48 protein-coding genes, 6 tRNA genes and 1 other RNA gene (2 of these 55 cut by a window edge) are annotated in these 57299 nt (G+C 65.0%); 31 read left to right on the top strand and 24 right to left on the bottom strand.

What is annotated here, in order from left to right; genetic code table 11:
- From ABD866_RS06215 to ABD866_RS06230, 4 genes are all read left to right on the top strand, one after another.
- Positions 1 to 763: the 3' portion of a sulfate adenylyltransferase subunit 1 gene (locus tag ABD866_RS06215; protein WP_345062231.1), read on the top strand. It extends 623 nt beyond the left edge of the window; 763 of the gene's 1386 nt are visible here — the last part of the coding sequence; its start codon lies beyond the left edge, outside the window; its stop codon occupies positions 761 to 763.
- A 151-nt stretch (positions 764 to 914) separates the two neighbouring features.
- On the top strand, positions 915 to 1244 hold the full coding sequence (gene fdxA / locus ABD866_RS06220) for a ferredoxin FdxA (RefSeq protein ID WP_345062233.1): 330 nt from the start codon (positions 915 to 917) through the stop codon (positions 1242 to 1244).
- 24 nt (positions 1245 to 1268) lie between these two features.
- Entirely contained in the window at positions 1269 to 2348 is a 1080-nt protein-coding gene (locus ABD866_RS06225) for an NAD(P)/FAD-dependent oxidoreductase (protein WP_345062235.1), read from the top strand.
- Between the two features lie 256 nt (positions 2349 to 2604).
- Entirely contained in the window at positions 2605 to 3885 is a 1281-nt protein-coding gene (locus tag ABD866_RS06230) for a purine-cytosine permease family protein (protein ID WP_345062238.1), read from the top strand.
- A gap of 8 nt (positions 3886 to 3893) precedes the next feature.
- Here the strand turns inward: ABD866_RS06230 and ABD866_RS06235 are convergent, their stop codons facing one another.
- The 10 genes from ABD866_RS06235 to ABD866_RS06280 form a co-directional block, all read right to left on the bottom strand.
- The gene (locus ABD866_RS06235; protein ID WP_345062240.1) at positions 3894 to 4586 is read right to left on the bottom strand and encodes a carbonic anhydrase; all 693 of its coding nucleotides are present in this window, start codon (positions 4584 to 4586) and stop codon (positions 3894 to 3896) included.
- Positions 4583 to 5455, bottom strand: a complete 873-nt coding sequence (locus tag ABD866_RS06240) for a peptidylprolyl isomerase (protein WP_345062242.1) — start codon at positions 5453 to 5455, stop codon at positions 4583 to 4585. The genes ABD866_RS06235 and ABD866_RS06240 overlap by 4 nt, the downstream gene beginning before the upstream one ends.
- A 15-nt stretch (positions 5456 to 5470) precedes the next feature.
- The gene (gene narI, locus ABD866_RS06245; protein WP_345062244.1) at positions 5471 to 6184 is read right to left on the bottom strand and encodes a respiratory nitrate reductase subunit gamma; all 714 of its coding nucleotides are present in this window, start codon (positions 6182 to 6184) and stop codon (positions 5471 to 5473) included.
- Positions 6181 to 6867, bottom strand: coding sequence for a nitrate reductase molybdenum cofactor assembly chaperone (gene narJ, locus ABD866_RS06250; protein ID WP_345062246.1), 687 nt, complete (start codon positions 6865 to 6867; stop codon positions 6181 to 6183). The genes narI and narJ overlap by 4 nt, the downstream gene beginning before the upstream one ends.
- 2 nt (positions 6868 to 6869) lie before the next feature.
- Positions 6870 to 8402: a nitrate reductase subunit beta gene (gene narH, locus ABD866_RS06255; protein WP_345062248.1), complete on the bottom strand. Its 1533-nt coding sequence runs from the start codon at positions 8400 to 8402 to the stop codon at positions 6870 to 6872.
- Between the two features lie 28 nt (positions 8403 to 8430).
- A complete protein-coding gene (locus ABD866_RS06260; protein WP_345062250.1) occupies positions 8431 to 12246 on the bottom strand; it encodes a nitrate reductase subunit alpha in 3816 nt (1271 codons plus the stop codon).
- A gap of 27 nt (positions 12247 to 12273) precedes the next feature.
- On the bottom strand, positions 12274 to 13632 hold the full coding sequence (locus tag ABD866_RS06265; RefSeq protein WP_345062252.1) for an MFS transporter: 1359 nt from the start codon (positions 13630 to 13632) through the stop codon (positions 12274 to 12276).
- A 55-nt stretch (positions 13633 to 13687) separates the two neighbouring features.
- Positions 13688 to 14968 carry an MFS transporter gene (locus tag ABD866_RS06270; protein ID WP_345062254.1) on the bottom strand — a complete coding sequence of 427 codons (1281 nt, stop codon included), beginning with the start codon at positions 14966 to 14968 and terminating at the stop codon, positions 13688 to 13690.
- Positions 14969 to 15262: 294 nt separating this feature from the next.
- Positions 15263 to 16021: a response regulator gene (locus tag ABD866_RS06275; protein WP_345062256.1), complete on the bottom strand. Its 759-nt coding sequence runs from the start codon at positions 16019 to 16021 to the stop codon at positions 15263 to 15265.
- A complete protein-coding gene (locus ABD866_RS06280; protein WP_345062258.1) occupies positions 16018 to 17883 on the bottom strand; it encodes a type IV pili methyl-accepting chemotaxis transducer N-terminal domain-containing protein in 1866 nt (621 codons plus the stop codon). The genes ABD866_RS06275 and ABD866_RS06280 overlap by 4 nt, the downstream gene beginning before the upstream one ends.
- A 147-nt stretch (positions 17884 to 18030) precedes the next feature.
- On the opposite strand from ABD866_RS06280, the gene ABD866_RS06285 reads away from it, so the two are divergent.
- Positions 18031 to 18693, top strand: coding sequence for a nitroreductase family protein (locus tag ABD866_RS06285; RefSeq protein ID WP_345062260.1), 663 nt, complete (start codon positions 18031 to 18033; stop codon positions 18691 to 18693).
- A 685-nt stretch (positions 18694 to 19378) separates the two neighbouring features.
- Here the strand turns inward: ABD866_RS06285 and ABD866_RS06290 are convergent.
- The 11 genes from ABD866_RS06290 to folC form a co-directional block, all read right to left on the bottom strand.
- Positions 19379 to 19455, bottom strand: a tRNA-Asp gene (locus ABD866_RS06290).
- A 58-nt stretch (positions 19456 to 19513) separates the two neighbouring features.
- Positions 19514 to 19589, bottom strand: a tRNA-Glu gene (locus tag ABD866_RS06295).
- 23 nt (positions 19590 to 19612) lie between these two features.
- Positions 19613 to 19688 (bottom strand) — tRNA-Ala (locus ABD866_RS06300).
- 36 nt (positions 19689 to 19724) lie between these two features.
- Positions 19725 to 19801 (bottom strand) — tRNA-Asp (locus tag ABD866_RS06305).
- A 58-nt stretch (positions 19802 to 19859) separates the two neighbouring features.
- Positions 19860 to 19935: transfer RNA gene (locus ABD866_RS06310), tRNA-Glu, on the bottom strand.
- 23 nt (positions 19936 to 19958) lie between these two features.
- Positions 19959 to 20034: transfer RNA gene (locus ABD866_RS06315), tRNA-Ala, on the bottom strand.
- 64 nt (positions 20035 to 20098) lie between these two features.
- Positions 20099 to 21517 carry a glutamate--tRNA ligase gene (gene gltX, locus ABD866_RS06320; protein ID WP_345062262.1) on the bottom strand — a complete coding sequence of 473 codons (1419 nt, stop codon included), beginning with the start codon at positions 21515 to 21517 and terminating at the stop codon, positions 20099 to 20101.
- 85 nt (positions 21518 to 21602) lie between these two features.
- Positions 21603 to 23108, bottom strand: a complete 1506-nt coding sequence (gene purF / locus ABD866_RS06325; protein WP_345062264.1) for an amidophosphoribosyltransferase — start codon at positions 23106 to 23108, stop codon at positions 21603 to 21605.
- An 86-nt stretch (positions 23109 to 23194) separates the two neighbouring features.
- The gene (locus tag ABD866_RS06330; RefSeq protein ID WP_345062266.1) at positions 23195 to 23680 is read right to left on the bottom strand and encodes a CvpA family protein; all 486 of its coding nucleotides are present in this window, start codon (positions 23678 to 23680) and stop codon (positions 23195 to 23197) included.
- A 29-nt stretch (positions 23681 to 23709) separates the two neighbouring features.
- The gene (locus tag ABD866_RS06335; RefSeq protein WP_345062268.1) at positions 23710 to 24525 is read right to left on the bottom strand and encodes an SPOR domain-containing protein; all 816 of its coding nucleotides are present in this window, start codon (positions 24523 to 24525) and stop codon (positions 23710 to 23712) included.
- Positions 24526 to 24546: 21 nt separating this feature from the next.
- Positions 24547 to 25878 carry a bifunctional tetrahydrofolate synthase/dihydrofolate synthase gene (gene folC, locus ABD866_RS06340; protein WP_345062513.1) on the bottom strand — a complete coding sequence of 444 codons (1332 nt, stop codon included), beginning with the start codon at positions 25876 to 25878 and terminating at the stop codon, positions 24547 to 24549.
- A gap of 63 nt (positions 25879 to 25941) precedes the next feature.
- On the opposite strand from folC, the gene ABD866_RS06345 reads away from it, so the two are divergent.
- The 5 genes from ABD866_RS06345 to ssrA all read left to right on the top strand — a co-directional run bounded on the left by ABD866_RS06345 (position 25942) and on the right by ssrA (position 28940).
- Positions 25942 to 26322, top strand: coding sequence for a Spx/MgsR family RNA polymerase-binding regulatory protein (locus ABD866_RS06345; RefSeq protein ID WP_345062270.1), 381 nt, complete (start codon positions 25942 to 25944; stop codon positions 26320 to 26322).
- Positions 26323 to 26449: 127 nt separating this feature from the next.
- Positions 26450 to 27091 (top strand): glycine zipper 2TM domain-containing protein, encoded by a 642-nt coding sequence (locus tag ABD866_RS06350; protein ID WP_345062272.1) that lies wholly within the window; start codon positions 26450 to 26452, stop codon positions 27089 to 27091.
- Between the two features lie 76 nt (positions 27092 to 27167).
- Positions 27168 to 27878 carry a bifunctional 2-polyprenyl-6-hydroxyphenol methylase/3-demethylubiquinol 3-O-methyltransferase UbiG gene (ubiG, locus tag ABD866_RS06355; protein ID WP_345062274.1) on the top strand — a complete coding sequence of 237 codons (711 nt, stop codon included), beginning with the start codon at positions 27168 to 27170 and terminating at the stop codon, positions 27876 to 27878.
- Entirely contained in the window at positions 27875 to 28543 is a 669-nt protein-coding gene (locus ABD866_RS06360) for an HAD family hydrolase (RefSeq protein WP_345062276.1), read from the top strand. Before ubiG ends, ABD866_RS06360 begins: the two co-directional genes overlap by 4 nt.
- Positions 28544 to 28555: 12 nt before the next feature.
- Positions 28556 to 28940: a transfer-messenger RNA gene (ssrA, locus tag ABD866_RS06365) on the top strand.
- A gap of 243 nt (positions 28941 to 29183) precedes the next feature.
- Here the strand turns inward: ssrA and ompA are convergent.
- A complete protein-coding gene (gene ompA / locus ABD866_RS06370) occupies positions 29184 to 29828 on the bottom strand; it encodes an outer membrane protein OmpA (protein WP_345062278.1) in 645 nt (214 codons plus the stop codon).
- 224 nt (positions 29829 to 30052) lie between these two features.
- Between ompA and gyrA the strand changes: the two genes are divergently transcribed.
- The 16 genes from gyrA (at position 30053) to ABD866_RS06450 (ending at position 48916) form a co-directional block, all read left to right on the top strand.
- Complete coding sequence (gene gyrA / locus ABD866_RS06375) at positions 30053 to 32734, top strand: DNA gyrase subunit A (RefSeq protein ID WP_345062280.1); 2682 nt, start codon at positions 30053 to 30055, stop codon at positions 32732 to 32734.
- A gap of 118 nt (positions 32735 to 32852) precedes the next feature.
- Entirely contained in the window at positions 32853 to 33962 is a 1110-nt protein-coding gene (gene serC / locus ABD866_RS06380) for a 3-phosphoserine/phosphohydroxythreonine transaminase (RefSeq protein WP_345062282.1), read from the top strand.
- 23 nt (positions 33963 to 33985) lie between these two features.
- Positions 33986 to 35083: a prephenate dehydratase gene (gene pheA, locus ABD866_RS06385; protein ID WP_345062284.1), complete on the top strand. Its 1098-nt coding sequence runs from the start codon at positions 33986 to 33988 to the stop codon at positions 35081 to 35083.
- Between the two features lie 90 nt (positions 35084 to 35173).
- Positions 35174 to 36058, top strand: a complete 885-nt coding sequence (locus tag ABD866_RS06390) for a prephenate dehydrogenase (RefSeq protein ID WP_345062286.1) — start codon at positions 35174 to 35176, stop codon at positions 36056 to 36058.
- Between the two features lie 7 nt (positions 36059 to 36065).
- Positions 36066 to 38084: a bifunctional 3-phosphoshikimate 1-carboxyvinyltransferase/cytidylate kinase gene (locus tag ABD866_RS06395; RefSeq protein WP_345062288.1), complete on the top strand. Its 2019-nt coding sequence runs from the start codon at positions 36066 to 36068 to the stop codon at positions 38082 to 38084.
- Between the two features lie 129 nt (positions 38085 to 38213).
- Positions 38214 to 39899 (top strand): 30S ribosomal protein S1, encoded by a 1686-nt coding sequence (gene rpsA, locus ABD866_RS06400; protein WP_345062290.1) that lies wholly within the window; start codon positions 38214 to 38216, stop codon positions 39897 to 39899.
- A 93-nt stretch (positions 39900 to 39992) separates the two neighbouring features.
- Positions 39993 to 40310: an integration host factor subunit beta gene (locus tag ABD866_RS06405; protein WP_345062292.1), complete on the top strand. Its 318-nt coding sequence runs from the start codon at positions 39993 to 39995 to the stop codon at positions 40308 to 40310.
- A gap of 99 nt (positions 40311 to 40409) precedes the next feature.
- Positions 40410 to 40727, top strand: coding sequence for a LapA family protein (locus ABD866_RS06410; RefSeq protein ID WP_345062294.1), 318 nt, complete (start codon positions 40410 to 40412; stop codon positions 40725 to 40727).
- The gene (lapB, locus tag ABD866_RS06415) at positions 40717 to 41871 is read left to right on the top strand and encodes a lipopolysaccharide assembly protein LapB (protein ID WP_345062296.1); all 1155 of its coding nucleotides are present in this window, start codon (positions 40717 to 40719) and stop codon (positions 41869 to 41871) included. The genes ABD866_RS06410 and lapB overlap by 11 nt, the downstream gene beginning before the upstream one ends.
- 180 nt (positions 41872 to 42051) lie before the next feature.
- A complete protein-coding gene (locus ABD866_RS06420) occupies positions 42052 to 42495 on the top strand; it encodes a ComEA family DNA-binding protein (protein WP_345062298.1) in 444 nt (147 codons plus the stop codon).
- Positions 42496 to 42717: 222 nt separating this feature from the next.
- Positions 42718 to 45669 (top strand): monovalent cation/H+ antiporter subunit A, encoded by a 2952-nt coding sequence (locus ABD866_RS06425; protein WP_345062299.1) that lies wholly within the window; start codon positions 42718 to 42720, stop codon positions 45667 to 45669.
- A complete protein-coding gene (locus ABD866_RS06430) occupies positions 45660 to 46025 on the top strand; it encodes a Na+/H+ antiporter subunit C (protein ID WP_345062300.1) in 366 nt (121 codons plus the stop codon). Before ABD866_RS06425 ends, ABD866_RS06430 begins: the two co-directional genes overlap by 10 nt.
- Before the next feature lie 2 nt (positions 46026 to 46027).
- Positions 46028 to 47725: a monovalent cation/H+ antiporter subunit D gene (locus tag ABD866_RS06435; protein ID WP_345062301.1), complete on the top strand. Its 1698-nt coding sequence runs from the start codon at positions 46028 to 46030 to the stop codon at positions 47723 to 47725.
- Positions 47725 to 48222 carry a Na+/H+ antiporter subunit E gene (locus tag ABD866_RS06440; protein WP_345062302.1) on the top strand — a complete coding sequence of 166 codons (498 nt, stop codon included), beginning with the start codon at positions 47725 to 47727 and terminating at the stop codon, positions 48220 to 48222. The genes ABD866_RS06435 and ABD866_RS06440 overlap by 1 nt, the downstream gene beginning before the upstream one ends.
- Positions 48219 to 48497, top strand: coding sequence for a K+/H+ antiporter subunit F (locus ABD866_RS06445; protein ID WP_345062303.1), 279 nt, complete (start codon positions 48219 to 48221; stop codon positions 48495 to 48497). The genes ABD866_RS06440 and ABD866_RS06445 overlap by 4 nt, the downstream gene beginning before the upstream one ends.
- Positions 48494 to 48916: a monovalent cation/H(+) antiporter subunit G gene (locus tag ABD866_RS06450; RefSeq protein WP_345062305.1), complete on the top strand. Its 423-nt coding sequence runs from the start codon at positions 48494 to 48496 to the stop codon at positions 48914 to 48916. Before ABD866_RS06445 ends, ABD866_RS06450 begins: the two co-directional genes overlap by 4 nt.
- 103 nt (positions 48917 to 49019) lie before the next feature.
- Here the strand turns inward: ABD866_RS06450 and ABD866_RS06455 are convergent, their stop codons facing one another.
- Together ABD866_RS06455 and ABD866_RS06460 are read right to left on the bottom strand one after the other, a co-directional pair.
- Positions 49020 to 52673, bottom strand: coding sequence for a hydantoinase B/oxoprolinase family protein (locus ABD866_RS06455; protein ID WP_345062307.1), 3654 nt, complete (start codon positions 52671 to 52673; stop codon positions 49020 to 49022).
- Between the two features lie 90 nt (positions 52674 to 52763).
- Positions 52764 to 53291 (bottom strand): winged helix DNA-binding protein, encoded by a 528-nt coding sequence (locus ABD866_RS06460; RefSeq protein WP_345062309.1) that lies wholly within the window; start codon positions 53289 to 53291, stop codon positions 52764 to 52766.
- A gap of 176 nt (positions 53292 to 53467) precedes the next feature.
- On the opposite strand from ABD866_RS06460, the gene ABD866_RS06465 reads away from it, so the two are divergent.
- The 5 genes from ABD866_RS06465 to ABD866_RS06485 form a co-directional block, all read left to right on the top strand.
- On the top strand, positions 53468 to 54451 hold the full coding sequence (locus tag ABD866_RS06465; protein WP_345062311.1) for a TRAP transporter substrate-binding protein: 984 nt from the start codon (positions 53468 to 53470) through the stop codon (positions 54449 to 54451).
- An 8-nt stretch (positions 54452 to 54459) separates the two neighbouring features.
- Positions 54460 to 54969, top strand: a complete 510-nt coding sequence (locus tag ABD866_RS06470) for a TRAP transporter small permease (RefSeq protein WP_345062313.1) — start codon at positions 54460 to 54462, stop codon at positions 54967 to 54969.
- A gap of 18 nt (positions 54970 to 54987) precedes the next feature.
- Positions 54988 to 56292, top strand: coding sequence for a TRAP transporter large permease (locus ABD866_RS06475; protein ID WP_345062315.1), 1305 nt, complete (start codon positions 54988 to 54990; stop codon positions 56290 to 56292).
- An 11-nt stretch (positions 56293 to 56303) separates the two neighbouring features.
- The gene (crcB, locus tag ABD866_RS06480) at positions 56304 to 56690 is read left to right on the top strand and encodes a fluoride efflux transporter CrcB (protein WP_345062515.1); all 387 of its coding nucleotides are present in this window, start codon (positions 56304 to 56306) and stop codon (positions 56688 to 56690) included.
- A 66-nt stretch (positions 56691 to 56756) separates the two neighbouring features.
- Positions 56757 to 57299 carry the 5' portion of an LOG family protein gene (locus tag ABD866_RS06485; RefSeq protein WP_345062317.1) on the top strand. The gene runs 321 nt beyond the window's last position, so only the first 543 of its 864 coding nucleotides appear in the window; it begins with the start codon at positions 56757 to 56759; its stop codon lies beyond the right edge, outside the window.

Genomic DNA, 57299 nt, shown 5'->3' on the forward strand with positions numbered 1-57299 from the left:
GGCCCTCAAGGGCTGGAACGTGGTGGACGCGCAGCCCGGCTGGTGCGGCTACCAGGGCCCGAGCCTGCTGCAGATCCTGGAGCTGCTGCCCAACACGCCGGCCGACACGCAGTTGCCACTGGCGTTCCCGGTGCAATGGGTCGAGAAGTTCTCGTCCTCGTCCGACACCTCGCAGGGCCGCCGCGTGTTCTGGGGCCGCGTGGCCACGGGCACAGCCGCGGTTGGCGCCGAGGTGCAGGTCTTCCCCAGCGGCCAGCGCGCCCGCGTGGCCCAAGTGCTCGACCACGTGCGCCGCCCGCACAGCGTGGCCGCAGGCCTGAGCGCAGGCATCGTGCTCGACCGCGAGGTGGACGTCTCGCGCGGCGACTGGATCGTGGCTGCCCCGGTGGCCACAAGCGCGGCAGCGGCCGACGACGACTTCGACACACCCGCGCCCCAGCCTGCCTGGCCCGGCCAGCGCGAACTGCGCGCCACCGTGGCCTGGATGGACGACGAGCCCCTGGTGGCCGGCCGCGTGTACTGGGCGCTGCACGGGCACCGCTGGGTCAAGGCCAAGGTGCGCCAGGTAGTGCACCGCCTGAACATCCACACGCTGGCCGAGGAAGACGCCACGCAGCTCGAACCCAACGCCATCGGCCACGTCGACCTGCTGCTACAGGAGCCCGTGCCGGGCGCGGCCTTTGCTGCTGCCCGCGTGCTCGGCTCGATGATCCTGGTGGACACTGCCACGCACAAAACGGCGGGTGCCGTGCTGCTGCGCTGACACCGCCTGCGCCTTGCGCGGCCATGCGCCGCGCAAGGCCTTCGGCCCGCGATACCCCTGCCGGCCAATCCCCCACCGCTCTGGTGGCCCCGCAACCCAAGGGTGAAAGCTCCTAAAATCGAGGGTTTTCACCGACCACCCCACCGCCCCCATGACCCACGTCGTCTCCGAGAACTGCATCAAGTGCAAGTACACCGATTGTGTGGACGTCTGCCCCGTGGACTGCTTCCGCGAAGGCCCGAACATGCTGGTGATCGATCCGGACGAATGCATCGACTGCGCCGTCTGCATCCCTGAATGCCCGGCCAACGCCATCTTTGCCGAAGAAGATCTGCCGGCCGACCAGTTGGCCTTCATCAAGCTCAACGCCGAACTGGCGCGCGCCAACGGCTGGAAGAGCATCACCAAGCGCAAGGCTGCGCTGCCCGACGCCGACGAATGGAACGGCAAGCCGGGCAAGATCAACGACCTGGTGCGCTGAACCCGCGCGCCCAGCCCACCCCGCATGCGCGCTGAGCCCTCCGCCCCGCTGACGCCTGCGGCACTGCCGGCGCAGGCCGAGGTGCTGGTCATCGGCGCCGGGCCGGTGGGGCTGTTCACCGTATTCCAGCTCGGCCTGCAGGGCCTGCGTGCGCACCTGGTGGACGCACTGCCCCACACCGGCGGCCAGTGCGCCGAGCTGTACGGTGACAAGCCCATCTACGACGTTCCCGGCGTGCCTGTGTGCACGGGGCGCGAACTGGTCGCGCTGCTGGAGCGCCAGATCGCCCCAATGGCCCCGGTGCGCCACCTGGGCCGCCGCGTGGAGGCCTTGAGCCCTCCCGAAACCGAGGGCGGTGCGTGGCAGGCCCGGCTCGACGATGGCACTGTGCTCGCCGCGCGCGCCGTGGTCATCGCCGCGGGCGTGGGCGCCTTCGTGCCCCGCGCCCTCAAGATCGAGGGCATCGACACCCTGCCGCCGGACGTGCTGCACTACCACGACGCACCCGTGCCACCGGACACGGCCGTGGTGGTGCATGGCGGAGACGACCCAGCCGTGCTGCGGGCACTGGCCCTGACGGCCGACCCGGACCACCCGCCCGTGGTGTTGCTGCACCGCCGCGATGTGTTCCAAGCACCGCCCGAGGCGCTGGCAGCGCTGTCGGCTGCGCGCGCTGCCGGTCGCATCCAGGTACAGGTGGGCCAGCCCTTGCGCATCGCCGCGCAAGGGGGTGCTGCGGTGCTCACGGTGCTCGATGCCGAAGGTCAGGAGCAGGCGCTGCCGCTCGGCCGGCTTGAGGTGCGCCTGGGCCTGTCACCGCGCCTGGGCCCGATTGCCGACTGGGGCATCGCCCTGGAGCGCAAGCAGCTCGTGGTGGACACCGCCCGTTTTGCGACCAGCGCCCCCGGCGTGTACGCGGTGGGCGACATCAACACCTATCCGGGCAAGCGCAAGCTGATCCTGTGCGGTTTTCACGAGGCGACCCTGGCCGCCTTCGCCGTAGCCGAGCGGCTGTCGGGCGCGCCTGTAGCGCTGCAGTACACCACCACCAGCCCGCGCCTGCACCAGCGCCTGGGTGTGGCCCCGGTGGTGGCAGCCGACTGAGCGCGCCAAGCTGCCGCGGCCGAAGCGGCTAGAATCGCGCCCGCACCCCACACCAGGTGCAACCGCTAGGGGTGTCCTGCGCTGGCAACGGCAAGGGGCTGAGAACACACCCTTTGAACCTGAGCGCCTGCGCCGTATGGGTGGCAGGCCCGAGATCATCCTCGCGCAGGGAAGCCGGTTTGCCGATGCCCGGGCCGCCGATGCGCAGCCCCGTATGCGGCAGACCCCGCTCTGCTCAACCACGGAGCATCCAACCATGACTTCTTCGACCCCGGCGCCCGCCAACGAGGCGCTTGTTCCCGTCACGCCCGATCAGCGCGTGTTTGGCTGGCACGACCACGCCTCGCTCTGGTTCAGCCTGGGCGTGGGCCTGCTGGTGATGCAGGTCGGCTCTTTTCTCATGCCAGCCCTCGGCACGCGCGAGGCCGTGGTGGCCATCGTGGCGGGCTCCATCCTCGGGGCAGGGCTGCTGGGCTGGGTAGCCAAGATCGGCTGTGACAGCGGGCTGGCCAGTTCCGGACTCATGCATGCGGTGTATGGACGTACCTTTGCGGGGCTACCGATTGCACTGAACATCGTCCAGCTGGTCGGCTGGGGCACGTTTGAGCTGGTGGTGATGCGCGACGCCACCGTGGCCATCGGCCAGCAGGCAGGCGCCTTGCAGGGCGCGCACTGGCCCTACCTTGCAACCCTCATCTGGGGCGCCGTGGTGATGCTGCTCATCAGTGGCTCGATGGTGCGGCTGGTGCGCAAGGTGATCGCCCGTGTGGCACTGCCGCTGGTGGTGCTGTCGCTGCTGTGGCTGACCTGGCAATTTCTGGGCATGGCCCAGGCCCAGGGCCTGCAGGCGCTGTGGAACCGTCCAGGTACGGGGGGCATGGGCGTACTGCCCGCCCTGGATCTGGTGATTGCCATGCCGATCTCATGGCTGCCGCTGGTGGCCGACTATGCGCGCCATGGCCGCCATGGCGGCTCTGCACTGCGCGGCACCTGGCTGGGCTACGCGCTGGCCAACATGTGGTGCTACAGCCTCGGGGTGCTGGTGGCCCTCACGCTGCCCAGCAAAGACCTGGTGCAAGCCCTGCTGCTTGCGCAAGGTGGGCTGATCGCGCTGTCGCTGATCCTGATCGACGAGGTGGACAACGCCTACGGTGACACCTATTCGGGCGCCGTCTCGGTGCACAGCCTGGTGCCGTCCTGGAGCATCCGCCGCTGGGGCCTGGTGCTGGCGGCGGTCAGCACCGTACTGGCCATGGTGCTGCCCATGCACAGCATTGAGCCCTTCCTGCTGCTGCTGAGCTCGGTATTCGTGCCGATGTTCGGCGTGATCATCGGCCGCCTCGGAGGCGGCACCGACGCGCAGACCTTGCTGCGCTGGGCACCGCGCGTGAACCTGGTGCCGGTGCTGATCTGGCTGAGTGGCGTGGCCGTGTACCACCTTGCGCCCAGCCTGCTGCCCGGTGCGGGCTCGGCGCTGCCCGCGCTGGCCTTCACGCTGCTGCTGTCCTGGGCCACCCGGCCGCGCGTGGCGGCCTGAGCGCGCCTTCACTCGGCGGACAGCACCTGTCCGTCGTGCTCCACGTAGGGGCGGTAGGGGCCGGTGCCGCTGTGCGGCGCTTCGGTGGCCGGCATGAACCGGCCCTGCAGGGCGTCGAACACGTGCACCTGGCCCTGCTCGATCACGAAATGCCAGCCATGCAGTTGCAGGCGCTGGGCTTCGACTTCGCGCCGCACCATCGGGTAGTCGAGCAGGCGTTCGAGCTGCAGCACCACGCAGCGCTGTTCGGTGCGCAGCAAGGCTTCGGGGCTGCTCTGGACGGGCAGCAGGGCTTCTTCGGCCAGGCGCAGCCAGGCATTGAGGTTCACGGCCTCGGCCGGCGCGCCCTCGTAGGCCGCGCGGATCGCGCCGCAATGGCTGTGCCCGCAGACCACGATGTGCTCGACCTTCAGGCTCAGCACGGCAAATTCAATGGCGGCCGTGGTGCCATGCAGGCCGTGAGAGCCGTCGTAGGGCGGCACAAAAGCCCCCACGTTGCGCACAATGAACAGATCGCCAGGGCCTGCTCCCGTGAGCTGGTGCGGCACGATGCGCGAATCCGAGCAGCCGATGAACAAAGTTTTCGGGTGCTGGCCGTGCGCGACCAGATCCTGAAAGCGCTGCTGGTGGCGCGGGAAGTAGTCCGAATGGAACTGCCGCAGGCGCAACAGCAGTTCGTCGCCTTCGGCAGCCGGGTTCATTGCACCAGGGGCGTATCGGCCCCCTCCAGCGCCAGCCCTTCGATATCGGCCTGACCAACCAGCAGCTGCAGATACTGCCGCAGCGCCGTAGCCCGCGACTGCAGGGCCAGCGTGCCGGCAATGCAGGCTTGGACTTGCTCGAAAGATGCCAGCGTGCCGGGCTCGTAGGCCTGCACGTCGACGATGTGCAGCCCGTAGCGCGAATGCACCAGGCGGGGCTGCACGCCTATAGAGGGACCACCTTCACGCTGGAAGAACAGGAACTGTGCGAGCTCGGGAGCGCAATCCATCGGTCCGACCCAACCCAGCGCCCCACCCTGGGCGGCGCTGGGGCAGTTCGACCAGTCGCGGGCGGTCTGTGCAAACGCCTCGGGGGCTGCATCGGGTCCGCAAAGAGACAGCAGCATGGCTTCTGCGCGCTGGGCCAGCGCCTGTACCGGCACGCCCGGCGTGACCGCAAACAGAATGTGCCGCAGTTGTGCCCGCTGACCATGCCGAAAGCGCAGCTGGTGGGCGGCATAGTAGCGCTCGCACGCTTCGGTTGTGGGCAGTGGCGTCTGCACGGCGGCGTCCAGAAGCGCTTCTATCTGATGACGCATAGCAGCGTCCGGTTCGGGCGCCTCGTCACCCGGCGTATCGACAATACGGCCCAGTTGCACCGCTTGCTGCCGGAGCAGCTCTGTCCAGGCGCGCTCCTGCAGTGTCGGGCCGTCGCCATCGGTGTGCGCCGGGAGCCACCGCCCGTTGATGCGGACAGAGGACGGTTCACGGGTCACGAGCTGGCCCGGATCCGCATGGGCGTCACAGCGGCCACCGCAGCAGCTGCCCGAAGAGGTGTCAGGAATCGAGGGTTGCGAAGCATTCAGCATGGTGGACCTCTCACATCAGCGGGTAGAACGCGAACCGTGGGGCAAGCCGATCCGGCGACTGCGCACGACCTGGTAGGGACGCAACACGTAGGCCAAGGTGCCGAATCCGCTCCACACGTGTACGAGCCGGGAAAATGGAAACAGCAGGAAGATCGTCATGCCCAGCACGAGGTGCACCTTGTAAGGCCAGTCGAGCGGAATGAGGCCATTGGCATCGGGGCGAAAGGTCACGATGCGCTGCGCCCATTCCGACAAGGCCAGCATCACGGTGCCGTCGCTGTGGCCGAGCGAGAACGGCAGCGTCACCAGACCTAACACCAGTTGACACCACAGCACCACCAGGATGAGCAAGTCGGTGCGATGACTGGTCAGGCGGATACGCGGGTCGAAGATGCGCCGGTGCAGCAGCAGCGTGAGGCCCACGAAGCACACGGCCCCGGCAACGCCCCCGGCCACCACCGCCACGAGCTGCTTGTGTGCCGGGGTGATGAAGGGCTCGTACACCCAATGAGGCGTGAGCAGGCCCACGCTGTGCCCGAAGAACAGGAACAGGATGCCCAGGTGGAACAGGTTGCTGCCCCAACGCAGTTGCCCCTTGCGCAGCAACTGCGAGGAATCGCTTTTCCAGGTGTACTGGTCGCGGTCAAAGCGCGCGAGGCTGCCCATGAGGAACACCGAAAGGCAGATGTAGGGATAGACGTTGAAGAAGAAGTTGTGCAGCAGGTTCATGGCTGTGCTCCCAGGGAGGTGTTCTTGACGATGCGGATGGGTCGCGGCTGGCCCGGACGGGCCTGCCCTTCGGTCGAGCAGCCGCCAAAGACTTCGGGCTCGGCCCAGCTCTCGTCCATGGGCGGCTCGTCGGCCACAGGGACGGGCTCGGCCTTTTCGCCGGCGAGCTCAAGCACGGCGGCCAGCACGCTGGCGTACGGGCTCTGGCGCTTGAGCAGCGCACTGAAGATCACGCACACGATGTGGGACAGCTCGGCCAGGAAATCGCGTGCCTCGGCCGCAGGCTGCGTGGACGCGAACTCGAGCAGCACGGGCAGGTGGTCGGGCATCTCGCCCGGTGCCAGGTACAGGCCAGCCTGCTCAAAGGTCTGCAGCAGGTCGATCATGGCCGGGCCGCGCTCGCGCGAATCGCCATGCACATGCTCAAACAGGTGCAGCGCCGTGCTACGGCCCCGGTCGAACAGTTCGACGTAGTCTGTCTCGACCTTGAGCGCGGGTGCGGTGCCCAGGCGCAGCAGCAGGGCCTGCAGCTCAGCGGTGCGCGCCGGGCCCAGGGCACCTTCCACCTGCAGCGCGCGGGACATCTCGCCGTGGTGGGCACGCAGCGCGGCGTCGGGGTAGGCCAGCATGCGGGCCAGCACCCGCAGACTCAGGCGCATGGTGGGGGGTGTCGTGGCAAACATGCTCAACCCTCCACGCGGATCGGGATGGTCCGCTTCTTTTCGCTGCCGAACAGGCTGGTCTCGGTCACCCCTTCGGAGCAGCCGTTGCCGAAGCTGAACCCACAGCCGCCACGCACGTTGAACGCGTTCTCGGCGTACTCGCGATGCGTGCTCGGGATCACGAAGCGGTCTTCGTAGTTGGCAATGGCCATCGTGCGGTACATCTCCTCGACCTGGGCTGGCGAGAGCTGCACCTGGTCGAGCACGGCGGTGTTGACCACGCCATCGACATGCTTGCCGCGCTGGTAGGCGCGCATGGCCAGCATGCGCTCCAGCGCGCGCACCACCGGCAGCGTGTCGCCCGCCGTGAGCAGGTTGGCCAGGTACTTGACCGGAATACGCAGCTGGCTCACGTCCGGAATCTCGCCGTTGGTGCCCAGGTGACCGGCTTGGGCAGCCGAAGTGATGGGCGACAGCGGCGGCACGTACCAGACCATGGGCAGCGTGCGGTATTCGGGGTGCAGGGGCAGCGCCACCTTCCAGTCCACCGCCATCTTGTAAACCGGGCTGTTGCGCGCGGCCTCCAGCCAGGCCTCGGGAATGCCGTCCGCACGCGCCTGCTCGATGACGCGCGGGTCGTGCGGATCGAGGAAGATGTCGAGCTGGGCCTGGTACAGGTCGGTCTCGCGGTCGGCGCTGGCGGCCTCGGCGATGCGGTCCTGGTCATACAGCAGCACGCCCAGGTAGCGAATGCGGCCCACACAGGTTTCGGAGCACACGGTGGGCTGTCCGGCCTCGATGCGCGGATAGCAGAAGATGCACTTCTCGGCCTTGCCGCTCTTCCAGTTGTAGTAGATCTTCTTGTAAGGGCAGCCCGAGACGCACATGCGCCAACCGCGGCACTTGTCCTGGTCGATCAGCACGATGCCGTCTTCCTCGCGCTTGTAGATCGAGCCCGAGGGGCACGAGGCCACGCAGGCCGGGTTCAGGCAGTGCTCGCACAGGCGCGGCAGGTACATCATGAAGGTGTTCTCGAACTCCCCCACCATGGCCTTCTGCGCAGCCTCGAAGCCATCGAAGTTCGGGTCTTTGCTGCGCTTGGCAAATTCGCCGCCCAGGATTTCCTCCCAGTTCGGACCCCACTCAATCTTCTCCATGCGCTGGCCCGTGATCAGCGAGCGCGGCCGCGCCGTGGGCGCATGCTGCATCTCAGGGGCCGACTGCAGGTGGTCGTAGTCGAAGGTGAAAGGCTCGTAGTAATCGTCGATCTGCGGCAGGTGCGGGTTGGCAAAGATCTTCATCAGCAGCGACCATTTGCCGCCCTGGCGCGGCACGATCGAACCGTCGGGCTTGCGCACCCACCCGCCCTTCCATTTGTCCTGGTTCTCCCACTCCTTGGGGTAGCCGATGCCCGGCTTGGATTCGACGTTGTTGAACCAGGCGTATTCCACGCCGGGGCGGCTGGTCCAGACGTTCTTGCAGGTGACCGAGCAGGTGTGGCAGCCGATGCACTTGTCCAGGTTCAGGACCATGCCAATCTGAGCACGTACTTTCATTGATGACTCCTTGGGACTTGCAGACGGCTCAGGGGTTTTCGCCCTGGGATTGGTAGGCGGCGACCAGGTGGTCGTCGCGCGGGGTGTCGAGCCAGTCGACCTTGCGCATCTTGCGCACCACCACGAACTCGTCGCGGTTGGTGCCGATGGTTCCGTAGTAGTTGAAGCCGTAGCTGAGCTGGGCGTAGCCGCCGATCATGTGCGTGGGCTTGAGCACGATGCGCGTGACCGAGTTATGGATGCCACCCCGTACGCCCGTGATCTCGGAGCCCGGCGTGTTGATGATCTTTTCCTGCGAGTGGTACATCATCACCATGCCGTTCTTCACGCGCTGGCTCACCACCGCGCGGCCAGCCACGGCGCCGTTGACGTTGAACAGCTCGATCCAGTCGTTGTCTTCGATGCCAGCGCTCTTCGCATCGTCCTCGCTGAGCCAGATCACGGTGCCGCCGCGGTTGAGCGTGAGCATGTGCAGGTTGTCGCTGTACGTGCTGTGGATGCCCCACTTCTGGTGCGGCGTGATGAAGTTCAGCACGATCTCCTTATGCCCGTTGGGCTTGAGACCCTGTACGGCGTCGGTGGTCTTGAGGTCCACCGGCGGACGGTAGCTCGAGAAACCTTCGCCGAAGGCGATCATCCAGGGGTGGTCCTGGTAGAACTGCTGGCGGCCCGTGAGCGTGCGCCATGGGATCAGCTCGTGCACGTTGGTGTAGCCGGCGTTGTACGAGACGGTCTCGCTCTCGATACCGCTCCAGGTCGGGCTGCTGATGATCTTGCGCGGCTGGGCCTGCACGTCGCGGTAGCGGATCTTCTCGTCTTCGCGGTAGAGCGCGAGGTGCTTGTGGTCCCGGCCCGTGGCTTTGCCCAGCGCCTCCCAGGCCTTGACGGCCACATGGCCGTTGGTTTCCGGCGCCAGCTGCAGGATCACCTCGCAGGCGTCGATGTCGCTCACGATGCGCGGCATGCCCTGGGTGGCGCCAGGCTCCTGGGTCAGGCCATTGAGTTGGCCCAGTTGCTCGACTTCTACCTCCGTCTTCCAGGCAATGCCCTTGCCGCCATTGCCCACCTTGGACATCAGCGGCCCCAGGGCCGTAAAACGCTTGTAGAGGTTCGGATAGTCGCGCTCCACCACCGTGATCTGCGGGGCGGTCTTGCCCGGGATCAGGTCGCACTCGCCCTTCTTCCACTCCTTCACCTCGAAGGGCTGGGCCAGCTCGGCCGGACTGTCGTGCATCAGCGGCGTGAGCACCACTTCCTTTTCCACGCCCAGGTGGCCCACACAGACCTCGCTGAAAGCCTTGGCAAAGCCTTTGTAGATGTCCCAGTCCGAGCGGCTCTGCCACACCGGATCCACCGCCGCCGACAGCGGGTGGATGAACGGGTGCATGTCGCTGGTGTTGAGGTCGTTCTTCTCGTACCAGCTGGCCGTGGGCAGCACGATGTCGGAGTACAGGCAAGTCGTGCTCATGCGGAAGTCGAGCGTGACCAGCAGGTCCAGCTTGCCCTGCGGTGCCTCGGCATGCCAGCGCACTTCGCGCGGCCGGGCTTCGTCGGTGCCCAGATCCTTGCCCTGCACACCGTTTTCGGTGCCCAGCAGGTGCTTGCAGAAGTATTCGTGGCCCTTACCGCTGGAGCCCAGCAGGTTGGAGCGCCAGACGAACATGTTGCGCGGCCAGTTCTCGGGTGCGTCCGGGTCTTCGCAGCTCATCTCCAGCCAGCCGTCGCGCAGCGCCTTGACCACGTAGTCCTTCGGGTCCATGCCCGCGCCCTGCGCATCGCGCACCAGCTTGAGCGGATTGGTCTTGAGCTGCGGCGCACTGGGCAGCCAGCCCATGCGCTCGGCGCGCACGTTGTAGTCGATCATGCTGCCGCCAAAGCGGGCCTTGTCGGCCAGCGGCGAGACGATGTCCGACACGTCCAGCTTCTCGTAGCGCCACTGGTCGGTATGGGCGTAGAAGAAGCTCGTGGAGTTCTGCTGGCGTGGCGGCCGGATCCAGTCGAGCGCGAAGGCCAACGCGGTCCAGCCGGTCTGCGGGCGCAGCTTTTCCTGGCCCACGTAATGCGCCCAGCCGCCGCCGCTCTGGCCAATGCAGCCACACATCATCAGCAGGTTGATCACGCCACGGTAGTTCATATCGGCGTGGTACCAGTGGTTCATGGCTGCGCCGATGATCACCATCGACTTGCCGCGCGTCCTGTCGGCGTTGTCGGCAAACTGGCGCGCCACGGTGATCACCTGCTCGCGCGGCACGCCGGTGATGGCCTCCTGCCAGGCAGGGGTGTACGGGGCGTTGTCGTCGTAGCTCTGGGCACCGCTGCCCAGGCCGCGGTCGATGCCGTACTGGGCCACCTGCAAGTCGAACACCGTGGCCACGAGGGCGTAGCGTTCTTCGCCAGCCTTGCCCAGGCGCAGGCGTACGGCCGGCACTTTGGCGCGGTTCACTTCCCCTGCCGCGGCATTGGCGGGAAAGTGCGGCGCCTGCTGGCCGCCGAAGTACGGGAAGCCGACATCCACCACCTCGTGCCCCTGCCCGTCGCCTTCGAGCACCGACAGGCGCAGCTTCACCGCGTCGCCGTTGCGCGCCTCCTTCGCTTCGAGGTTCCATCGGCCCGCGTCGGCGCGGCCTTCGGCCCCCCAGCGGAAGCCGATGGAGCCGTGGGGCAGCACGGCCTGACCGTCGCTGTCAAAAGCGACCGTCTTCCATTCGGGGTTGTTGTCCTGGCCCAGCTTGCCGTTGAAATCGCTGGCGCGCAGATAGCGGTCGGGCACGAGCGTGGTGCTGCCATCGGGCAGCGTCTGCTCGCGCAGCATGACCAGCATCGGCAGGTCGGTGTAGCGGCGCGCGTAGTCGTCAAAGTAAGCGCTGCGCTGGCCATGCGCCGGGAAGTAGAACTCCTTGAGCACCACATGGCCAATGGCCATGGCCAGCGCGGCGTCGGTGCCCTGCTTGGGGTGCAGCCACAGGTCGGCCAGCTTCGCCACCTCCGAATAGTCGGGGGTCACGGCCACGGTCTTCGTGCCCTTGTAGCGCACCTCGGTGAAGAAGTGCGCATCGGGCGTCCGTGTCTGGGGAATGTTCGAGCCCCAAGCGATGATGTAGCTGCTGTTGTACCAGTCGGCCGATTCGGGCACGTCGGTCTGCTCTCCCCAGATCTGGGGGCTGGCCGGCGGCAGGTCGCAGTACCAGTCGTAAAAGCTCATGCACACACCGCCGAGCAGGCTCAGGTAGCGGCTGCCAGCGGCGTAGCTGACCATGGACATGGCCGGGATCGGCGAGAAGCCGATGATGCGGTCGGGCCCGTGCTTCTTGATGGTGTAGACGTTGGCGCTGGCGATCAGTTGGTTGACTTCCTCCCAGGTGCTGCGCACGAAGCCGCCCATGCCCCGCACCTGCTGGTAGTCGCGGCGAGCGCTCTCGTCTTCGACGATCAGGGCCCAGGCGTCCACCGGGGTTTTGGCCACCTTGAGCGCTGCGCGCCAGCGCTCGAGCAGCCGGCCACGCACCATGGGATGCTTGACGCGGTTGGCCGAATACAGGTACCAGGAATAGGACGCTCCCCGCGCGCAGCCGCGCGGCTCGTGGTTGGGCATGTCCCAACGTGTGCGGGGATAGTCGGTCTGCTGGGTTTCCCAGGTGACGATTCCCCCCTTCACGTAGATCTTCCACGAGCAGGAGCCCGTGCAGTTCACGCCATGCGTGGAGCGCACCACCTTGTCGTGGGCCCAGCGGTTGCGGTAGGCGTCTTCCCAGGTGCGGTCTTCGTTGGTGACCTGGCCGTGGCCGCCCGCAATCGGCTCTTTGGGCAGCTTGAAGTGGGTCAGGCGGTCGAGGAAATGGCTCATGTTCGAACTCCGGTGGGAAATGCAGTCTCAGCAGGGGTTGGCAGCACCGCGGCGCGCGTACATCCACCAGTTGAGAACGACGTTGAAGGCAAAGAAGGCCGCCAGGCCGTAGAACACGGGCGTGGCCGACTGGAGGCTGGCGAACGAGCCGGCAAACAGCATCCCGAACAGGAAGGGACCGTAGGCGGCGATGGCGCCGGTGAAGCCGATCACGCCGCCGGCCTGGCGCGGCTCGAACAGCATGGGCATCTGCTTGAAGGTGGACGCATTGCCGATGCCGGCGAAGAAGAACATCACCAGCATGCCGGCCACGAACATGGGGAAGCTCTCCAGGCCCGTGGGCTGGGTCAGCGTGGTCACCCACAGCGTGGCGCCCAGCATGCCCAGCGCCGCCCAGTGCGTGACGCGGGCCCCGCCCAGGCGGTCCGACAAGGGACCGGCCACCACACGCGCGGCCGAGCCGACCAGCGGCCCCCAGAAGGCCCACGCGAGCGGATCGGGCGCCCCCGGGAAGCTGCCGTAGATTTGCTTGATCAGCAGCGGGAAGGTCGCCGACAGCCCCGAGAAGGCGCCGAAGGTCATGATGTAGAGCGAGGTCATGCTCCAGGTGTGGCGCGAGCGGAAGATGTCGAACTGCTGCGCGAAGTTGGCCTTGATGGGCACCGACTTGAGCAGCAGCCAGGCGCTGATGCCGAACACCACTACGAAGGGCAGCATCACCGCGGCCGCGTTCTGCAGGTAGACCTGCGACTGCACGCCGCCCTTGGTCATCGTCTGGGGGTCGCCCAGCAGCGCGCTGCCGCCAAGCAGTGCAAAACCGATGATCCAAGGGGTGACGAACTGCACCACCGACACGCCGAAGTTGCCGATGCCCGCCTGGATGGCCAGCGCCGTGCCCTGCAGCCGCTTGGGAAAGAACAGACTGGTCGACGGCATGAACGACGAGAAATTGCCCCCCCCCAGGCCAGCCAGGAACGCCAGCAGCAGCAGCACGGAATACGGCGTGCCCGGGTCTTGCACGGCATAGAACCACCCCACCAGCGGCACCAGCAGCGACAGCGTGGACACCGTGACCACCAGCCGCGTACCCAGCATGGGGGTAAGGAACATGTGCACCAGGCGCAAGGTGCCGCCCGCCAGGCCTGGCATGGCGGCCAGCCAGAACAGTTGCGTGGGCGTGAACTTGAAGCCGATCTGCGGCAGGCGCACCACCAGGGCCGACACCAGGAACCACGCCATGAAGGCCATGACCAGGTTCAGCGTCGTGATGGTGAGGGTGCGCCAGGCCAGGCGCGAACCGGTGGTGGCCCAGAAGGCGGTGTTTTCGGGCTCCCAGCGGGACAGCCAGGTGCCGCCGCGCGGCACGTCGGACAGGACGGAAGACATGAGCAAACCTCGCAGAGAAAGAGGAGGAAGAGAGGGAAAAGCGGGCGCTGCGCGCTCAGGGGCGGCCCGCACCTGCCAGGGTCGCGGTATCGGCGCGGCCACGCACCACGTCGGTGTGGCGCACTTCGGTCCAGTACATCCAGATCAGCGACACCCACACCACGCCATAGAGCAGCATGAAGGCGCTCGAACGGATGCCTGTGAGGTCCACCAGAAAGCCGAACAGGATGGGCAGCACGAAGCCCCCGAGGCCGCCCGCCAGCCCGACGATGCCGCTGATGGCACCGATGTTGTCGGGGTAGTCGTTGGCGATGTACTTGAAGACGCTGGCCTTGCCGAAAGCCCAGGCAATGCCTAGTACGAACATCAGCGCCGTAAACACATACACGTTCAGGCCAATGTGGAAACTCTGCGGGCCCTGCAGCGTGTTGATGGTGAAGTCGGTCTGCGGATAGGACAGCAGGAACAGGCAGATCCAGCTCACCCACATCACCCACCACGTCACCTGGTGCGCGCCATAGCGGTCGCTGAGCCAGCCACCCACGGCGCGCAACACGCCCCCCGGCAGGGAGAAGCAAGCCGCCAGCAGCGCCGCCACGCGAATGTCGAGGCCATACTCACCGATGTAGTACTGCACCATCCACAGCGCCAGGGCCACGTAGCCGCCGAACACGATGCTGTAGTACTGGCAGTACTTGAGCACGCGTGGGTCCTTGAGGGCCCGCAACTGGTCGGCAAAGCGCACATTGCTGGGCACCAGGTGGCGCGGGTCGGAGTGACTGAACAGCCAGAACAGCACCACGGTGCCAGCCATGATGGCGGCGTACACTTGGGGCACCGCGGCCCAGCCGAACCCCACCAAGATCACGGGCGCCACGAACTTGTTGACGGCCGAACCCGAGTTGCCCGCCCCGTAGATGCCCATGGCCATGCCCTGTTGGGCCTTGGGAAACCAGCGCGCCACATACGGCGTGCCCACCGAGAACGAGCCTCCGGCCAGCCCGACGAACAGGCCAATTGTGAGAAAGTGCCAGAACTCGGAGGCATAGCCCATGAGCCAGATGGCCGGTACGGTGGCCATCATCAGCAGGGCCATGACGATGCGGCCGCCATAACGATCCGTCCAGATGCCCAGCGGCACGCGCACCAGCGAACCTGTGAGCACGGGGGTGGCCGTGAGCAACCCGAACTGCGTGGCGTTGAGATCGAGCATCTTCTTGATGGGAATGCCGATCACGCCAAACATCATCCACACCATGAAACACACGGTGAACGACCATGTGCTGACGATCAGCACCGACCATGCCTTGCGCTTGTATTGAAGTTCTGTCGTCACTTGAACGCTCCTTTGACCATGCTCTGCATCATGGTTTTGGAGGCGCTGAGCGCACATCCTGCGCAGGGCCTACTCGGCTGCGGCAAACGGATGAGGGCCACTTCAAGGTGGCTGCATCTAGTGCGCAAGCACTAGTGCTTTCGGATCAAGCGGACAGCGGTGTCGGTGCTGCTGGCAGCTCCACGAGACCGCGCCGCACCGATGTCGGCGCTTCACCAGGGCTGCAGGTGGCACCCATGGCGCGCTGCGGTGGTGGTGCCGCAGGTACATGGCTGAGGGAGTGCGAAGGGAACCTCAACCCATGCCGCGCTCGGTCGCATAGACCGCAGCATGGACGCGGTTGGCCAGCCCCAGCTTGCGCAGAATGTGCTGCACATGGATCTTCACCGTGGTCTCGGCAATGTCGAGTGCTCGGGCGATGAGCTTGTTGCTGTCGCCCTTGGCGATCAAGCGCAATATCTCGCGCTCGCGCGGCGACAGCTGATGGATCGGATCGTCCGGCGCAACCGCCAGGGCTGTCATCGGCGCGATGCCCGGCTCTGAGAGCGCAACATCGGGGGCAGGACGCTGCAATGCGTCTGGCGCCTTTGCCGCCACAGCCGACACCTGAGGCGCCTGGCGAAGCAGGCCCACGAGCTTGCCCATCATTTCGGGGCTCACCACCGAATCACCATCCCACACGCGGCAGATCGAATCACACAAATCCTCGGTGTTGATGGTCTTGAGCAGGTAGCCATCGGCACCAGCACGCAGACCTGCCGCCATGTCCTGTACGTTCTCGCTGACCGTGAGCATGAGGATGCGCACCTGCGGTGCCATCTCCTTGAGCCCCGCGATCGCATCCACCCCCTGCACGCCAGGCATATGGTTGTCGAGCAAGATCAGATCAGGTTGCAGCTTGTGTGCGGCCGCGAGCGCAGCGTTGGCATCGTCGGCTTCACCAACCACTGCAAAGCGGGCATCCTGCGAAAGCAGCGCGATCAGCCCGCGGCGAAACAGGTTGTGGTCGTCGACCACCAGCAGGCGGATCGGGGCAACATTGGCGGAGGTCATGTCACGGGCAGGGCAATGCGTACTTCGGTTCCAGAACCGGGAACGGACTGCACCTGCAAGTGCGCGCCTATGCGCTGCGCACGCTCTTGCATGATGTGCAGTCCCACATGGGTATCGTCCGCCCGCTGCGGTGCGGGCGCAAAGCCGCAACCGTCATCGCGCACGGTGAAGATCCATTCAGGTCCCCTTTGCACTCCCAGGTGTACCTGCGAGGCACGTGCGTGCTTGCGCACATTGGACAAGGCCTCCTGCAACACATGCAGCACCTGCAGTTGGACGTCGGAGGGGAGCGACACGCCATGGCCTTGCATGTCCAGCTGGGTCTTTACCCCGCTTTGGTGTTCGAACTTCTGCAAGGTGGTGCGCAGGGCTTGTTCAATATCGTCGCTGTTGGTACGGGTGCGGAAATGCACAAGCAGCTCGCGCACATCGTTGGTGCTTTCCTTCACCCCAACGTCGATCTCGTCCAGGATCCTCTGGACCTGCACTGGTTGCGGCCTGGGCAAGGCCTGCCGTAGCAGGGTGACCTGAATGCGCAGGAATGAAAGCGACTGCGCAATCGAATCGTGCAGCTCACGCGCCAGCAGGGCGCGCTCTTCGCTCACAGCGGCCTCCCGCACCAGCGCCTCGGTGCGCAGGTTTTCGACTGCATTGGCCAGGTGCCCAGTCAGAGCGTCATAGAGGTCGCGGTCCTCGGTGGTCAGCGCAACGGGCTGCCGGTAAAAAAGATCCACCTCGCCCAGGATGCGATGCTGCAAGCGGATGGGCACACTCACGAGCGCACCATAGCCGGCGCGGGCACAGGCGCCGTGCCGCTGGTCGTCTGCAGATGCAATGGGGATCATGCGGGTGCGCGCAGTCTGCTGGGGCTGGCCGCAAGCGCACAGGCCGGCTTCGATACAGCGCTCTTCCTGCACGATCTCTTGCGGCAGGCAATCGCTGGCAAGCATCAGGTAGCGCTGGCTGGCCTCGTCGGACCAGCGCACAGCGACCGCGTCGGCACCGCTGACGCGCCGCACCTTTTGCGCAAACCCCTGGGCCAGTTCGTCCAGCGTATGAGCCTCCACCAAAAAATTGCTGACTTCGTACAGGGCGGCCAGCCTCGTGCGTTCGGCGGCAAGGTCTCGGGTCTTTTCATCGACCTTGCGCTCGAGCCCGTGGTAGAGGGTGTGCAGCGTGGCGGCCATGTGGTTGAAGCCGGCCGCCAGTTCACCGAATTCATCCGGCGACTCGGCCACTACCCGGGCCGAAAAGTCGCCCTCTTCCACCTGCCGCATGCCGGCCTGAAGGCGTTTGAGCGGCTGGATGACAAACAGGTAGCCGATGTAGAGCATGACCACTGCAGCCGCTACTGCCAGCGCCATCATCATGAACTGGAAGAGGTTGAGAATCGCGGTGAGCCGCGCGAGCGTCGCCTCGATCGCATGCACAAGCTCGTCAACCCCCTGGACAAACACCTCCACCTGATCGCTCAGGTCTTGAGCGTACGGCGTACCAGAGGGTTGGCTCCAGGCAGGGCGCAAGGCCTGCCATGCGTTCTGCAGGTCGGCAAACCGAGCGCGGGTCTCAACGTTCCAGGGCACGAAGAGCGGACGCTGCGGATCGCCCGCCTTCAGCAACTGCATGGTCGCATCCAGTTCGGCCACGCGCTGCTCGACATCAGACGCATTGCGCTGCGCCTGCACCAGGCTGACCAGCCGCCAGGACTGCATGCGCATGCGACCAGCCTCATTCACCGCGGCGGCCGCACCATCCAGTTGCCGTGTCACCCACATCGTCAGGCCGATGGAGCACAGCGCAAGCAACAGCATGCCCAGCCCGAAGCCAAAAAAACGGGCCGACAGCCGCCGATGGTGTTTCATGTGCTCCGATGCTAACGGGATTACCTCGCGCACCCAAGCCACCTAGCATCCTCCAAAAGAACGATGGCAGGAGGCGCTCAACGCGAAGTGCCCCCGCCGATCGGCCAGATGTGCAGAGCCACGCGGGCATGCGATATTGCCGCTTGTATGGACGCCCCACTCTCTGATGCTGCCCATTGGGCCGCCACGCTGATCGCCAGCCGTCGCACGGTACTGCCCAAACGGCTGACAGGCCCAGAACCTGCCGCCGTTGAAAAAGCCCTGATCCTGCAAGCAGCCTCTGCAGCGCCAGACCACGACCGGCTACAGCCTTGGCGCTGGATCGAAGTGCCCGAAGAGCGACGCGCCGATCTTGGCGAGGCATTTGCGGCCGCACTGCGTTTACGCGACCCCAGGGCGAGCGCGTGCGCCGAAGCCCAGGCGCGAGAAAAGGCCTTGAGGGCCCCTTGGCTGCTGCTGACCGTGCTCCGGTGCGCTCACGCGGGCGAGGACGTTCCCGACACCGAGCGCTTGCTGTCTGCGGGCGCGGCCATACAGAACATGCTGCTGCAAGCCACCGCGCTCGGTCTTGCGTCTAGCATCACCAGCGGCAAGGCACTGAACTCGAGGCCCCTGCGCTCACTTTTTGACCTCAAAGATCAGGAACAGGCGCTATGTTTCATCAACATCGGTCGGTGCACGGAGCCGCGGCCAATGCGCGTCCGTCCTGACGTCGCCTCGTTCTACTCGGTTCTGGGCGATGGCGCACTGGCCAGTTCCCAACACCTCCTGGACCACAAAAGACCGCCCGATACTGCCCTGCGGGTCTGAGGGTGGGCATGTCGCCATCGCGAGGTGGTGTAAGCACAAAGACTCTGGGGAGGCGCGGTATTGCCGCCGCATGGATCGTCGTGCCACGGTTTGAAATCCACCTGGCTGGGCCCTCGACGTCAGTGACACAAACGAGCCATCGATGCGCTGACCATGATCGCCTGACGCGCTTGAACGCATGGTTTCAGGTCATGACTGGGTTGGCCATCGCTCTGCCACCCGACATCACTCTCACCGCGGGCCCAGACATGGAACCTTCAATCAGGGTATCGTGCTTGCAAATCAAGCACAACATGCTATCAAAAGAATAGCAATCATGGGGTTGTCGTGCTTTTAGCAGCCTCTGGCGATACCCCGCGGAAGCGGAATGCTGCGACCTGCCATTGATCAGCCCGACATACGCCAGTTGACACAACGAACCGGCAGGCTTCTCGTCTGCTAGGCCCCTCTTCGGGCACCGACCGGTCTTGTGCTGGAGGACATCGCGATGCCGCAGCAGGCTTTCCGCACCCCACGGAGCGCTTCACCAGGGTTGAGTGCACTCAGCGGTCGAGGTGCGTTGCGACGCACCGACGCCCGCCGCCACCTCAGCGCGCCCCGAAAACTACGGCCGGAAAAACAAAAAGGGCTGCAACTTGTTGCAACCCTTTTTGAATCAATCACTGGACTTAGCGACTGGATAACTTGGCGGAGTGGACGGGACTCGAACCCGCGACCCCCGGCGTGACAGGCCGGTATTCTAACCGACTGAACTACCACTCCGCGTCGGTGTGACTTTCGCTGCATCTGCTCTCGCAAACCAGCCAAGCGCCACAAAACTTGGCGACCCTACGGGGATTCGAACCCCGGTACTCACCGTGAAAGGGTGATGTCCTAGGCCTCTAGACGATAGGGTCAAACCTGGACGTTTTTTCAAACGTGGTGGAGGTAAGCAGGATCGAACTGCTGACCTCTTGCATGCCATGCAAGCGCTCTCCCAGCTGAGCTATACCCCCACGGGAATCAACGCATCGCTGCGCTGATCAAAACACTGGCGGAGTGGACGGGACTCGAACCCGCGACCCCCGGCGTGACAGGCCGGTATTCTAACCGACTGAACTACCACTCCGCGTCGGTGTGACTTTCGCTGCATCTGCTCTCGCAAACCAGCCAAGTGCCACAAAACTTGGCGACCCTACGGGGATTCGAACCCCGGTACTCACCGTGAAAGGGTGATGTCCTAGGCCTCTAGACGATAGGGTCAAACCTGGACGTTTTTTCAAACGTGGTGGAGGTAAGCAGGATCGAACTGCTGACCTCTTGCATGCCATGCAAGCGCTCTCCCAGCTGAGCTATACCCCCACATCGACTTCGATTCTGCATTGCTGCGTCGTCGCTGTCAGAGCCTCAAATTATATACAGATTTTCAGGCTCTTCGCAAACGCTCGAGCACTTTTTCGCGCCCAAGCAATTCCAGCACCGCGTCCACCGAAGGCGTTTGCGGCGTCCCAAGCGTCAAGACCCGCACGGGCATGGCCAACTGGGGCATCTTCAGCCCCCGCTCTGCCAGCACCTGCTTGAACACCGTCGAAATGGCAGCGCGATTCCACTCCACGGTTTCCAGCGCATCACCCAAGGCCTGAACAGCCGGTTGGATGGCGTCCGTCAAGAACTGGAGGCGGTCTGCCTCACTGGCAAGAGGCTCCAGATAGAACCACTGCGCCCAATCAGCAAGAGCGACCAGGGTCTCACAGCGGTCTTTGAACAATCCGCAGATGCCGGACAGTCTCGCAATATCGTGGCTGGCATCAACGCCACGCTGATGCAACCATGGCAACAGGGACTGTGCAAGCGTCTCATCCTGCATGGACTTCAGATGCTGCGCATTGACCCACCGCAGTTTGGCCTCGTCAAACTGGGCCGCGCTGCGGCCCAGGTGGTCGAGATCGAACCATTGCAAAAACTGCTCACGGCTGAAGATCTCATCATCTCCGTGGCTCCACCCCAGACGCGCCAAGTAATTGACCATGGCATCCGGAAGGTACCCTTCGTCGCGGTATTGCGTGACCGGCTTGGCACCATTGCGCTTGCTCATCTTTTCACCGAGTTCATTGAGAACGGTCGGCAGGTGGGCGTATTCCGGAGGCTCGTAACCCAAAGCGCGAAAGATGTTGATCTGGCGCGGTGTGTTGTTGACATGGTCATCCCCTCGGATAACGTGCGTGATTCCCATGTCGATGTCGTCCACTACCACGCAGAAGTTGTACGTGGGTGTGCCATCGGGCCTCGCAATCACCAGATCATCCAATTCCGCGTTGCGGATGCTGATTCGGCCTTTCACCTTGTCGTTCCATTCCACCTCGCCTTCGAGAGGATTTCGGAACCGCAGCACCGGCGACACGCCTGCAGGAATCGGCGGCAACGTCTTTCCTGGCTCGGGACGCCACGTACCGTCGTAGCGAGGTTTGAGCTTTTCGGCCATCTGGCGCTCACGCAGCGCATCCAACTCATCAACCGACATGTAGCAAGGATAAACATGCCCGGCCGCAATCATCTCCGACAGCACCTGTTTGTATCGGTCCATGCGCTGCATTTGGTAGAACGGCCCTTCATCAGGGTCCAGCCCCAGCCAGTGCATCCCCTCAAGAATCACGTCGACCGCGGCCTGGGTGGATCGCTCGATATCCGTGTCTTCAATGCGCAGGATGAAGTCGCCCCCAGTAGCGCGGGCGAACGCCCACGGATACAAAGCGGATCGAATATTGCCTAGGTGGATAAACCCGGTGGGCGACGGAGCGAAGCGCGTACGGACGCGGCGTGGAGACGCAGAACTGGGGTGATTCATGAAGGGTTTCAGAAAGTGCATCGCGTTTGGGACCGATCGATACATCAGTCCTCAAACGTGCAGAAATTGAAGTAGCCAGCAGGCGTCAGACCGCCTCGGCATTCGGGAGTGCAAGCCGCGATGTGTCCTCGCCCTGCTCTTCGGCACCGACACGGCCTTCGTTAAGTTGGGCAATCGAGTCTTCGGTGATGTCGCCAGTTACATAGACACCGTCGAAGCAAGAGGCATCGAAGCCGTCCAGCGAGGTATTGAGCCGGGCGATGGCTCGCTTCATCCCTTCCACGTCCTGGTAGATCAGGGCGTCACAGCCAATCGCCTGCCTCACCTCCTCCACCGTTCTTCCATGGGCAACCAACTCACTGGTCGTCGGCATGTCAATGCCGTACACATTGGGATAGCGCACCGGGGGGGCCGCGCTGGCCAGATAGACCTTGCGAGCACCCGCATCGCGGGCCATCTGCACGATCTCACGGGATGTGGTGCCACGAACGATGGAGTCGTCCACCAAGAGCACGTTACGCCCCTTGAACTCGCTTGCGATGACGTTCAACTTTTGCCGCACGGACTTCTTCCGGACGCCTTGCCCCGGCATGATGAACGTACGCCCGACATAGCGGTTTTTGACAAACCCCTCCCGGTAAGGCACTCCCAGCAGGTGCGCGAGCTGAGTGGCGCTGGGGCGGCTGGATTCCGGGATTGGGATGATCACATCAATCTCGGTGGGCGGCACTGTAGACACCACCCGCTTGGCCAGCGCCTCGCCAAGATTCAACCGTGCCTGATAGACCGAGATACCGTCCAGGACGGAGTCGGGGCGGGCCAGATACACAAACTCGAAGATACAGGGATGCAGCTTGGGGGCGTCCGCGCACTGTCGCGCATGCACTGTGCCATCAAGCGAGACAAAGATCGCCTCACCAGGCGCAATGTCTCGCTCAAACGCATGCGAGGTCCCCTCGAGCGCCACAGACTCGCTACCCACCATGACCGTGCCATCGGCCCCACGCCCGAGCGAAAGCGGTCTGATGCCATGAGGATCTCTGAAAGCCAACAGACCATGGCCTGCAATGAGCGCGATCACCGCGTATGAACCACGAATACGCTGGTGAACCGCGCGCACAGCAGTGAACACGTCCTCTGGCTGTAGGGGTACGCCGCGCGTGGCCCGCTCCAGTTCGTGTGCGAACACGTTGAGCAGGACTTCGGAGTCGCTTTCCGTATTGGTATGCCGGTGATCCGTTTGAAAAAGCTCGGAGCGCAGGCTGCGCGCATTGGTCAGGTTACCGTTGTGCACCAGCACAATGCCGAAAGGAGCGTTCACGTAGAAAGGCTGAGCCTCCTCTTCGCTGTAGGCATTTCCAGCCGTCGGATAGCGGACCTGCCCGAGCCCCACGTTGCCGGGAAGCGCTCTCATGTTGCGGGTTCGGAACACATCGCGCACCATTCCTTTGGCTTTGTGCATGAAGAACTTGCGCCCCTGCTGCGTAACGATCCCAGCCGCATCCTGTCCCCGATGCTGGAGCAGTAGCAAGGCGTCATAGATCAGCTGATTGACGGGGGCCGTACTGACGACACCGACGATTCCACACATAGTTTTCTTCCGTATGCGTGCGGGGCTACCCCACACTTCTTTGCACAATTGGTTGGCGACTCAACACCCATGCAACGACTGTCAGCCTAGCGAACCGGCAGGCGCTGCGCCAGAGACGCAGGTGCCCATTGAGCCGCGAAATACACCGCTTCTTCCATCCATTTGGCAGTCCAGGCCTCGCCCCACCAGCGCTCGGTTCGCAGAGGTGTCAGCAAGAGCACGTAGGCTGCCAAAACAATCACCACGGCGGCTCTGATAGCCCCGAACAGCGCACCAAGCGCCCGGTCCGCCGGCTGGAGGCCGAGGGCACGCGCCAAGCGCTGCCCAAGCCAGGCCAGCAAACTGCACGCAAACAAAGCCGCCACGAACACCACAGCAAAGGCAGCGCCATAGCGCAGGGAGGGCTCCCAGTCGTGCCACGGCCCTACCTCAGACACGCCATCGGCCAACAGCCTTGCACAACCAAATGCAGCCACCCACGCCAAAAGCGACAGCACTTCGTACACGACGCCGCGCCAAGCGCCAACAACGACTGATATCGTCAGGACGCCCAGCACCACCCAATCCAGCATAGCCATAGCGGCTCGCGATTCCGGATTCGTTACAACGACAACACGGAAGCAGGCAGATCCAAGGCCTTGACGCGCGCAGCAGCGCGGTCGGCCTCAGCTTTGGAGCTGAACGGCCCCACCCTTACCCGAACCCGCTTGCCGTCCTTGGTGTCGATCGCATGCGTATACGTCTTGAGGCCAGATCGCTCCAATTTGGCACGAACCTCTCGCACCTTTTCTGCGTCCCCAAACGCACCCACCTGTACCACGTAACGAGCATCTTCAGCCGATGCAGTGCCAGTGTTGGCATTGTCTGTACCGCGCCCCTCCAGCAATGCCCGGGCCCGCTGACCATCGTCTTGCCGAGTGGGTCTCACGGGCTCAACAGGAGCCGCAGGCGCGGCGGGCTTGGTAGAGTCTCTTGACTGAGCACCTGCAGCCGGCAGAGAGGCGGCCGCGGCCGGCTGCTTGGCAGCGGGCTTCGAAGGCACCACCTCCTCGCCATCGAGGATACCTGCCGCTTGTACAGGCGAATGCGGTTGTACTTTGGGCTGCGACACTACCGCTCCAGCGGGCGAAGGATGTTGCGCAGCGGAAGCGACGGCAGCTGGCACTGCCAAAGGGGCTGATTTTTGCCGGTCAGGTATATCTATGGGTATGTCGACAGGTATCGGCCTGGGCTGTGTGTCGAACAAGACAGGGAAGCCGACGACGCCGACCCCGATCAATACAGCAGCACCAATCAACCGGTGACGGGCACGTCGCCTCATCACCTCGACCGACTCGACAGGAGACGCCCGACCACGTCGGCTCGCCTTCTCATCAGGCGGGGTACGCCCGAGCCACGGAAACTGAAAAAACGCCATGGATCAAGAGAGGCCGGTCAATCAGGCTTGAAGGTGCTTGGCCTGCAGACGCGGCACACCTTCTTGAAGCACACCGCCGACCGTATAGAAAGAACCGAAAACCGCGATTCTATCAGCCGTGTCCGCAGCGCCAACGGCCGCTGCCAGGGCCTCAGTAGGGCTGCCGTAAGCGGCGGCGGTGCCCCCCTTGCGCCTACCGGTTACCACCTCAATTGCATGCCATTTGTGTAGCAGGTTCTGAGCACTTTCAGCCCGCGAAGTCGGCAGATCGGTGAAGTACCAGTGGTCTACGAGGGGTGCCATTTTGGTGAGCATGGGACCCAGATCCTTGTCAGCCATGGCACCAAAAACAGCATGCGTGGCCGGATAGAACCCCATAGCGTCCAAGTTGGCCATCAACGCGGCCACTGAATGCGGATTGTGTGCAACATCCAACACCAAAGTCGGCTGCCCTGGCACGATTTGAAAGCGCCCAGGCAGTTCGACCATCGCAAGGCCGCTCCGAATGGCTTGCGCGGTCACGGGCAACTGCTGTCGTAGGGCCATGAGGGCCGCAATGGCCCCCGAGGCATTGAGCAACTGATTCGCACCACGCAAACCTGGATAGCCGAGCCCGGCATAGCGACGGCCACGCCCCGCCCATGACCATTGCTGCTTGTCACCCGAGTAGTTGAAGTCGCGCCCCATCAACCACAGGTCTGCTCCGACCTCTCGAGCGTGGTCCACGACGCTGTTCGGTGCCACCGGATCACTGACGATCACCGGTCGCCCCGTGCGCATGATGCCCGCCTTCTCACGCCCAATGGACTCACGGTCCGGCCCCAGAAACTCGGCATGATCGATATCGATGCTGGTGATCACCGAGCAGTCGGCGTCGATGATATTGGTAGCATCCAAACGACCTCCCAGACCGACCTCCAAGATCACGACATCTGGCAGGGAGTGCGCCATAAGACGCATGATTGCCAGCGTGGTGAACTCGAAGTAAGTCAGGGCTACTTCGTCGCCATTGCGTGTGCGAGCATGCTCTACAGCATCGAAATGGGTCAACAAGTCGTCAGACGACACCACTTCGCCGTGCAGTCGGCAACGCTCCTCAAACCGCACAAGATGCGGAGACGCATAGACAGCCGTTCGGTAGCCCGCCTGCAAACAAATCGCCTCCAGCATCGCGCACGTGGAGCCCTTCCCATTGGTTCCGGCAACCGTAATGACCGGGCAAGCGAATTGAAGACCCAAGCGACGGGCTACCCTCCCTACCCTGTCAAGGCCCATGGCGATACCAGCAGGATGGAGTTGCTCGCAGTAGCGAAGCCATCCCTCAAGTGTGTGGATTACGGGTTTGCTGTGCATTTCGTCGCGGATTGTCGCCGACCCAGCAAACCCTTTCGCGCTCGTCACAGATATGCTGTGCAGATGCATCACGTCATCCTTTACGCCATTCCACAGTGTGACACCGTCAAGAAGGCGCGCCTCTGGCTGTCCGAGCGCGGCATCTCTTATCAGTTCTACGACTACAAAAGACAGAGTTTCCCAGCAGATCGCTGGGACGTCTGGACACAGCGGATAGGTCGGGACCGGCTGATCAACCGGCAAGGCACCACTTGGAGAAAGCTCGCGGCCTCCGATCAAGACAAGGCGCTGGCCAGCGACGAGGCAGCATTGGAGCTTGCCTTGGCCCAACCGAGCGTGATCAAACGCCCCGTTGTGGAGTGGTCCAACGCGAGCGGTTTGCATGTATCCGTTGGTTTCACCCCGGAACTGTGGGAGCGCTGGCATCTCGAAACTGGAGACTAGTCTCGCCCGAGACCACTACCCAGTATTCGACGCCTCGGCGATGAGTCCCTCCGCTGAGCGCAGCGAAGGTCATCCCGCACGAACAGTGGCGCGTTGAAAGGGTATCTCGCGCCCAAAGAGGAACGTTATGAAATATCCCGTTGCAGTGTTGCTGCTGTCCACCGCCTTCTCTGTGAACGCACAGGAGATGGGACGCGTGATCTCTGCCACCCCCATCATTCAACAAGTCGGAGTGCCACAACAGTACTGCGGGCAGGAGACCGTATACGGTCAGCCTCGAACCAGCGGGGCTGGCGCAGTGTTGGGCGCCGTGGCGGGAGGTGCCGCCGGGAATGCGATCGGAAAGGGCAGCGGCCGAGCTGCGGCTACAGCGCTTGGCGTGATTGGCGGCGCAGTGCTTGGCAACCATATCGAAGGCCAAGGTCGGCCCTCCTATGAGACTGTGCAGCGCTGCACCACGGAAACCCACTACGAAAACCGTACTGTGGGCTACCAAGTGGTGTACGAGTACGCAGGGAGACAATACACCACGCGCACCCAAACAGACCCTGGAAACTGGCTTCCTGTGTCGATACAACCCGCGACCGATCGGCCCGGACGGGTGTACTCAACGCAACCTGATCCATACGGGGCCTACACCCCACCCGCTGTCACAACATATCCTGTGCCCCCCGCATACATTCAAGGCCCTACGGTCATCGAATACAGCAGCCCTGGCTATCGCCCGTATCCGCCACCATCATCCCACGCGAATCCCTACTGGCGCTGAGCACGATCCGACGTCTGACGATTAGTCAGACCCCAAGTACGATCAATACGGCATGGGCATCTGGGACAATGAGGCCATGACCATCACACCAAATGCTGACCCGGCAGAGCTCTCCAAGTTTTCCGAACTTGCACACCGCTGGTGGGATACCGAAAGCGAGTTCAAGCCTCTTCACGCCCTAAATCCACTGCGCCTCCGCTGGATTGACGAACATGCCCTGTTGGCGGGGAAGAGGGTTGTAGACATTGGCTGCGGGGGCGGCATTCTGGCCGATGCGATGGCCCGCAAACAGGCCGACGTATTGGGCATTGACCTTGCCACCAAGTCACTCCGCGTCGCACAGCTTCACGCGCTCGAAGCAGGAACTCCGAACGTTCGGTACCGTGAAATCAGCGCGGAGGACCTAGCAGCCGAGCGCGCAGCAGAGTTCGATGTCGTGACCTGCATGGAAATGCTCGAGCACGTCCCAGATCCGGCATCCGTCGTAAATGCTTGCGCCGAGTTGGTACGACCCGATGGGTGGGTGTTCTTTTCCACCATCCATCGCAATGCCAAAGCCTTCGCCACGGCCATCGTGGCCGCAGAGTACCTGCTCCAGCTACTACCTCGCGGCACACATGAATACGCACGCATGATCAAGCCCAGCGAGCTGGCCACTTACTGCCGCAACGCAGGGCTTACTGTGGTGGACTTGACTGGCATGGGCTACCACCCAGTCACGCAACGGTACTTCCTGCATCAGGACACATCCGTCAACTATCTGCTTGCGGCGAGGCGCCTCGCATGAATACCGCACGCCCTGCCGCAGTACTGTTCGATTTGGACGGCACGCTACTGGACAGTGCTCCAGACCTGGGAGCGGCTGCCGACAGTTTGCGCACGCGCCGAGGACTGTCGAACTTGCCCTTGGAACACTACCGCCCAGCAGCAGGTGCAGGAGCGCGTGGTCTGCTAAAGGTGGCCTTCGGCATCGAGCAAGACCACCCGGACTTTGCAGGCCTCCGGGACGAGTTCTTTTCCGCCTACGAGAACAGACTGACCGTGAACACCCGCCCTTTTGAGGGCATCATCGAGGTACTGCACGCTTTGCAGCGACATGGGACTCCATGGGGTGTGGTTACCAACAAAGCCAGACGATTTGCAGAGCCCTTGACCCGGTCCATCTCGGGTTTCGATGGCTTGAGTGTGCTGGTCTGTGGAGACACCACCCCGTACAGCAAGCCACACCCTGCACCACTGCTGGAGGCGGCACGCGTTCTTGGGACCCCTGCCGAGGCTTGTTGGTATGTGGGCGACGATCTTCGCGATATGCAAGCTGCTGCTGCAGCAGGCATGTACGGAGTGGCCGCAGCCTACGGATACGTATCCAACCCCGACGATACACAACATTGGCCAGCGAAAAAGCGGATCAATCAACCTATCGACCTCTTGAAACTGCTTTCGATCGCCTAAAATGAAAGGCTCGGGGCTGCCCTGGTTTCGACGTGGGTACAGCGTCGGTGTGGTGCATGTCGAGCTTGAGTCACGCTCGTAAATCTCGATTCAAAAAAGTAACTGCAAACGACGAACGTTTCGCACTCGCTGCTTAATTGCCAGTGAGCCTTGCAACAGTTGGCCTATGGGCTGGGCAAGGGGGTCCGGGAAACCAGACCTCCCGGCTGCAAGGTGTATTTCATAGGCTGGCGGCTTTCTGGGCATCTTAGAAAGACGTGAGACACAAGGATGCTGGCTGTTGGGGTTGCGTGCGGCTGCGCGGCTTCAGCAGTGAGATTCCATACAGACCGCTAAACATGTAGATCTGCCCGGCAAAGGCTTGCGGACGCGGGTTCAATTCCCGCCAGCTCCACCACAATCGTAAAGCCCAAGGCTCCATCGGAGCCTTGGGCTTTTCACTTCGCCCATCGTGGGAAGTTGCACCAACACTGGCACAGTCATTCAAGCGTTCGGTGTACCCCCCCACAGGTAGCCGCCTGGCGGGTCCGCGAACACGCCAACTGCCACACCATCTCCGCACAAAGATTCGGCCCAATAAAGATGGCGAACCATGAAAAAAGCCCCGCTATGCGGGGCCTTTTCGTTTGCGATCAATCGATCAGTTGGCGCGGGTGCCCACCACTTCGATTTCCACGCGGCGGTTCTTGGCACGGCCTTCAGCGGTCTTGTTGTCAGCCACAGGCTGCTTCTCGCCCTTGCCTTCGGTGTAAACGCGATTCTTTTCGATGCCCTTGGACACCAGGTAGGCCTTCACGGCTTCAGCGCGGCGCACCGACAGCTTCTGGTTATAAGCGTCAGAACCCACGGAGTCGGTATGACCCACGGCGATGATCACTTCCAGGTTGATGCCCTTGACCTTGGACACCAGATCGTCCAGCTTGGCCTTGCCTTCGGCCTTCAGCACCGACTTGTCGAAGTCGAAGAAGGCGTCGGCAGCGTACGTCACCTTGGTGGCAGCGGGCGGCTGGGGAGCGGCTGCGGGAGCAGGAGCAGCAGCGGGAGCAGGTGCAGCGGCCGGAGCGGGTGCAGCAGCCGGAGCGGGTGCGGGAGCGGCGATCGCGCCGTCGCAACCAGCAGCAGCCGTTGCGGGCGTCCAGTTGGCATCGCGCCAGCAGTACTCGTTCGTGCCGTTCTTCCAGACTTGGCCGGAAGCATTGCGCCAGTTGTCCACGGTTTGTGCACCAGCGGCGGTTGCGAGCGCTGCAGAGGCAAACAACATCGCCACTTTGTTCAGTTTCTTCATGGTTCTCCTCTTGGGGAAAAAGCCGCAGCCGCGCTGCGAATCGGGGACGTTCAGGGTGACCATCACCAAAAACGTTCACTTGATTGTGCCATACGTAACACAGAGGGCGCGAATGGATCGGTCCACTGCCCGTAGGACAAAACCGGAATCCCGCCGACCTGTTGCGACAGCGCTACAAAAGCTTGCGCCTAAAATGGGTGCCCTTTGCCGCATCCATCGCGCCCATGAACCAGTTCGCCAAAGAAACGCTGCCCATCAGTCTCGAAGAGGAAATGCGCCGCAGCTACCTCGATTACGCCATGAGCGTGATTGTGGGGCGCGCGCTGCCCGATGCGCGCGATGGCTTGAAGCCCGTACACCGCCGCGTGCTGTACGCGATGCACGAGCTCAACAACGACTGGAACCGTCCGTACAAGAAGTCGGCGCGTATCGTCGGGGACGTGATCGGTAAGTACCACCCGCACGGAGATCAGTCGGTGTACGACACGATCGTGCGGATGGCGCAGGATTTTTCGATGCGCCACATGCTGGTAGACGGCCAGGGTAACTTCGGCTCGGTGGACGGCGACAACGCCGCGGCCATGCGGTACACCGAAATCCGCTTGGCCAAGATTGCGCACGAGATGCTGGCCGACATCGACAAGGAAACGGTCGATTTCGGGCCCAACTACGACGGCAGCGAGAAAGAGCCGCTGGTGCTGCCCAGCCGCCTGCCCAATCTGCTGGTCAACGGGTCGGGCGGCATTGCCGTGGGCATGGCCACCAACATCCCGCCGCACAACCTCAACGAGGTGGTGGATGCCTGCCTGCACCTGCTCAAGAATCCGGAGGCCACGGTCGACGACCTGATGGAGATCGTGCCCGCGCCGGACTTTCCCACAGCCGGCATCATCTATGGCATCAATGGCGTGAAGGAAGGCTACCGCACGGGCCGCGGCAAGATCGTGATGCGCGCCAAGTGCCACTTCGAGGACATCGACAAGGGCCAGCGGCAGGCGATCATCGTGGACGAGCTGCCCTACCAGGTCAACAAGAAGACGCTGCAGGAGCGCATGGCCGAGCTGGTGCACGAGAAGAAGCTCGAAGGCATCAGCCACATCCAGGACGAATCGGACAAGTCCGGCATGCGCCTGGTGATCGAGCTCAAGCGCGGCGAAGTGCCCGAGGTGGTACTCAACAACCTGTACAAGCAGACGCAGCTGCAGGACACCTTCGGCATGAACATGGTGGCACTGGTCGATGGACAGCCGCGCCTGTGCAACCTCAAGGACCTGATCAGCGTCTTTCTGCAGCACCGCCGCGAAGTGGTCACGCGGCGAACGGTGTTCGAGCTGCGCAAGGCCCGCGAGCGCGGCCACGTGCTCGAAGGCCTGGCGGTTGCGCTGGCCAACATCGACGACTTCATCGCGATCATCCGCAATGCCCCCACCCCGCCCGTGGCCAAAGCTGAGCTGATGGCCCGTTCGTGGGATAGCCAGCTGGTGCGCGAGATGCTCACCCGCACGCGTGCTGACGGTGGCCAGGTCAATGCCGACGATTACCGTCCGGAAGGCCTGGAGCGCGAATTCGGCATGGGACAGGACGGCCTCTATCGACTGTCGGACACCCAGGCGCAAGAAATTCTGCAGATGCGCCTGCAGCGCCTAACGGGGCTGGAGCAGGACAAGATCGTGGCCGAGTACAAGGAAGTCATGGCGGTCATCGAAGACCTGCTCGACATCCTGGCCAAGCCCGAGCGCGTGTCGGTCATCATCGGCGAAGAACTGACCGCGCTGCGCCAGGAGTTTGGCCAGCACAAGCTGGGCATGCGCCGCAGCGTCATCGAGTACAGCGCGCAAGACCTGTCGACCGAAGACCTGATCACGCCCACCGACATGGTGGTCACGCTCAGCCACAGCGGCTACATCAAGAGCCAACCGCTGTCGGAATACCGCGCGCAAAAGCGCGGTGGCCGCGGCAAGCAGGCCACGGCCACCAAGGAAGACGACTGGATCGACCAGCTCTTCATTGCAAACACGCACGACTACATCCTGTGCTTCTCCAACCGCGGTCGGCTGTACTGGCTCAAGGTATGGGAAGTGCCGTCGGGCTCGCGCGGCTCGCGTGGCCGCCCCATCGTGAACATGTTCCCGCTGGTCGAGGGCGAGAAGATCACTGTGGTGCTGCCACTCACGGGCGAGATGCGCACCTTCCCAGCCGACCGGTATGTGTTCATGGCAACGAGCATGGGCACCGTCAAGAAGACCGCGCTCGACGAGTTCAGCAACCCGCGCAAGGGCGGGATCATTGCGGTGAATCTGGACGAAGGCGACTACCTGATCGGCGCGGCGCTGACGGACGGCCAACACGATGTGATGCTGTTCAGCGACGGCGGCAAGGCCGTGCGCTTTGACGAGAACGACGTGCGCCCGCTGGGCCGCAACGCCCGGGGCGTGCGCGGCATGATGCTCGAAGACGGCCAGAGCGTGATCGCCATGCTGGTGGCCGAAGACGAGTCGCAAAGCGTGCTCACGGCCACCGAAAACGGCTACGGCAAGCGCACGAGCATCGTTGAATACACACGCCACGGCCGCGGCACCAAAGGCATGATCGCCATCCAGCAGAGCGAGCGCAACGGCAAGGTGGTGGCCGCCACGCTGGTGCATGCCGATGACGAGATCATGCTGATCACCGACAAGGGTGTGCTGGTGCGCACGCGGGTATCGGAAATCCGCGAACTCGGTCGCGCCACGCAAGGCGTGACGTTGATTGCGCTGGACGAAGGCTCCAAGCTCAGCGGACTGCAGCGCATCGTCGAAAACGACGCCCAGGCGACCGAAGCGGCCGAGGGCGCAGAAGACGCCGAGGGTGCGGGCGGTGATGCCCCCGGGGACGGTGGCGACGCACCGGGCGGCGACAGCGCCTGACCTGCCCCCCCCCCGCCCTGCCCGGCCCAGCACGGGGTTGCGCAGGGCACTTGCTATCAAATCAATAGCTACTCGTGCTTATTAAACAAGCACGAGCGGCCTAAAAGGCTTAGAACCCATGAACCGCCCCTACAACTTCTCCGCCGGCCCGGCGGCCATTCCAGAAGAAGTGCTGCAGCAAGCCGCGGCCGAAATGCTGGACTGGAACGGCAGTGGCATGGGCGTGATGGAGATGAGCCACCGCGGCAAGGAGTTTCTGTCGATCTACGAGCGCGCCGAGGCCGACCTGCGCACGCTGCTGGCTGTACCGCCCGAGTTCCGCATCCTGTTCATGCAGGGCGGCGGCCTGGCCGAGAACGCGATCGTGCCGATGAACCTCTCACGCGCTGGCGTGGTCGATTTCGTGGTCACCGGCAGCTGGAGCCAGAAGTCGCAGAAGGAAGCGCGCAAGTACGCCTCGGAAGTGCACATTGCGGCCAGCGCCGAGGACAGCGGCTTCACCACCCTGCCCGACCCGGCCGGCTGGTCGCTCAGCCGCGGCGCCAGCTACCTGCACCTGTGCAGCAACGAAACCATCCACGGCATCGAATTCCACACCCTGCCCGACCTGCGCGCGCTGGGCAGTGACGCACCGCTGGTGATCGACTTTTCCTCGCATGTGGCGTCTAGGCCGGTGGACTGGAGCCGCGTGGGCCTGGCCTTCGGCGGCGCACAAAAGAACCTGGGCCCCGCCGGCCTCACGCTGGTCATCGTGCGCGAAGACCTGCTTGGCCACGCGCTGCCGATCTGTCCCAGTGCTTTCGACTACCGCGTGGTGGCCGAGAACCAGTCGATGTTCAACACCCCGCCCACCTGGGGCATCTACATCGCGGGGCTGACCTTCCAGTGGATCCTGCGCCAGCGCGAAGGCACGCTGACCGGTGTCGCCGCGCTGGAGGCGCGCAACCGCGCCAAGGCCGAGCTGCTGTACCGCACCATCGATGAATCGCAGCTGTACTACAACAAAGTGGCGACGGACTGCCGCTCGCGCATGAACATTCCGTTCTTCCTGCGCGACGAACGCCGCAACGACGCCTTTCTGGCTGGCGCGCGCGAGCGCGGGCTGCTGCAGCTCAAGGGCCACAAGTCGGTCGGCGGCATGCGCGCCAGCCTGTACAACGCCATGCCGATGGCAGGCGTCGAGGCCCTGGTGGCCTACATGCGAGAATTTGAAACCCAGCACGCCTGAGCCCCCGAGCCCCGCCCCGCTTCATGACTACGCCCCAAGCCACACCGGAACTCGCTGCCCTGCGCGTGCAGATCGACAGCATCGACCAGCAGTTGCTCAGCCTGCTCAACCAGCGTGCCCTGGTGGCAGAGCGCGTGGGTGAGCTCAAGAAGCGGGAAGGCACGCCATTTTTCCGGCCCGACCGCGTGGCCCAGGTGATCGAGAAGATCACCACCGCCAACCCGGGCCCGCTCAAGGGCGCGCACGTCGCGGCCATCTGGCGCGAGATCATGTCGGCCTGCCTGGCGCTGGAGTCGCCCCAGCGCGTGGCCGTGCTCGGCCCCGAAGGCACCTTCTGCGAGCAAGCGGCGATCGAGTTCTTTGGTGGTGCGGCCGATCTGATGTACTGCGCCAACTTCGACGAGGTGTTCCATGCCACCGCGGCGGGCAGCGCCCAGTACGGCGTGGTGGGCGTCGAGAACTCCACCGAAGGCGTGGTAACGCGCTCGCTGGACCTGTTCCTGCACACGCCCACGCATGTGATCGGTGAAGTCAGCCTGCTGGTGCGCCATAACCTGCTGCGCACCACCAACTCGCTCGAAGGCATCGACGTGGTGATGGCCCATCCGCAGGCGCTTGCGCAGTGCCAGGCCTGGCTGTCCAAACACTTGCCGCACGCCGAGCGCCGGCCGGTGTCGAGCAATGCCGAAGGCGCACGCCTGGCCACCACCAACCCGTCCTGGGCCGCCCTGGCCAGCGAACGCGCGGCCACGCAATTCGGTCTGCATATCGTGTCCCACGCCATCCAGGACGACGCTTACAACCGCACGCGTTTTGCGGTGATCTGCCTGCCACACACGCTGGACACGCCTCCGCCGTCGGGCCACGACTGCACCAGCCTGATCGTCTCGGTGCCCAACCGCCCGGGAGCGGTGCACGACCTGCTGGTGCCGCTCAAGACGCATGGTGTGTCGATGACGCGTTTCGAATCCCGCCCTGCCCGCACGGGCCAATGGGAGTACTACTTTTACATCGACATCGACGGCCATCCGGCCCAGGCCCACGTGGCCAAAGCGCTCGAGGAACTGCGCAGCCTGTGCGCGTTCTACAAGGTGTTGGGCACCTACCCGGTGTCGTCATGACGGGATGGCCCAGGGCTTGCATGCCCGCCCGCCATCCCACTGCGGTGCTCGGCCCTTGCGCTCACGGCCAGCCGCCCCAAGGAATTCACCATGTTTGAACAACTCGGATTGATCGGCTGCGGCCTCATGGGCGGATCTTTCGCCCTGGCCATGAAGAAGGCAGGCCTCGTCAAGCGCGTAGTGGGCTACAGCAAGTCGCCCTCCACCACCGATCGGGCACGCCAACTCGGCGTGATCGACATCGAAGCCCCCTCGGCCCTGCTGGCAGCTGCTGGCGCCGACATCGTGCTGCTGGCTGTGCCTGTGTCGGCCACCGAAGCCACGCTCAAGGCCATCAAGCACCTGGTAACGCCGCAGATGCTCATCATGGACGTGGGCTCCACCAAGGCCGATGTGGCGCAAGCAGCGCGGCGTGCGCTGCGCGACCAGGTCGGTTCGTTCGTGCCGGCCCATCCCATCACTGGCCGTGAAGTGGCGGGCGTCGAACACGCCGAGGCAGAGCTGTACCTGGGCCGCCAGGTCATCATTACGCCCACCGAGCGTACGATCAGCGCCCATCTGCACAAGGCCGAAGAGCTCTGGACCGCACTGGGCTGCCGCGTCACGCAGATGTCACCCGAATCGCACGACGCGGCCTTTGCCGCCGTCAGCCACTTGCCTCACCTGCTGGCGTTTGCGCTGATCAACGCCATCACCGGTCAAGCCGAAGGCGACGAGTATCTGGCACTGGCCGGGCCTGGGTTCCGGGATTTCACGCGCATCGCAGCCAGCGACCCCAAGGTCTGGCGCGACATCCTGCTGGCCAACCGCGAGGAGGTGCTCGCACAATCGCAGCGCTTCCAGCAGGCACTTCAGACGCTGGAGAAAGCCATGCAGGAGGGCAACGCCCAATCGCTGGAAGACATGCTCACCCTGGCCAGTGAAACCCGTGCGCACTGGCGCATGGGCGCGCAGCGCGGCACCAAAATCCGCTGAAAGCCCGATGTACCGCACCGCTTTTCTCGACCTTCCCCCGCTGCAGCAGGCCCACGGCACGGTTCAGTTGCCGGGCTCCAAAAGCATTTCCAACCGCGTGCTGCTGCTGGCAGCGCTGAGCGAGGGCACGACCGAGGTCTACGACCTGCTCGACTCCGACGACACCCAGGTCATGCTCGAGGCCTTGCGGGCCCTGGGCTGCGGCGTCGAACAGGCAGGCGCGGTGGTCCGAATCACCGGTCTGGGCGGTCGTACGCCCCACGGCGGGCTGGACCTGTTCCTCGGCAACGCCGGCACGGCCATGCGCCCGCTCACGGCCGCCCTGGCATTGCTCGGAGGTGAATACCGTCTGTCAGGCATTCCGCGCATGCACGAACGCCCGATTGGGGATCTGGTCGACGCATTGCGCCAACTGGGCTGCCAGATCGAATACCTGGGAACCCCGGGCTACCCGCCGCTGCGCATCGCGCAGGCGGCGGGGCTGCCATCACTGGCACTAGGCCAGCCGATTGCGGTCCGCGGCGATGTGTCCAGCCAGTTTCTCACCGCACTACTGCTGGCGCTACCGCTGGCCAGCCAGTCGCAGGACATCGTGATCGAGGTCGTGGGAGAGCTCATCTCCAAGCCCTACATCGTGATCACGCTGGAATTGCTCGCCCGCTTTGGCATTGCCGTGCGCCACGAGCAGTGGCAGCGCTTCACCATCCCGCGCGGCAGCCGCTACCGATCGCCCGGGAGCGTGCACGTGGAGGCCGATGCGTCGTCGGCCAGCTATTTTGTTGCGCTGGGAGCAATTGCTGCGCACGAAGGTGTGCGTATCCAGGGTGTGGGCCTGGACTCTATCCAGGGCGACATCCGGTTCACCGAAGCGGCGCGCGCCATGGGCGCTGTCGTCGAAGGCGGCCCCAACTGGCTGCAGGTGCGCCGCGGTCGCTGGCCGTTGCAGGGAATCGATCTGGACTGCAACCACATCCCGGACGCTGCCATGACCCTGGCCGTGATGGCGCTGTATGCCGATAGCCCGACCACGCTGCGCAACATCGCCAGTTGGCGCGTCAAGGAAACCGACCGTATCGCGGCCATGGCCTGCGAGTTGCGCAAGCTCGGCGCGACGGTGGAAGAAGGCGCAGATTTCATCCGCGTGTTTCCGCTGCCCGCTGCGGCCGACTGGAGGGCTGCGAGCATCCACACCTACGACGACCACCGCGTGGCGATGTGCTTCTCGCTCGCGGCGTTCAACCCTGCCGGCCTGCCGGTGCGCATCGAAGACCCGCGCTGCGTCGCCAAAACCTTTCCGGACTACTTCGAGACGCTGTTCAGCTTGGTCCGGACACCGCTCCCGCAGATTCCCGTAATCTGCATCGACGGGCCGACCGCGTCGGGCAAGGGCACCGTGGCCGCCGCAGTGGCAGAGCGCCTCGGATACGGCTTCCTCGACTCGGGTGCGATGTACCGCATCACCGCACTGGCCGCACTGCGCGCTGGCCTGGCGATTGACGCCGCCCACGAGCACGACATTGCGGCGCTGGCCCGAACGCTTCCGGTCCGGTTTGCCGAGGGGCGCATCTACCTGGGCGGCGACGATGTCAGCGATGCGATTCGCACGGAAGAAGCTGGGATGAACGCCTCTCGTGTCTCGGCCCTTCCCGCAGTGCGGCTGGCGCTGGTGGATCTGCAGCACGCGTTTCGCCGCTTGCCGGGCCTGGTGGCCGACGGGCGGGACATGGGCACGGTGATTTTCCCGGATGCGCCGCTCAAGGTGTATCTCACAGCGAGCGCCACCCAGCGGGCCGAGCGCCGCTATAAACAATTGATTTCAAAGGGAATTTCCGCTAACATCGACGATCTTCGCGCCGACCTGGAGGCCCGCGACACACGGGACAGCACCCGTGTCGTGGCACCGCTCAAGCCGGCGCAAGACGCTCTGGTACTGGACAACTCTTCGCTCACGATCGAACAGGCCGTGCAGCAAGTGCTGGACTGGTGGCTGGAGCGTCAGCCCGTGGCTGTGGCAGTCAAGGGCTGACAACGGTGCGTCCGGTCCGTACGGACGCTTTTGCAACCCCAACCGCGGCACCTGCCGCAACACCACCGCAGCAGCCTTAGCAACAGTCGCAATGGTGCGCCTGGAAACCTGTCTGCGGTAAGGAAACACATGTCTGAATCTTTTGCCGCCCTTTTTGAAGAATCGCTGCAGCGCACGGAAATGCGTCCTGGCGAGGTCATCACCGCTGAGGTTGTGCGCGTCGAGCACAACTTCGTCGTGGTGAACGCCGGTCTCAAGTCTGAAGCCTACGTGCCGCTGGACGAATTCAAGAACGACAAGGGCGAGGTCGAAGTCCAAGTGGGTGACTTCGTCTCGGTGGCCATCGGCTCCATCGAAAACGGCTACGGCGACACGATCCTGTCGCGCGACACGGCCAAGCGCCTGGCGTCCTGGATGGCGCTGGAAAAGGCACTGGAGTCCGGCGAATTCGTCACCGGCACCACCAGCGGCAAGGTCAAGGGCGGCCTCACGGTGCTGGTCAACGGCATCCGCGCCTTCCTGCCTGGTTCGCTGATCGATACGCGTCCGATCAAGGATCTGACGCCGTACGAAAACAAGACCATGGAATTCAAGGTCATCAAGCTCGACCGCAAGCGCAACAACGTGGTGCTGAGCCGCCGCGCTGTGGTGGAAGCCTCGATGGGTGAAGAGCGCGCCAAGCTGATGGAAACCCTGAAGGAAGGCTCCATCGTGCAGGGCGTGGTCAAGAACATCACCGAATACGGTGCGTTCGTGGACCTGGGTGGCATCGACGGCCTGCTGCACATCACCGACATGGCATGGCGCCGCGTGCGTCACCCCTCCGAAGTGGTGACTGCAGGCCAGGAGATCACGGCCAAGATCCTGAAGTTCGACACCGAGAAGAACCGCGTGTCGCTGGGTCTGAAGCAGATGGGCGACGACCCCTGGATGGGCGTTTCGCGCCGCTATCCCCAGAGCACCCGCCTGTTCGGCAAGGTCACGAACATTGCCGACTACGGCGCGTTCGTGGAACTCGAACCCGGCATCGAAGGCCTGGTGCACGTGTCCGAGATGGACTGGACCAATAAGAACATCGCCCCCAGCAAGCTGGTCTCCCTGGGTGACGAGGTCGAAGTCATGGTTCTGGAAATCGACGAAGACAAGCGTCGCATCTCCCTGGGCATGAAGCAGTGCAAGGCCAACCCCTGGCAAGAGTTCGCCCAGAACACCAAGCGCGGTGACCGCGTGAAGGGCCCGATCAAGTCGATCACCGACTTTGGCGTGTTCGTGGGTCTGGCCGCTGGCATCGATGGTCTGGTGCACCTGTCGGACCTGTCGTGGAACGAGCCTGGCGAAGCCGCCGTGCGCAACTACAAGAAGGGTCAAGAAGTCGAAGCCATCGTGCTGGCCGTGGACGTTGACCGTGAGCGCATCTCCCTGGGCATCAAGCAACTCGACAGCGATCCGTTCACGACCTTCGTGACGGTGAACGACAAGGGCCAGACGGTGACCGGCAAGGTCAAGACCGTGGACGCCCGTGGCGCCGAGATCGACCTGGGCGAGGACGTGGTGGGCTACCTGCGTGCATCGGAAATTTCCCGCGATCGCGTGGAAGACGCCCGCAATGTGCTCAAGGAAGGCGACGAAGTCACTGCAGTGGTGGTCAACGTGGATCGCAAGACCCGCAACATCCAACTGTCGATCAAGGCCAAGGACGCTGCCGACCAGCAGGAAGCCATGGCCAACCTGTCGCAGCAAGCCGCACGCGAAAGCGCCGGCACGACCAGCCTGGGCGCACTGCTGCGCGCCAAGCTGGACAACTCCGACAAGTGATCCCGCTGATGTGATCCGTTGAGCAGCGGGCGCTTCGGCGCCCGCTGCTGTTTCGGCCACATGCCTTCGCATCTTCTCGCACAAAGCCCACCCATGACCCGCTCTGACTTAGTCGAAGAACTCGCTGCCCGATTCGGGCAGCTCACCCATCGGGACGCCGAGTTCGCGGTCAAGACCATCCTCGACGCTGTCGGCGATGCCCTGGTACGGGGTCACCGCATCGAGATACGCGGCTTTGGCAGTTTCTCGGTGACACGGCGTCCCCCACGCATGGGCCGCAATCCACGCAGCGGTGAAGCCGTCGCCATCCCCGAGAAGCGCGTTCCGCACTTCAAGCCGGGCAAAGCCCTGCGGGAAGCGGTGGACCGGCGTACCGTGGAATTGCAGCAACAAGACGCTGCATCGCGCTGATGCCTGGCTCGCGCGTTCACGCGCGGGTGCCTCACGGTACTCCACAGCGCGCCCGGCGCTCCTCGCACCGCCTAGAATCGGCGGACCACGGGGTGACGCATGAAATACCTTCTGTGGCTGCTCAAGGCAGCCATTTTTTTTACGCTGTTCGCCTTCGCGCTGAACAATCAGCAAGACGCGACCGTGCACTTCTTCTTCGGTACGCAGTGGCGCGCACCGCTGGTGTTAGTGGTGCTGGCCGCCTTCACGCTGGGCTTGGTGGTGGGCGTGCTCGGCATGGTGCCGCGCTGGTGGCGGCACCGCAGTGCGGCTAAACGGCCTGTGATGGCCAGCACAGCAGCACCCACACCGCCATCGTCCAACCCACCTGCGACAGCCACCGGCACCGCTTCGAGCGACCCGATCCATGGAATTTGACCTGACCTGGCTGCTGCTGGGATTGCCGCTCGCGTTCATTCTGGGCTGGCTCGCATCGCGTTTCGACCTGCGCCAGTTGCGCGCAGAAAATCGCAGTGCTCCCAAGGCGTACTTCAAGGGACTGAATTACCTGCTCAATGAGCAGCAGGATCAGGCCATTGACGCCTTCATCGAGGCCGTCCAGAACGACCCCGACACCTCCGAGCTGCACTTCGCGCTGGGCAATCTGTTCCGCCGTCGCGGCGAATACGACCGCGCCGTGCGTGTGCACGAGCATCTTCTCTCGCGCGGCGATCTGAGCCGGAGCGACCGCGAGCGCGCGCAGCACGCGCTGGCGCTGGACTTTCTCAAGGCCGGCCTGCTCGACCGGGCCGAAGACGCCCTGCAACGCCTCGAAGGCACCCCGTTCGAAGCACAAGCGCGTCTGGCGCTGCTGGCCATCTATGAGCGGTCGCGCGACTGGGCGCAGGCCAGTGCCATTGCCGAAAAGATGCACGCAGCCGACCAGGGCGACTACAGCGGGCGTCAGGCACATTACCTGTGCGAGCAGGCGCAGGCGCTGCTCAGCCAGGGCCAGCACGATGCGGCATCCCGTCTTCTGGACGCAGCCATCGAGGCCGCGCCACAGGCGGCCCGGCCGCGCATAGACCGCGCCCGTCTGTACCAGATGCAGGGCCAGCCAGCGCAAACGCTGCAAGCGCTTGAGGACCTGTGTGAACACGCCCCGAACGCACTGCCCCTGGCCACCGGCCTGCTGTTGGATGCTGCGCGTCAAACCGGGCGCACGGACACCGCGCGCCAATGGCTGGAGGCGCATTACGAGCGCACTGCGTCTTTGGATGTGCTGGACGCACTGGTGCAGCTGGACACGATGGAGACCGACACGGGCCCAGGTCGTGAACGCTACGTCACTCACCTGAGCCGGGAGCGCTCTCTGGTGGCCGCTACGCGTTGGCTGGCGGGCGAGCGGCTGGAGCGCGAGGCACTCCACCCTCCGGTGCAGCAGGCGCTCGAACACGCGAGCAAACCCCTGACGCGCTATCGCTGCGCTGCCTGCGGGTTCGAGGCCCGGCAACATTTCTGGCAGTGCCCCGGCTGCCAGAGCTGGGACAGCTACCCAGCCCGCCGCGTGGAAGAGCTGTGACGCCGCATTCGATGGACTTTCGCGGGCGTTGCCCCCCACGACTGCACCGCTTCGGCTGAAGGCCTCCTGTGCTCCCGGATCGCACCCGCGGTGCGCGGCTGCCAGGGCTCCGTGGCGCGTGCGATGCACCGTTTATCATGCGCGGCGTCACCGTACGCACTGCCCCAAGGAGATAGCCGCATGTTTGCTCGCCTGATTGCTCTGATCGCTCTGTGCCTGTCGCTCAACGCGTGGGCCGCCGTGGATGCCAACAAAGCCAGCGTGGCGGATCTGGACGGCGTCAAGGGCATTGGCCCCGCGATGTCGGCGCGCATCGTGGCCGAGCGTGAAAAGTCCCCATTCAAAGACTGGCACGACTTCACCCAACGCGTGAGCGGAGTGGGTGAAAAAACAGCCGAGAAACTCTCCGCCGAGGGCTTGACCATCAATGGCCGCAAGTTCAGCGCGGCCGCGTATGCCAAGGCCCAGGCCCGACAAGAGAAGGCGAAGGACAAGGCCGACAAAACCGGGGCAGAGCGCAAGCCCGCCAGCAGCCCGGCGGGCTCTGCACCAGCGTCTGCACCGACGCAAACCGCGCAGGGCACGTCTGCTGCCACGGCCCCCGCGGTCGCCGCTTCGCGCTGATCAGCATCCCGGGGGCTCGCGGCGATCGGCGTCCTACCTGCCCAGGTACGAAGCGCCCCACACCGCCGCTCTCCCAGACGGGTGAGCGCCGCCTTGCGGCAGGTGGCCTGCAGGCTGTGCGATGGCCAGTGACCTCTGTGCGGCACGCGCATCGAGGTCTTACCGGGCATGTTCCCTGTGCACGGTAGGGCCTAGGAGTTGTCACTTTTAGAATGGGGCGAGATGCCCCTGACAACGCTCATCCTCCTGCCCTTCATCGGCAGCCTTCTGGCGGCCGCTCTTCCGTCGAACGCGCGGAACACCGAATCGACCCTGGCAGGGGTGATCGCCCTGTTCTGTAGCGTCCAGCTGGCGCTGTGCTTTCCGCAGATCGCAGCCGGCGAGGTGCTTCAAGAGACAGTCCCTTGGATGGCCGCTGCAGGCCTGGTCTGGCACATCCGGATCGATGGCTTTGCCTGGATGTTCGGCATGCTGGTGCTGGGCGTGGGTTCGCTGGTGGTGCTGTATGCCCGCTACTACCTCTCGCCTGCCGACCCTGCGCCCCGCTTCTTCGCTTTCTTGCTGGCCTTCATGGGCGCGATGCTGGGGGTGGTGCTGTCGGGCAACCTGCTGCAAATGGTCGTGTTCTGGGAACTGACCAGCCTGTTTTCCTTCTTGCTGATCGGCTATTGGCACCACCGGCGCGACGCACGCCGTGGTGCGCGCATGGCTCTCACCATCACCGGCACGGGGGGGCTGTGCCTGCTGGTCGCGGTGCTGTTGATCGGGCATATGGCCGGCAGTTACGCGCTGGACGATGTCCTGGCCCAGCGCCAGACCATCCAGGCACACCCGTGGTACCTGCCCGCCCTGGCATTGCTGCTGCTGGGCGCGTTTACCAAAAGTGCGCAGTTTCCCTTTCATTTCTGGCTGCCACAGGCCATGGCCGCTCCCACGCCGGTGTCGGCGTATCTGCATTCCGCCACCATGGTCAAGGCCGGTGTGTTCCTGCTGGCGCGGCTGTGGCCCGTGATGTCGGGCACCGACGCCTGGTTCTGGATGGTCGGCGGCGCGGGCCTGCTCACGCTGTTATGGGGGGGCGCGGCCGCGCTGTTTCAAAACGACCTCAAGGGGCTGCTGGCCTACTCCACGCTCTCGCACCTCGGGCTCATCACGCTGCTGCTGGGCCTCAACAGCCCGCTGGCTGCCGTTGCAGCGGTGTTCCACATCCTGAACCATGCAACCTTCAAAGCCTCGCTGTTCATGGCCGCAGGCATTGTGGACCACGAGACCGGCACACGCGACCTGCGGCGCCTGCGGGGTCTGCGCCACGGCATGCCCATCACCGCAACGCTGGCCTTTGTGGCCAGCGCCGCCATGGCGGGCGTGCCGCTGCTCAACGGTTTTCTGTCCAAGGAAATGTTCTTTGCCGAAACCGTGTTTCTTCAAGCAGCGCCCTGGCTGGAGTGGCTGCTGCCTGTAGCGGCCACAGTGGCTGGGCTCTGCGGCGTAGCGTACTCCTTGCGACTGGCGGTGGGCGTTTTCTGGGGCCCCAAAGCCGACGATCTGCCCAGAACGCCCCATGAGCCGCCCCACTGGATGCGGGTGCCGGTCGAACTGCTGGTACTGGCCTGCCTGGTGGTGGGCATCGCGCCCGCATGGTCGGTCGGCCCCGTGCTGGCGGCGGCGGCCCAACCGGTGGTAGGGGGGCCCCTGCCCGCCTACAGCCTCGCCATGTGGCACGGCTGGAACCTGCCGCTGGCCATGAGCATCGTGGCCCTGGTGGGCGGTGTGGCGCTGTACGTTGGCATCCTGCGCCCCCGCGCAGGCCTGGGCCTTGGCCGGTGGCCGCAGGGAGCGCGTGTGTTTGAAGCCCTGCACGCAGCCCTGATGCGAACCGCGGTCCGAACCTCTCGCCTGCTGAGCACGCGGCGGCTGCAGTGGCAGGTGCTGTGGATGGTGCTGGCGGCGCTCGTGGCTGGCGCCGTGCCGCTGCTGCGCTGGGGCCTGCAGATTGGCGACCGCGAACCTTTGCCGGCCTCGGCCACGTTCGCCATGTTGTGGGTGCTGGGCGGGGCCTGCGCGGTGGCCACGGCATGGCAGGCCAAATACCACCGGCTGGCCGCACTGGCGCTGCTGGCCGGCGCGGGGCTGGCCACCACGGTCACGTTCCTGTGGTTCTCGGCACCAGACCTGGCCCTCACGCAGATCGTGGTGGAGATCGTGACCACCATCCTGCTGCTGTTGGGCCTGCGCTGGTTGCCACGGCGCGACGAAGCCCTGCGGGCAAACGAAGAAGACCGCTCTGCCCGCACGCGTCTGCGGCGTGGGCGCGACTTGCTGTTGGCCATCGCAGCCGGTGGGGGGATGGCACTCATCGCGCTGGCAATGATGAGCCGGCCCTTCCCGGACAGCACCTCGACCTTCTTCCTCGAGCGCGCCCTGACCGAAGGCGGCGGCACCAACGTGGTCAACGTGATGCTGGTGGACTTCCGCGGCTTCGACACCTTTGGCGAAATCGTGGTGCTGGGCATCGTGGCCGTTACGGTGTATGCGCTGCTTCGGCGCTTTCGCCCGGCGCGGGAAGTCATGGACCTGCCACCGCAGCAACGGGCCCTGCCCGCCGATGTGGCGACCGACCTGGCCCACCCGCGCCTGCAGGCCGATACCGCCGTGGGCTACCTGATGGTGCCGGCCGTGCTCGTGCGGCTGCTGCTGCCGTTTGCCACGCTGGTGGCAGCGTACCTGTTTCTGCGCGGGCACAACGAGCCCGGTGGCGGCTTCGTGGCCGGGCTCGTGTTTTCGGTGGCGCTGCTGCTGCAGTACATCGTGTCGGGCACGGCCTGGGTGGAATCGCACTGGCGCCTGCAGCCGCGGCGCTGGATTGCCATGGGAGCGCTCGTCACACTGGCGACCGGCCTGGGTTCGCTGGCCTGGGGCTATCCGTTCCTGACCAGCCACACCGCACACCTCGCGCTGCCGCTGCTGGGCGAGATGCACGTGGCCAGCGCACTGTTCTTTGACATCGGCGTGTTCACGCTGGTCGTCGGATCCACCCTGCTGATCCTTACGGCGCTGGCCCATCAGTCGGTGCGCAGCCACCGCTACCACGCGCGCACGCAGGACGATGCGCCCACCCCTCCACCGGCCGCCGCTGCGGCGGCCCCTGCTGCCAAGGAGTCCCCATGGAAGTGATCCTGGCCCTGGCGATTGGCGTGCTCACCGGCTCGGCCGTCTGGCTGCTGCTGCGCCCGCGCACGTTCCAGTTCATCATGGGTTTGTCGCTGCTGGCCTATGCGGTCAATCTGTTCATCTTCAGTATGGGCCGGCTGGGCTTGGCCATCGACAAGGAGCCCGTGATCCAGCCCGGCGTACCGCAGGACCTGCTGCACTACGCCGACCCCATGCCGCAGGCGCTCACGCTCACGGCCATCGTCATCGGCTTTGCAATGACCGCGCTGTTCCTGGTGCTGCTGCTGGCATCGCGCGGCGTTGCGGGCAGCGACCATGTGGATGGCCGTGACGCCCAGGACACACAGGAGATGCCCTGAGCATGGATCTGTTCACGTTGCTGTCTCCGCTGTTTTCACCGCACTGGCTGCTCGCGCCCATCGTGCTGCCGCTGGCCACCGCGGCCGTGCTGCTGCTGTTGCGCGAGGAGCAGCGCCGCCTCAAGGTGCTGATCCAGTTGCTGTCGTGCAGCATGGGCCTGGGCGTGGCCGTGCTCTTGTTGATGCAGGCCGATGCGCCCAGTGGGCCGAGCGGTCTCGGGGCCTATCTACCGGGCAACTGGCCTGCGCCTTTTGGCATCGTGCTCGCGCTCGACCGTCTGTCGGCCCTGATGCTCGTGCTCACGGCCACGCTGGGACTGGTGGCAGCCTGCTACGCGGCTGGGGGCTGGTACCGCGCGGGCGTGCATTTTCATCCGCTGCTGCAGTTCCAACTCATGGGCTTGGGCGGTGCGTTTCTCACGGCCGACCTGTTCAACCTGTTCGTGTTCTTCGAGATCACGCTGGCCGCGTCGTACGGGCTGCTGCTGCACGGCTCGGGGCCCGCGCGCATTGGTGCGGGGCTGCACTACGTAGCCGTCAACCTCGTAGCGTCGGCGTTGTTCCTGGTCGGCGTTTCCATGCTGTACGGCATCACTGGCACGCTGAACATGGCCGATCTGGCCCGCAGCGTGGCCGAGGTGGCCCCAGCAGACCGCGGCCTGCTGCACGCTGCGGCGGCCATTCTGGGGGTGGCGTTTCTGATCAAGGCGGCCGTGTGGCCACTCAACTTCTGGCTGGTGCCTGCCTACAGTGCGGCCACCGCACCCGTGGCCGCGCTGTTTGCCCTGCTGACCAAGCTGGGGCTGTACGCCGTGCTGCGGCTGTGGACGCTGCTGTTCGGCGGCGATGCCGGTGTGTCGGCAGGCTTTGCGGCGGCGTGGCTGTCGGGGGCGGGACTTGTCACGCTGGCCTGGGGCGCGTTGGGCCTGCTGGCATCGCAGCGCCTGCCCGCTGTGGCTGGCTATGCGGCGGTGGTCTCGTCGGGCCTGCTGCTGGCCGCCGTGGGCCTGGGCCAGGCGTCGGTCACGGCCGGGCTGCTGTTCTACCTCGTCAGCTCCACCCTCGGCGTGGCCCTGCTGTTTTTGCTGGCCGACCTGCTTGAGCGCTGGCGCGAGCGCGAAGCACGCCCTGCGCCCGACGAGGCCACGGACGATGCGCCGTTTCTCACACCCGATCTGGGCTCCACCCAGTCGCACAACCTGGACGATGACGAAGTGGCGCTGATCGGCCGCCCCATTCCGGCCGGTGCGGCGGTGCTGGGCCTGGCCTTTCTGGGAGCCGTGCTGCTGGTGGCTGGGCTGCCACCCCTGCCCGGCTTTGTGGGCAAGGTGCTCATCGGGCAGGCGCTGCTGGCGCTGCCGGGCTTTACAGGGCCCGGCATCCCCTGGGCGCTGCTGTTGCTGGCCTTGATGATGGTGTCGGGCCTGGCCGCACTGGTCTCGCTCACGCGCCTGGGCATGCGGCACTTCTGGAGCGCGCAGGGCCGTGGCACCCCTGTCGTGCGCGTGGCCGAGGGCGTGCCGGTGGCCGCGCTGCTGGCGCTGGCTGTCGCCCTCACGCTGCATGGCGAGGCCCTGCTGCGCTACACCACCGCGGCTGCCACCGCGCTGCACCAGCCCGCAGCCTATCTGGAGACCGTACTGGGCGCACAGCCGGTGCCCAGCCCGGCCGCCACCGCGGGCCGCGAGGGAGAACGCTGATGCGCCGCCGTTGGCTGCCCCACCCCTTGCTGAGCCTGGCCCTGTGGGGGCTGTGGCTGCTGCTCAACCGCAGCCTTGGGCTGGGTCACATCCTGCTGGGCCTGGTGCTGGCGGTGTGGATTCCGTGGATGACCGCAGGCCTGCGACCGCTGCCCGTGCGCATTCGGCGCCCCGGCGTGGTGCTGCGGCTGGCCGCCACCATCGTGTGGGACGCCACGGTGTCCAACCTGCAGGCCGTGCGTGTGCTCTGGGCGCCGCACAGCCCACGGCGGCATCCACCGGGGTTCATCTGCATCCCACTGCGCCTGCGCGACCCGAACGCGCTGGCCGTGCTGGCCACCATCACCTGCATCACGCCCGGATCGGCCTGGGCTGAGCTCTCGCTGGACCGCAGCCAGCTGTTGCTGCACGTGCTGGAGCTGGAAGACGCCGAGGCCGCCATCCGCCATGTGCAGGAACGCTACGAACAGCCGCTGATGGAGATTTTTGAGTCATGACCCCGATGCTCGACTGGGCCCTGCCGCTGGCCCTGCTGATGCTGGCGCTGGCCATGGGCCTGTGCCTGGTGCGCCTGCTGCGCGGCCCCACGGCGCAAGACCGCGTGCTGGCGCTCGACTGCATGGCGCTCAACGGTATGCTGCTGATGCTGGTGATGGGCCTGCTGTACGCCAGCCGCACCTACTTTGAGGCCGCGCTGCTGCTGGCCCTGTTCAGCTTTGTGGGCACCATGGCCATGGCCAAGTTCCTGCTGCGCGGCGAGGTGATCGAATGAACGCCGCCCTGCCCGCCTGGGCCGATGCGCTGGTGGCCGTGCTGGTGCTGGCCGGTGCGCTGCTGGCGCTGCTGGGCTCCAGCGGCCTGCTGCGCCTGCGCAGCTTTTTTGAGCGGGTGCATGCGCCCGCCATCATCGCCACGCTGGCCTGCTGGTGCATCGTGCACGCGTCGGTGATTTTCTTCTCGGTGACCGAAGGCGGCCTGGCGCTGCACGCCTGGCTGACTGCGCTGTTCGTGGCCATCACCGTGCCGGTGATGTCGATTTTTCTGATGCGGGCAGCGTTGTTCCGCGCGCGGCAGGCGGGCGAGCCGGTGCCGCCCAGCCTGAGCCGCAGCAGCGGCCAGACGCCCCTGCCCGCCCCGGGTTCAGCCCCAAGGCCGCAGGGCTCCGCCCCACCAGACGCTATCAAAAAGTGAGCTGCTTGTGCTTGATTGATAAGCACAAGCAGCCGATTTGACTGGGAACGCCGGAGCGCACTGACCGGCCCTGCGCCCCAGAGGTGCGCAACCCCGGCTTCGATCAGGCTGCCCCGAAGCCGCCACCGCCGGGCGTCTGGATCTCGAACACATCGCCCGGCTGCATCTCGGCCTGGCCGATGTGGTCCATTGCTTCCACCCGGCCATTGGCGCGCAGCACGCGGTTGATGCCCGGTGCGCCGTCGCCGCCGCCCGCCATGCCAAACGCGCCGCGGTGGCGGCCGTTCGACAGGATGCTGGCCGTCATGGGCTCCAGAAAGCGCACACGCCGCACGCCGCCATGGCCCCCCTTGAAGCGGCCCGTGCCCCCAGAGCCCTGGCGGATCTCGTAGCCGTCGAGCCGCACCGGAAAGCGGAACTCCAGCACCTCGGGGTCGGTCAGGCGCGAGTTGGTCATGTGCGTCTGCACCACGCTCGTGCCGTCAAACCCACCCACCAGCGCGCCTGTGGCGTCGAACACACCGCCCGCGCCGCTGCCGCCCGAGATGGTTTCGTAGTACTGGTAGCGGTCGTTGCCGAAGGTGAAGTTGTTCATGGTGCACTGGCCGGCCGCCATCAGGCCCAGTGCGCCGTACAGCGCGTTGGTGATGCAGGTGGAAGTCTCCACATTGCCCGCCACCACCGAGGCCGGGGGCAGCGGGTTGAGCATGGAGCCTTCGGGGATGATGACCTGCAGCGGCTTCAGGCACCCTGCGTTGAGCGGGATGTCGTCCTCCACCAGCGTGCGGAACACGTACAGCACCGCCGCCATGCACACCGCGCGCGGCGCGTTGAAGTTGTTGCCCTGCTGCGCGCTGGTGCCCGTGAAGTCGATGGTGGCGCTGCGCGCCGCGGCATCGACCGTGACAGCCACCTGGATCTGCGCGCCGTTGTCCAGCGGCAGCGTGAAGGCACCGTCCTTGAGGCGCGTGATCACGCGGCGCACCGATTCCTCGGCGTTGTCCTGCACATGGCGCATGTAGGCCTGCACCACGTCCAGGCCGAACTCTTCCACCATGCGGCGCAGCTCCTGCGCGCCCTTTTCATTCGCTGCGATCTGGGCCTTGAGGTCGGCCAGGTTCTGCTGCGGGTTGCGGCTGGGGTAGCGGCCGCCTTGCAGCAGCGCCAGAATCTCGGCCTCGCGCAGCACGCCACGCTCCACGAGCTTGACGTTGTTGAGCTGCACGCCCTCTTCTTCGATGTGCGTGGAAAACGGCGGCATCGAGCCTGGCGTGGTGCCGCCCACATCGGCATGGTGGCCACGGCTGCCCACGTAGAACGTGGGCTGGCCATCCCCCTCGCCTGCAGCACCCACGTACACGGGCGTGATCACGGTGATGTCGGGCAGGTGCGTGCCGCCGTGGTACGGGTCGTTGAGCACGTACACGTCGCCCGGCTGCATCTGCCCGGCGTTGGCCTGGATCACGGTCTTGATGCTCTCGCCCATACTGCCCAGGTGCACGGGCATGTGGGGCGCGTTGGCGATCAGGTTGCCCTCGGCATCGAACAGCGCGCAGCTGAAGTCAAGCCGCTCCTTGATGTTGACCGAGTAGGCGGTGTTCTGCAGTTGCAGGCCCATCTGCTCGGCAATGTTCATGAACAGGTTGTTGAACACTTCGAGCAGCACCGGGTCTACCGTGGTGCCCACGGCATGCTGCACGGCGCGGGCGGCCATGCGGTCGAGCACCAGATGGTCAAGCGCGGTGAGCGTGGCCTGCCAGCCGGGTTCGACCACGGTGGTGGCGTTCTGCTCGGCAATGATGGCCGGGCCTGGCACCACGTCGCCAGGGCGCAGGTCTTCGCGCACCACCAGGGCCGCGTCGTGCCAGGCGGCGCGGCCGTCCACCCCGGCGGTGTACATGCGCACGGTGCTTCGGCGCGGCGCCTCGCGCGGCGGGTGCAGCGTGTGCGTGGCCTCGGCGGGCGCATCGCCGGGTAGAACGGCCTCGACCGACACGGCCTCGACCACGAGCGCCTTGCCCTGCATGAGGAAGGCAAAGCGCTGGCGGTAGGCGGCTTCAAAGCCCTGCACGATCTGCTCCAGCGTGCCGTACGGCACCACCAGGGCGGCGTCGCTGCCTTCGTAGCGCACATGCACGCGGCGGTGCACCTGCACGGTGCCCTGCCCCACCTGCTGGCGCACGAGCTCGGTGCGCGCGGCCTCGGCCAGCGCGGTCAGGCGGGCGTCCAGGTCGGGCAGCAGCGCCGCGGCCAGGCGGGCTTCCACCGCCTGCTCGCGGATCACGGTCTGGTCGGCCAGGCCCATGCCGTAGGCCGACAGCACACCGGCCAGCGGGTGCACGAACACGCGGGTCATGCCCAGGGCGTCGGCCACGAGGCAGGCGTGCTGGCCGCCCGCGCCGCCAAAGCACTGCAGGGTGTAGCGCGTCACGTCGTAGCCGCGCGCCACGCTGATCTTCTTGATGGCATTGGCCATCTGCTGCACCGCAATCTGGATGAAGCCTTGGGCCACATCCTCGGCACTGCGGCCGGTCTGCGCGGCCAGGGCGGCAAAGCACTCGTGCACCACGGCGTCGTCCAACGCTTCGTTGGCTGCATGGCCGAACACGCGCGGAAAGTGCGCGGGCTGGATCTTGCCGAGCATGACGTTGGCATCGGTCACGGCCAGCGGCCCGCCGCGGCGGTAGCTGGCCGGGCCGGGGTTGGCGCCCGCGCTTTCGGGGCCGACGCGAAAGCGCGCACCGTCAAACTCCAGAATCGAGCCACCGCCCGCAGCCACCGTGTGAATGCTCATCATGGGCGCGCGCATGCGCACACCGGCCACCTGGGTCTCGAATTCGCGCTCGAACTCGCCCGCGTAGTGGCTCACGTCGGTGCTGGTGCCGCCCATGTCGAAGCCGATCACCTTGGCATGGCCGGCCAGTTCGGCCGTGCGCGCCATGCCCACAATGCCGCCGGCCGGGCCCGAGAGGATCGCGTCCTTGCCCTGGAACACCTGCGCATCGGTGAGCCCGCCCGACGACTGCATGAAGAACAGGCGCACGCCGGGCATCTCGGCGGCCACCTGCTCCACATAGCGGCGCAGGATGGGCGAGAGGTAGGCATCCACCACCGTGGTGTCGCCCCGGCTCACGAACTTCATCAGCGGGCTGGTGGCGTGCGAGGTGCTGACCTGGGTGAAGCCAATCTCGCGCGCCAGCCGCGCGGCGGCCTGCTCGTGCGCCGTGTAGCGGTAGCCGTGCATGAACACGATGGCCACACTGCGCAAACCCGCGTCGTACGCGGCCCACAGGCGCTCGCGCAGGTGCTGCTCGTCCAGCGGCTCCACCACCTCGCCGTGCGCGCCCATGCGCTCCTGCGCCTCGATCACGCGCTCGTACAGCAGCTCGGGCAGCAGGATGCGCCGGTCAAACAGGCGCGGGCGGTTCTGGTAGGCAATGCGCAGCGCGTCTTTGAAGCCGCGCGTGGTCACGAGTAGCGTCGGCTCGCCCTTGCGTTCGAGCAAGGCATTGGTGGCCACGGTGGTGCCCATCTTCACGCATTCCACCTGCTCGGGCGTCACGGGCGCGCCGGGCGCCAGGCCCAGCAGATGGCGAATGCCCGCCACCGCCGCATCGCGGTACTGCTCGGGGTTTTCTGACAGCAGCTTGTGCGTGACCAGCGTGCCGTCGGGCTTGCGGCCCACCACGTCGGTGAAGGTGCCGCCGCGGTCGATCCAGAACTGCCAGCGGGACGGAGCGGGATGGGGATGGGACATGGTTGCTATGCTTTCGATAGCTGCTCGTGCTTGGAAATCAAGCACGAGAGCCGGTTTTGGTTCCAATATGCCCGACAGCGCGCGGGGGGACTACAGCGACGCGGCCGAGCGCGCCGCCTGGTCGTACATGCCCGAGAGCACGCGCAGCAGGCGTGCCAGCTCGCCGATGTCGCGGTTCAGCGCCTCGTCGGCTTTGAGCGCGTCGATCAGGCAGGTCTCGCGGATTTCGCGGTAGCGCTGCACGTAGGCGCGGCCAGTGTCGGTGGCGGCATAGGTCACTTCCTTGCCGTTCTTTTGCGAGGCCACCACGCCCAGCGCCTGCAGCTTCTTGAGCGCGTAGTTCACCAGGTGCGTGTCTTCCACGTTCATGATGAAACAGATGTCAGACAGCCGCTTGTCCCGCGCGCGGTGCGTGACGTGGTGCAGCACCACCACATCAAGCGGGGTCAGGTCCTTCAAGCCTGCCGCCGACATGCAGTGCACCACCCACCGGTGGAAGGCGTTGCCCGCCACGATCAGGCCGAATTCGAACTCGCTCATCTCGGCGCTCTGGGCCGACACCAGATGGGCCGACGACACGATGGGGCCGGACTCGCTGGCGGGAGATTTGGACTTCATGGGCGCTTTCCGCAGGGGTGGGACTGGCACAACTCATGCATGCGCAGGAATTGTAGGTACGTAGAGAATAAATTGTCGTTAAATTGTCGACATACAGCGGAAACACCTAGAGCAAATTGTTGACGTTGCGCGCTACAGTGCCTGCACCCCAACGTTCAACCTTGTGGAGCCTCCCGATGAAGCGTCGTTCTCTTGCCCTTTCTTCGCTGGCCGCTGCGGCCCTCGTCGCGCTTGGTACAAGCGCCGCTCAGGCGCAAACCAAATGGGATCTGGCGGCGGCCTACCCCGCCACCAACTTCCACACGGAAAACCTGGTCCAGTTCGCCTCGGATGTCGACAAGGCCACGGGCGGCAAGCTCAAGATCACCGTGCACGCCAATGCGGCGCTGTTCAAGGCCCCCGAGATCAAGCGCGCCGTACAGGGCGGGCAAGCCCAGATGGGCGAGATCCTGCTCGCGAACTTCCAGAACGAATGGCAGATTTTTGGGGTGGATGGCATCCCCTTCCTGGCCGACAGCTACGACGCGTCGCGCAAGCTGTATGCGGCGCAAAAGCCTTTCCTTGAAAAGAAACTGGCCGAGCAGGGCATGATCCTGCTGTACTCGGTGGCCTGGCCGCCGCAAGGCATCTACACCAAGAAGCCGCTGGCCAGCGCAGCAGATCTCAAGGGCGTGAAGTGGCGCGCCTACAGTCCGGCCACCGCCCGCATTGCCGAACTCGTGGGCGCCCAGCCCGTCACCGTGCAGGCTGCCGAGTTCTCGCAGGCCCTGGCCACCGGCGTGGTGGAGTCCACCATGACCTCTGGTGCCACGGGTGTGGACAGCAAGCTCTTCGAGCACCTCAAGTTCTACTACGACACCCAGGCCTGGCTGCCCAAAAACGCGGTGCTCATCAACAAGAAGGCGTTTGATGCCCTAGACAAGCCCACCCAGGATGCGGTGCTGAAAGCCGGTGCCGACGCCGAGGCCCGTGGCTGGACCACCAGCCAGAAGGTCAACACCGACACCATTGCCAAACTCAAGGCCAACGGCATGGAAGTGACCCCGCCGCCGGCCGCGCTCAAGGCCGACATGGCCAAGGTGGGCGACACCATGCTCAAGGAATGGCTGGACAAGGCCGGCCCTGAAGGCAAAGCACTGGTCGACAACTTCCGCAAATAAGCCCCCGTATGCGCCGCCTCCTTGATGCGCTTTACGACAGCGCTGCCGCCCTGGCGGCGCTTTTCATGGTTGGGCTGCTGGGCATGGTGCTGCTGTCCATCATCAGCCGCCAGTTGCACTTTCATGTGCCCGGCACCGACGCCTATGCGGGCTACCTGATGGCGGCAGCGGGCTTCATGGCCCTCGCTCACACCCTCAAGCGGGGCGAGCACATCCGCGTGACGCTGCTGCTCAATGCGCTGCGCGGTTCGATGCGCAAGGGCATGGAGGTGTGGGCCCTGGGCGTGGCCACCTTGCTTGCCGTGCTGTTTGCCTATTACAGCTGCAAGCTGGCCTGGCAATCACACGAGTTCCATGACGTATCCACCAGCAGCGATGCAACGCCGCTGTGGATTCCACAACTGTCCATGGCGCTCGGCACGGTGGTGTTGGCCATCGCCTTTCTGGACGAGCTGGTTCTGGAGCTGATGGGCCGCCGCCCGCGCCCGCAGTCGGACGAACTTCTGCGCAACGAATGACCTGAGGATGCCTGCACCATGAGCGACCTTGCCATCACGGGCCTGTTGGTCCTGTCGCTGTTCCTGATCCTGGGCAGCGGCGTCTGGATCGGCCTCACGCTGTCGGGTGTGGCCTGGATCGGCATGCAGCTGTTCTCGTCGCGGCCTGCCGGGGATGCGATGGCGGTGGCCATCTGGGGATCGGCTTCCAGCTGGACCCTCACCGCCCTGCCCCTGTTCATCTGGATGGGCGAAATCCTGTTCCGCACGCGCTTGTCGCAAGACATGTTCCGGGGGCTTGCACCTTGGGTGCAGGCCTTGCCCGGGCGCCTGCTGCACACCAATGTGGTGGGCTGCACGATCTTTGCCGCAGTGTCTGGCTCCAGCGCTGCCACCTGCGCCACCATTGGCAAGATGACCCTACCCGAGCTCAAGCGCCGCGGCTACCCCGACAACATGGTGGTGGGCACGCTGGCGGGGGCCAGTACGCTGGGCCTGCTGATACCGCCATCCATCATCATGATCGTGTACGGCGTAATGGCCGAGGTGTCGATTTCCAAGCTGTTCGTTGCGGGCGTGTTGCCAGGCCTGATGCTGGCCTGTCTGTTCTCGGGCTACATCGTGCTGTGGGCCTTGCGCAATCCCGAACAGGTGCCCGCTGCCGACGAGCAGTTCACCCTGCGCCAGAAGCTGGCCGCATCGCGCAGTCTGATCCCGGTCGTGCTGCTGATCGCCGCCGTGCTGGGGTCGATCTACACCGGCATTGCCACGGCCACCGAGGCGGCCGCCGTCGGCGTGGTCGGGGCGCTGGTGCTGTCGGCGGTGCAGGGCTCGCTGACCTGGGCCTCGTTCCGCGACGCCTTGATGGGCGCGACCCGGCTGTACTGCATGATCGGCCTCATCCTCGCGGGCGCGGCCTTCCTCACCTTGTCCATGGGCTACATCGGGCTGCCGCGCCATCTGGCCGAGTGGATCGCATCGCTGGGTCTGGGCCAGGCCCAACTGATCCTGGCGCTTGCGGTCTTTTTCATCGTGCTCGGCTGCTTTCTGGACGGCATCTCCATGGTGGTGCTCACCATGGGCGTGTTGATGCCCACCATCCAGGCCGCGGGCATCGACCCCATCTGGTTCGGCATCTTCATCGTGCTCGTGGTCGAAATGGCCCAGATCACGCCCCCAGTCGGCTTCAACCTGTTCGTGCTGCAAGGCATGACGGGCCGCCAGCTGCCCTGGATCACTCGGGTCACGGCGCCGATGTTCTTCCTGATGTGCGGGGCTGTGGCCCTGATCTATGTGTTCCCGGGCATCGTGACGTGGCTGCCCCAGCAGATGCTGTCACGGTGATGGGCTCTACGCTGGCGTCGGTTGTGGCCATCTGCATCGGGGCCTGCACGGGCGCGCTCGCCCGCTGGCAGTTGGCGCTGTGGCTCAACACCAGCGGCGCGTTGCTGCCCTGGGGGACGCTGGCCGCCAACCTGGTGGGCGGCTACCTGGTGGGCGTGTGCGTGGCCGTCTTTCAGGCGCTGCCGCAGCTCGACCCAACCTGGCGGCTGCTGCTGATCACGGGTTTTTTGGGCGCACTCACCACGTTCTCCAGCTTCTCGGCCGAGGTGGTCGGCATGCTGCAGCAGCAGCGCTATGCGCTGGCCTTGGGTACGGCCGCCGTCCACCTGTTCGGCTCGCTGGCCCTGACCGTCGCAGGGATCTGGAGCGCTTCTCTTTTCATAGCGGCTCGTGGTTGAGTACACTGGGCCGCAGCCCGGTGGGGTTTCAATCCTCACCGCCCTGCAGCCCTCGCATCAACCGCCATGGAAGCCAACACCCAACTCAACGACAGCCGGCTGGCCAACGCCTGGGCCGAGCTGCACCACCACTCGACCAACGGCAGCCCGCTGCACGCCGACGCATACCGGCTGGCCTTTGCCGACCCTGAATTCCTGTTCCGCCGCGAAACGCGGGGCATCCGCTTTCAGCTGGAGCTGCTCAAGCCCGACCTGGGCCAGGCCGAGCAAGGCATCGAGAGCACGGTGGTCGTGTACGGCAGCGCGCGCTTCAAATCGCCCGAAGAAGCCGCCGCCCTGCTGGCCGAGGCCCAGGCCGGCAAGGACGCGGCGCAGATCCGCCGCGCCGAGCTGGCCGTGCGCAACGCGCGCTACTACGACCTGGCCCGCCAGTTCGCCAAACTGGTGGCCGAGCACAGCCTGACGCAGCCGGCCGACCAGCGCGTGTACGTGTGTACCGGCGGCGGCCCCGGCATCATGGAAGCCGCCAACCGCGGGGCCCACGAGGCCGGTGCCCCCAACGTCGGACTGAACATCTCTTTGCCCCACGAGCAAAGCGGCAACCCCTAC

The sequence above is a fragment of the Acidovorax lacteus genome, assembly GCF_039540375.1.
Taxonomy (GTDB): domain Bacteria; phylum Pseudomonadota; class Gammaproteobacteria; order Burkholderiales; family Burkholderiaceae_C; genus Acidovorax_G; species Acidovorax_G lacteus.

What these genes read in the sequence shown, in the direction of transcription:
- fdxA (WP_345062233.1), top strand. Translation starts at nt 915, where the DNA reads ATGACCCACGTCGTCTCCGAGAACTGCATCAAGTGCAAGTACACCGAT.
- ABD866_RS06225 (WP_345062235.1), top strand. Translation starts at nt 1,269, where the DNA reads ATGCGCGCTGAGCCCTCCGCCCCGCTGACGCCTGCGGCACTGCCGGCG.
- ABD866_RS06230 (WP_345062238.1), top strand. Translation starts at nt 2,605, where the DNA reads ATGACTTCTTCGACCCCGGCGCCCGCCAACGAGGCGCTTGTTCCCGTC.
- ABD866_RS06235 (WP_345062240.1), bottom strand. Translation starts at nt 4,586, where the DNA reads ATGAACCCGGCTGCCGAAGGCGACGAACTGCTGTTGCGCCTGCGGCAG.
- ABD866_RS06240 (WP_345062242.1), bottom strand. Translation starts at nt 5,455, where the DNA reads ATGCTGAATGCTTCGCAACCCTCGATTCCTGACACCTCTTCGGGCAGC.
- narI (WP_345062244.1), bottom strand. Translation starts at nt 6,184, where the DNA reads ATGAACCTGCTGCACAACTTCTTCTTCAACGTCTATCCCTACATCTGC.
- narJ (WP_345062246.1), bottom strand. Translation starts at nt 6,867, where the DNA reads ATGTTTGCCACGACACCCCCCACCATGCGCCTGAGTCTGCGGGTGCTG.
- narH (WP_345062248.1), bottom strand. Translation starts at nt 8,402, where the DNA reads ATGAAAGTACGTGCTCAGATTGGCATGGTCCTGAACCTGGACAAGTGC.
- ABD866_RS06260 (WP_345062250.1), bottom strand. Translation starts at nt 12,246, where the DNA reads ATGAGCCATTTCCTCGACCGCCTGACCCACTTCAAGCTGCCCAAAGAG.
- ABD866_RS06265 (WP_345062252.1), bottom strand. Translation starts at nt 13,632, where the DNA reads ATGTCTTCCGTCCTGTCCGACGTGCCGCGCGGCGGCACCTGGCTGTCC.
- ABD866_RS06275 (WP_345062256.1), bottom strand. Translation starts at nt 16,021, where the DNA reads ATGACCTCCGCCAATGTTGCCCCGATCCGCCTGCTGGTGGTCGACGAC.
- ABD866_RS06280 (WP_345062258.1), bottom strand. Translation starts at nt 17,883, where the DNA reads ATGAAACACCATCGGCGGCTGTCGGCCCGTTTTTTTGGCTTCGGGCTG.
- ABD866_RS06285 (WP_345062260.1), top strand. Translation starts at nt 18,031, where the DNA reads ATGGACGCCCCACTCTCTGATGCTGCCCATTGGGCCGCCACGCTGATC.
- gltX (WP_345062262.1), bottom strand. Translation starts at nt 21,517, where the DNA reads ATGAATCACCCCAGTTCTGCGTCTCCACGCCGCGTCCGTACGCGCTTC.
- purF (WP_345062264.1), bottom strand. Translation starts at nt 23,108, where the DNA reads ATGTGTGGAATCGTCGGTGTCGTCAGTACGGCCCCCGTCAATCAGCTG.
- ABD866_RS06330 (WP_345062266.1), bottom strand. Translation starts at nt 23,680, where the DNA reads ATGCTGGATTGGGTGGTGCTGGGCGTCCTGACGATATCAGTCGTTGTT.
- ABD866_RS06335 (WP_345062268.1), bottom strand. Translation starts at nt 24,525, where the DNA reads ATGGCGTTTTTTCAGTTTCCGTGGCTCGGGCGTACCCCGCCTGATGAG.
- folC (WP_345062513.1), bottom strand. Translation starts at nt 25,878, where the DNA reads ATGCACAGCAAACCCGTAATCCACACACTTGAGGGATGGCTTCGCTAC.
- ABD866_RS06345 (WP_345062270.1), top strand. Translation starts at nt 25,942, where the DNA reads ATGCATCACGTCATCCTTTACGCCATTCCACAGTGTGACACCGTCAAG.
- ABD866_RS06350 (WP_345062272.1), top strand. Translation starts at nt 26,450, where the DNA reads ATGAAATATCCCGTTGCAGTGTTGCTGCTGTCCACCGCCTTCTCTGTG.
- ubiG (WP_345062274.1), top strand. Translation starts at nt 27,168, where the DNA reads ATGACCATCACACCAAATGCTGACCCGGCAGAGCTCTCCAAGTTTTCC.
- ABD866_RS06360 (WP_345062276.1), top strand. Translation starts at nt 27,875, where the DNA reads ATGAATACCGCACGCCCTGCCGCAGTACTGTTCGATTTGGACGGCACG.
- ompA (WP_345062278.1), bottom strand. Translation starts at nt 29,828, where the DNA reads ATGAAGAAACTGAACAAAGTGGCGATGTTGTTTGCCTCTGCAGCGCTC.
- gyrA (WP_345062280.1), top strand. Translation starts at nt 30,053, where the DNA reads ATGAACCAGTTCGCCAAAGAAACGCTGCCCATCAGTCTCGAAGAGGAA.
- serC (WP_345062282.1), top strand. Translation starts at nt 32,853, where the DNA reads ATGAACCGCCCCTACAACTTCTCCGCCGGCCCGGCGGCCATTCCAGAA.
- pheA (WP_345062284.1), top strand. Translation starts at nt 33,986, where the DNA reads ATGACTACGCCCCAAGCCACACCGGAACTCGCTGCCCTGCGCGTGCAG.
- ABD866_RS06390 (WP_345062286.1), top strand. Translation starts at nt 35,174, where the DNA reads ATGTTTGAACAACTCGGATTGATCGGCTGCGGCCTCATGGGCGGATCT.
- ABD866_RS06395 (WP_345062288.1), top strand. Translation starts at nt 36,066, where the DNA reads ATGTACCGCACCGCTTTTCTCGACCTTCCCCCGCTGCAGCAGGCCCAC.
- rpsA (WP_345062290.1), top strand. Translation starts at nt 38,214, where the DNA reads ATGTCTGAATCTTTTGCCGCCCTTTTTGAAGAATCGCTGCAGCGCACG.
- ABD866_RS06405 (WP_345062292.1), top strand. Translation starts at nt 39,993, where the DNA reads ATGACCCGCTCTGACTTAGTCGAAGAACTCGCTGCCCGATTCGGGCAG.
- ABD866_RS06410 (WP_345062294.1), top strand. Translation starts at nt 40,410, where the DNA reads ATGAAATACCTTCTGTGGCTGCTCAAGGCAGCCATTTTTTTTACGCTG.
- lapB (WP_345062296.1), top strand. Translation starts at nt 40,717, where the DNA reads ATGGAATTTGACCTGACCTGGCTGCTGCTGGGATTGCCGCTCGCGTTC.
- ABD866_RS06420 (WP_345062298.1), top strand. Translation starts at nt 42,052, where the DNA reads ATGTTTGCTCGCCTGATTGCTCTGATCGCTCTGTGCCTGTCGCTCAAC.
- ABD866_RS06425 (WP_345062299.1), top strand. Translation starts at nt 42,718, where the DNA reads ATGCCCCTGACAACGCTCATCCTCCTGCCCTTCATCGGCAGCCTTCTG.
- ABD866_RS06430 (WP_345062300.1), top strand. Translation starts at nt 45,660, where the DNA reads ATGGAAGTGATCCTGGCCCTGGCGATTGGCGTGCTCACCGGCTCGGCC.
- ABD866_RS06435 (WP_345062301.1), top strand. Translation starts at nt 46,028, where the DNA reads ATGGATCTGTTCACGTTGCTGTCTCCGCTGTTTTCACCGCACTGGCTG.
- ABD866_RS06440 (WP_345062302.1), top strand. Translation starts at nt 47,725, where the DNA reads ATGCGCCGCCGTTGGCTGCCCCACCCCTTGCTGAGCCTGGCCCTGTGG.
- ABD866_RS06445 (WP_345062303.1), top strand. Translation starts at nt 48,219, where the DNA reads ATGACCCCGATGCTCGACTGGGCCCTGCCGCTGGCCCTGCTGATGCTG.
- ABD866_RS06450 (WP_345062305.1), top strand. Translation starts at nt 48,494, where the DNA reads ATGAACGCCGCCCTGCCCGCCTGGGCCGATGCGCTGGTGGCCGTGCTG.
- ABD866_RS06455 (WP_345062307.1), bottom strand. Translation starts at nt 52,673, where the DNA reads ATGTCCCATCCCCATCCCGCTCCGTCCCGCTGGCAGTTCTGGATCGAC.
- ABD866_RS06460 (WP_345062309.1), bottom strand. Translation starts at nt 53,291, where the DNA reads ATGAAGTCCAAATCTCCCGCCAGCGAGTCCGGCCCCATCGTGTCGTCG.
- ABD866_RS06465 (WP_345062311.1), top strand. Translation starts at nt 53,468, where the DNA reads ATGAAGCGTCGTTCTCTTGCCCTTTCTTCGCTGGCCGCTGCGGCCCTC.
- ABD866_RS06470 (WP_345062313.1), top strand. Translation starts at nt 54,460, where the DNA reads ATGCGCCGCCTCCTTGATGCGCTTTACGACAGCGCTGCCGCCCTGGCG.
- ABD866_RS06475 (WP_345062315.1), top strand. Translation starts at nt 54,988, where the DNA reads ATGAGCGACCTTGCCATCACGGGCCTGTTGGTCCTGTCGCTGTTCCTG.